The sequence below is a fragment of the Pseudomonas sp. NPDC078416 genome (assembly GCF_050268485.1).
In the GTDB taxonomy this organism is placed as follows: domain Bacteria; phylum Pseudomonadota; class Gammaproteobacteria; order Pseudomonadales; family Pseudomonadaceae; genus Aquipseudomonas.
In genome coordinates this window covers 1-44,417 of sequence record NZ_JBNNGV010000035.1, presented here as the reverse complement: position 1 = coordinate 44,417, position 44,417 = coordinate 1, and the positions used below count along the sequence as shown (strand labels likewise).

General features: G+C 61.3%; 35 protein-coding genes. 17 read left to right on the top strand and 18 right to left on the bottom strand.

Annotation, left to right across the window (positions count from 1 at the left end):
• Positions 1 to 786: 786 nt before the first annotated feature.
• The 5 genes from pgm to ACQKEN_RS22355 form a co-directional block, all read right to left on the bottom strand.
• Positions 787 to 2,430, bottom strand: coding sequence for a phosphoglucomutase (alpha-D-glucose-1,6-bisphosphate-dependent) (pgm, locus tag ACQKEN_RS22375; protein ID WP_427688850.1), 1,644 nt, complete (start codon positions 2,428 to 2,430; stop codon positions 787 to 789).
• 174 nt (positions 2,431 to 2,604) lie between these two features.
• A complete protein-coding gene (locus ACQKEN_RS22370) occupies positions 2,605 to 4,875 on the bottom strand; it encodes an ATP-dependent DNA helicase (RefSeq protein ID WP_427688855.1) in 2,271 nt (756 codons plus the stop codon).
• 689 nt (positions 4,876 to 5,564) lie between these two features.
• A complete protein-coding gene (locus ACQKEN_RS22365) occupies positions 5,565 to 6,962 on the bottom strand; it encodes a PLP-dependent aminotransferase family protein (RefSeq protein ID WP_427688848.1) in 1,398 nt (465 codons plus the stop codon).
• 102 nt (positions 6,963 to 7,064) lie between these two features.
• Positions 7,065 to 8,567, bottom strand: coding sequence for a hypothetical protein (locus tag ACQKEN_RS22360; protein ID WP_427688846.1), 1,503 nt, complete (start codon positions 8,565 to 8,567; stop codon positions 7,065 to 7,067).
• Between the two features lie 519 nt (positions 8,568 to 9,086).
• Positions 9,087 to 10,109, bottom strand: coding sequence for a zinc-dependent alcohol dehydrogenase family protein (locus ACQKEN_RS22355; RefSeq protein WP_427688844.1), 1,023 nt, complete (start codon positions 10,107 to 10,109; stop codon positions 9,087 to 9,089).
• Positions 10,110 to 10,594: 485 nt separating this feature from the next.
• Here ACQKEN_RS22355 and ACQKEN_RS22350 point away from each other — a divergent pair, with 485 nt between their 5' ends.
• The 4 genes from ACQKEN_RS22350 (at position 10,595) to ACQKEN_RS22335 (ending at position 13,389) form a co-directional block, all read left to right on the top strand.
• A complete protein-coding gene (locus tag ACQKEN_RS22350) occupies positions 10,595 to 11,509 on the top strand; it encodes a LysR family transcriptional regulator (protein ID WP_065990323.1) in 915 nt (304 codons plus the stop codon).
• A 139-nt stretch (positions 11,510 to 11,648) separates the two neighbouring features.
• A complete protein-coding gene (locus ACQKEN_RS22345) occupies positions 11,649 to 12,281 on the top strand; it encodes a hypothetical protein (protein WP_427688842.1) in 633 nt (210 codons plus the stop codon).
• A gap of 37 nt (positions 12,282 to 12,318) precedes the next feature.
• The gene (locus tag ACQKEN_RS22340) at positions 12,319 to 12,924 is read left to right on the top strand and encodes a DMP19 family protein (RefSeq protein ID WP_427688840.1); all 606 of its coding nucleotides are present in this window, start codon (positions 12,319 to 12,321) and stop codon (positions 12,922 to 12,924) included.
• Positions 12,925 to 13,011: 87 nt separating this feature from the next.
• On the top strand, positions 13,012 to 13,389 hold the full coding sequence (locus ACQKEN_RS22335) for a hypothetical protein (protein ID WP_427688838.1): 378 nt from the start codon (positions 13,012 to 13,014) through the stop codon (positions 13,387 to 13,389).
• A 143-nt stretch (positions 13,390 to 13,532) separates the two neighbouring features.
• Here the strand turns inward: ACQKEN_RS22335 and ACQKEN_RS22330 are convergent, their stop codons facing one another.
• Positions 13,533 to 13,886 carry a hypothetical protein gene (locus tag ACQKEN_RS22330; RefSeq protein WP_427688836.1) on the bottom strand — a complete coding sequence of 118 codons (354 nt, stop codon included), beginning with the start codon at positions 13,884 to 13,886 and terminating at the stop codon, positions 13,533 to 13,535.
• A gap of 176 nt (positions 13,887 to 14,062) precedes the next feature.
• Complete coding sequence (locus tag ACQKEN_RS22325) at positions 14,063 to 14,446, bottom strand: winged helix-turn-helix transcriptional regulator (RefSeq protein WP_427688834.1); 384 nt, start codon at positions 14,444 to 14,446, stop codon at positions 14,063 to 14,065.
• Between the two features lie 112 nt (positions 14,447 to 14,558).
• On the opposite strand from ACQKEN_RS22325, the gene namA reads away from it, so the two are divergent.
• Positions 14,559 to 15,602, top strand: coding sequence for an NADPH dehydrogenase NamA (gene namA, locus ACQKEN_RS22320; protein WP_427688832.1), 1,044 nt, complete (start codon positions 14,559 to 14,561; stop codon positions 15,600 to 15,602).
• Positions 15,603 to 15,726: 124 nt separating this feature from the next.
• Positions 15,727 to 16,110, top strand: coding sequence for a nuclear transport factor 2 family protein (locus tag ACQKEN_RS22315; protein WP_427688853.1), 384 nt, complete (start codon positions 15,727 to 15,729; stop codon positions 16,108 to 16,110).
• Between the two features lie 119 nt (positions 16,111 to 16,229).
• On the opposite strand, the gene ACQKEN_RS22310 is transcribed toward ACQKEN_RS22315, so the two are convergent.
• A complete protein-coding gene (locus ACQKEN_RS22310) occupies positions 16,230 to 17,138 on the bottom strand; it encodes a LysR family transcriptional regulator (RefSeq protein WP_427688830.1) in 909 nt (302 codons plus the stop codon).
• A 111-nt stretch (positions 17,139 to 17,249) separates the two neighbouring features.
• On the opposite strand from ACQKEN_RS22310, the gene ACQKEN_RS22305 reads away from it, so the two are divergent.
• Positions 17,250 to 18,419 carry a mandelate racemase/muconate lactonizing enzyme family protein gene (locus ACQKEN_RS22305; RefSeq protein ID WP_427688828.1) on the top strand — a complete coding sequence of 390 codons (1,170 nt, stop codon included), beginning with the start codon at positions 17,250 to 17,252 and terminating at the stop codon, positions 18,417 to 18,419.
• An 89-nt stretch (positions 18,420 to 18,508) separates the two neighbouring features.
• On the opposite strand, the gene ACQKEN_RS22300 is transcribed toward ACQKEN_RS22305, so the two are convergent.
• Positions 18,509 to 19,549, bottom strand: a complete 1,041-nt coding sequence (locus ACQKEN_RS22300; protein WP_427688826.1) for an alpha/beta fold hydrolase — start codon at positions 19,547 to 19,549, stop codon at positions 18,509 to 18,511.
• Positions 19,550 to 19,561: 12 nt separating this feature from the next.
• Here ACQKEN_RS22300 and ACQKEN_RS22295 point away from each other — a divergent pair, with 12 nt between their 5' ends.
• The gene (locus ACQKEN_RS22295; RefSeq protein ID WP_427688824.1) at positions 19,562 to 19,693 is read left to right on the top strand and encodes a hypothetical protein; all 132 of its coding nucleotides are present in this window, start codon (positions 19,562 to 19,564) and stop codon (positions 19,691 to 19,693) included.
• 295 nt (positions 19,694 to 19,988) lie between these two features.
• On the opposite strand, the gene ACQKEN_RS22290 is transcribed toward ACQKEN_RS22295, so the two are convergent.
• Both ACQKEN_RS22290 and ACQKEN_RS22285 read right to left on the bottom strand, forming a co-directional pair.
• On the bottom strand, positions 19,989 to 21,248 hold the full coding sequence (locus ACQKEN_RS22290; RefSeq protein ID WP_427688822.1) for a type II toxin-antitoxin system HipA family toxin: 1,260 nt from the start codon (positions 21,246 to 21,248) through the stop codon (positions 19,989 to 19,991).
• Positions 21,241 to 21,555 carry a helix-turn-helix domain-containing protein gene (locus tag ACQKEN_RS22285; RefSeq protein WP_427688820.1) on the bottom strand — a complete coding sequence of 105 codons (315 nt, stop codon included), beginning with the start codon at positions 21,553 to 21,555 and terminating at the stop codon, positions 21,241 to 21,243. Before ACQKEN_RS22285 ends, ACQKEN_RS22290 begins: the two co-directional genes overlap by 8 nt.
• Positions 21,556 to 21,846: 291 nt before the next feature.
• On the opposite strand from ACQKEN_RS22285, the gene mexE reads away from it, so the two are divergent.
• From mexE to ACQKEN_RS22260, 5 genes are all read left to right on the top strand, one after another.
• Positions 21,847 to 23,088 (top strand): multidrug efflux RND transporter periplasmic adaptor subunit MexE, encoded by a 1,242-nt coding sequence (gene mexE, locus ACQKEN_RS22280; RefSeq protein ID WP_427688818.1) that lies wholly within the window; start codon positions 21,847 to 21,849, stop codon positions 23,086 to 23,088.
• A 12-nt stretch (positions 23,089 to 23,100) separates the two neighbouring features.
• Positions 23,101 to 26,292: an efflux RND transporter permease subunit gene (locus tag ACQKEN_RS22275; protein ID WP_074889479.1), complete on the top strand. Its 3,192-nt coding sequence runs from the start codon at positions 23,101 to 23,103 to the stop codon at positions 26,290 to 26,292.
• Positions 26,292 to 27,689, top strand: coding sequence for an efflux transporter outer membrane subunit (locus ACQKEN_RS22270; protein ID WP_427688816.1), 1,398 nt, complete (start codon positions 26,292 to 26,294; stop codon positions 27,687 to 27,689). Before ACQKEN_RS22275 ends, ACQKEN_RS22270 begins: the two co-directional genes overlap by 1 nt.
• Before the next feature lie 228 nt (positions 27,690 to 27,917).
• On the top strand, positions 27,918 to 29,015 hold the full coding sequence (locus tag ACQKEN_RS22265) for a tetratricopeptide repeat protein (protein WP_427688814.1): 1,098 nt from the start codon (positions 27,918 to 27,920) through the stop codon (positions 29,013 to 29,015).
• 355 nt (positions 29,016 to 29,370) lie between these two features.
• Positions 29,371 to 29,736, top strand: coding sequence for a histone-like nucleoid-structuring protein, MvaT/MvaU family (locus tag ACQKEN_RS22260; RefSeq protein ID WP_427688812.1), 366 nt, complete (start codon positions 29,371 to 29,373; stop codon positions 29,734 to 29,736).
• Between the two features lie 492 nt (positions 29,737 to 30,228).
• Here ACQKEN_RS22260 and ACQKEN_RS22255 read toward each other — a convergent pair whose 3' ends face one another.
• Positions 30,229 to 30,732 carry a DUF4946 domain-containing protein gene (locus ACQKEN_RS22255; protein ID WP_427688852.1) on the bottom strand — a complete coding sequence of 168 codons (504 nt, stop codon included), beginning with the start codon at positions 30,730 to 30,732 and terminating at the stop codon, positions 30,229 to 30,231.
• A gap of 200 nt (positions 30,733 to 30,932) precedes the next feature.
• On the opposite strand from ACQKEN_RS22255, the gene gloA reads away from it, so the two are divergent.
• Positions 30,933 to 31,463: a lactoylglutathione lyase gene (gloA, locus tag ACQKEN_RS22250; RefSeq protein WP_427688810.1), complete on the top strand. Its 531-nt coding sequence runs from the start codon at positions 30,933 to 30,935 to the stop codon at positions 31,461 to 31,463.
• A gap of 244 nt (positions 31,464 to 31,707) precedes the next feature.
• Here gloA and ACQKEN_RS22245 read toward each other — a convergent pair whose 3' ends face one another.
• Positions 31,708 to 33,516: an EAL domain-containing protein gene (locus ACQKEN_RS22245; RefSeq protein WP_427688808.1), complete on the bottom strand. Its 1,809-nt coding sequence runs from the start codon at positions 33,514 to 33,516 to the stop codon at positions 31,708 to 31,710.
• 376 nt (positions 33,517 to 33,892) lie between these two features.
• Between ACQKEN_RS22245 and ACQKEN_RS22240 the strand changes: the two genes are divergently transcribed.
• Positions 33,893 to 35,917, top strand: a complete 2,025-nt coding sequence (locus ACQKEN_RS22240) for a methyl-accepting chemotaxis protein (protein ID WP_427688806.1) — start codon at positions 33,893 to 33,895, stop codon at positions 35,915 to 35,917.
• Between the two features lie 46 nt (positions 35,918 to 35,963).
• On the opposite strand, the gene ACQKEN_RS22235 is transcribed toward ACQKEN_RS22240, so the two are convergent.
• Genes ACQKEN_RS22235 through ACQKEN_RS22215 form a run of 5 tightly spaced genes read right to left on the bottom strand, consistent with a single transcriptional unit; the run spans position 35,964 to position 41,388 of the window.
• Positions 35,964 to 36,875, bottom strand: coding sequence for an SMP-30/gluconolactonase/LRE family protein (locus tag ACQKEN_RS22235; RefSeq protein WP_427688804.1), 912 nt, complete (start codon positions 36,873 to 36,875; stop codon positions 35,964 to 35,966).
• Between the two features lie 16 nt (positions 36,876 to 36,891).
• A complete protein-coding gene (locus ACQKEN_RS22230) occupies positions 36,892 to 37,848 on the bottom strand; it encodes an ABC transporter permease (RefSeq protein ID WP_427688802.1) in 957 nt (318 codons plus the stop codon).
• The gene (locus tag ACQKEN_RS22225) at positions 37,845 to 38,834 is read right to left on the bottom strand and encodes an ABC transporter permease (protein WP_427688800.1); all 990 of its coding nucleotides are present in this window, start codon (positions 38,832 to 38,834) and stop codon (positions 37,845 to 37,847) included. Before ACQKEN_RS22225 ends, ACQKEN_RS22230 begins: the two co-directional genes overlap by 4 nt.
• Positions 38,831 to 40,288 (bottom strand): sugar ABC transporter ATP-binding protein, encoded by a 1,458-nt coding sequence (locus ACQKEN_RS22220; RefSeq protein ID WP_427688798.1) that lies wholly within the window; start codon positions 40,286 to 40,288, stop codon positions 38,831 to 38,833. Before ACQKEN_RS22220 ends, ACQKEN_RS22225 begins: the two co-directional genes overlap by 4 nt.
• Positions 40,289 to 40,347: 59 nt before the next feature.
• On the bottom strand, positions 40,348 to 41,388 hold the full coding sequence (locus tag ACQKEN_RS22215; RefSeq protein WP_427688796.1) for an ABC transporter substrate-binding protein: 1,041 nt from the start codon (positions 41,386 to 41,388) through the stop codon (positions 40,348 to 40,350).
• Positions 41,389 to 41,647: 259 nt separating this feature from the next.
• On the opposite strand from ACQKEN_RS22215, the gene ACQKEN_RS22210 reads away from it, so the two are divergent.
• Both ACQKEN_RS22210 and ACQKEN_RS22205 read left to right on the top strand, forming a co-directional pair.
• Entirely contained in the window at positions 41,648 to 42,946 is a 1,299-nt protein-coding gene (locus ACQKEN_RS22210; RefSeq protein ID WP_427688794.1) for a GAF domain-containing sensor histidine kinase, read from the top strand.
• Positions 42,931 to 43,677 carry a response regulator gene (locus tag ACQKEN_RS22205; RefSeq protein WP_427688792.1) on the top strand — a complete coding sequence of 249 codons (747 nt, stop codon included), beginning with the start codon at positions 42,931 to 42,933 and terminating at the stop codon, positions 43,675 to 43,677. Before ACQKEN_RS22210 ends, ACQKEN_RS22205 begins: the two co-directional genes overlap by 16 nt.
• Positions 43,678 to 44,417 lie beyond the last annotated feature (740 nt).

Below are 44,417 nucleotides of genomic sequence, written 5' to 3'. Positions count from 1 at the left end.
GGGCCCGCCGCCATCCGCCATCCATGGCGGGGGGCGGCTCTCGCGGCATCCATGCCGCTCGGCCCACTCCGCGAAACCTGCGTTCAGCCTGCACCAAAGTCGCGTTTCGCGGTGACTGCGATTTTTGTGTTCAAAGATCAAGAGCAGATCAAGGGCTTCACGGCTAAAGCCGGTCCTACAGTGGAGATCGCCGCCGCTCTTTCTGATCGTTCCCACGCTCCGCGTGGTAACGCCGCCCCGGACGCTCTGCGTCCTGCAGACGACGCGCGTCCAGTTTGGAGAACTGACGCGGAGCGTCACGGGATGCATCCCCACGCGGAGCGAGGGAACGATCAAACCATAAGCTGACACGCCGCGCCCTTGTAGGACCGGCTTCAGCCGGGAAGCCCTTGATCTGCACTTGATCTTGATCTTGATCTTCTGCCGCGATGGCTCAAACACCACAAATCGCGACTTGGGTGCAGGCCGAACGCAGACGGCGCGGAGTGGGCCGAGCGACATGGATGCCGCGAGAGCGCCGCCAGGACATGGATGTCCGTTCGGCGCGGGCCCACGGAGCGTCGTCGGAGTGAGGGAACCCGACGAAGGAGGAGCCCAACCGGGAGCACAAGCCTTTGGTTACTTGGGGCTTTATCAAGTAACTCGCCGAAGGCGAAACGTCTGCCCTTAGGCAGACGCTCTTGATCTTCGTACGCCACAGCGCAGGTTTAACCGGGGACAGATTAATTTACGGTGGAGCGCTGTAAATAAATCAGTCCCCTACACACTTTAGTCCCCTACACACTTTCAAGGCGCTATCGCGCCGTCAACGAGCACTTGCGCCTCTTCGACCAAACGCTTGAGGTGATCCTCGCCCTTGAAGCTCTCGGCATAGATCTTGTAAATATCCTCAGTCCCCGACGGCCTTGCTGCAAACCATCCATTCTCGGTAATGACCTTCAGGCCACCGATCGCCTGATCATTACCCGGCGCCTTGCTCAGGATGCTTTCGATCTTCTCACCCGCCAGCGCCGTCGACGTCACCTGCTCCGGCGACAGCTTGCTCAACAGCGCTTTCTGCTCGAAGTTGGCCTTCGCCTCGACCCGGGTCGACACCGGTTCGCCCAACTCATCGGTCAGCGCCTTGTACATCTCGCTCGGGTCACGGCCTTTGCGCGCGCGGATTTCCGCGGCCAGCAATGCCGGAATCAGGCCATCCTTGTCCGTCGTCCAGACCGTCCCGTCACGACGCAGGAACGATGCACCAGCGCTTTCTTCCCCGCCAAAGCCCAGCGAACCCTCGTACAAGCCTTCGGCGAAGAACTTGAAGCCCACCGGCACTTCATACAAACGGCGGCCCAGACGCCGGGTCACGCGATCAATCATGCCGCTGCTGACCACGGTCTTGCCGACGGCCGCATCCGCACGCCACTCAGGGCGGTTCTGGAACAGGTAATCGATGGACACCGCCAGGTAATTGTTCGGCGCCAGCAGGCCACCGGTCGGCGTGACGATGCCGTGGCGGTCGTGGTCCGGGTCGCAGGCGAATGCCACCTGGAAGCGATCTTTCAGACCGATCAGGCTCTGCATCGCGAAATTGGACGACGGGTCCATGCGGATCTTGCCGTCCCAGTCCACGCTCATGAAGCGGAACGTCGGATCGACGAATTTGTTCACCACGTCCAGATTCAGGCCGTAGTGCTCACCGATCGCCGACCAGTAATTCACGCCCGCCCCGCCCAACGGATCGACGCCCAAGTGCAGGTTGGCGCCACGAATGGCGTCCATGTCGATGACGTTTTTCAGGTCCGCCACGTACGTGTTGATGTAGTCATGGCGATGGGTGGTATCGGCGCGCAGGGCTTTTTCGTAGGTGATGCGCTGGACATTGACGATGCGCTCGGCCAGCAATTCGTTGGCTTTGTTCTCGATCCACTTGGTGATGTGCGAGTCAGCCGGGCCGCCGTTGGTGGGGTTGTATTTGAAGCCGCCGCTTTCCGGCGGATTGTGCGAAGGGGTGATGACGATGCCGTCGGCCAGACCGGTCGTGCGCCCGCGGTTGTAGCAGATGATGGCGTGGGAGATGGCCGGCGTCGGGGTGTATTCGTCACCCTCGGAAATCATCACGTTGACGCCGTTGGCCGCCAGCACTTCCAGCGCCGAAGCGGCCGCCGGGGTCGACAGCGCGTGGGTGTCGGCGCCGAGGAACAGCGGGCCGTCGATGCCGTTGGCCTGACGGTACAGGCAGATCGCCTGACTGATGGCCAGGACGTGCCACTCATTGAAGCTCAATTCGAAAGAGCTGCCACGGTGCCCGGAGGTACCGAAGGCAACACGCTGGGTTGGCACCGACGCGTCGGGCTGCCCGGTGTAATAGGCCGTCACCAGACGAGGAAGATCGACCAGCAATTCTGCAGGCGCCAGTTTGCCCGCGAATGGACTGATACTCATGCGAAACCTCCGTGGATGAAAAATAGGAAAAGACAAAAAAGAAAAGGTCCCGACCCAGCGGGAAACAACCTGAAACGCCGCCTGAAATGCCAGTGGCGCGGCAGTTTACTGGCAGTTGGACCGTGCCGCTCGGCTATCGATCCGTAACACCTTGAGACATTTAGCTGACCCACATCATAGCTGCCACCACGCCGGCATCAGCTGCTGAATCTTGCGCTCGGCGAAACGATCGTCGATCAGCACCACCACGCCGCGATCCTCCACACCCCGAATCACCCGGCCGGCCGCCTGCACCACTTTCTGCATGCCGGGGTAGAGATAGGTGTAGTCGTAACCGGCGCCAAACAACAGACTCATCCGCTGTTTAAGTTGCTCATTGACCGGGTTGATCTGCGCCAGACCCAGCGTGGCGATGAACGCCCCGGTCAACCGCGCGCCCGGCAAGTCGATGCCCTCACCGAACGCCCCGCCCAGCACCGCAAACCCGATGCCCTGACTGGCCGGCGTAAAGCGCTCGAGAAACGCCTGCCGTTCCGCCTCGGCCATGCCCCGGGATTGCTTCCACACCGGCACATCAGGGTGGCTGCGCTCCATCAGCTCCGCCACCTGCTGCAGATAATCGAAGCTGCTGAAAAACGCCAGATAGTTGCCCGGCCGCGCTTCGAACTGCCGCGCCATCAGCTCGACGATGGGCGCCAGCGAGGCCTGCCGATGGGTGTAGCGGGTGGAAATGCGGCTGACGATCTCGACGTCCAGCTGCGAGCGTTGAAACGGCGACTCGACGTCGACCCAGGCCGTGGTGTCGGGCAAGCCGAGCAAGTCACGGTAGAAATGCCGCGGATTGAGGGTCGCGGAGAACAGCACCGCACTGATCGCAGCGGTCAGGCGCGGACGCACGAAACCCGCCGGCACGACGTTGCGCAGACACAGGCGGGACAGCGACTTGCTGCCCAGCTCACGCTTGCTGATGTCGAACAGGAAGTGCTCGTCGAACAGCTCGGCGATGCGACCGAACTGGATCGCCTCGAAATAGAAGCTCTGCAGCTCGCCGTTGGCCGCGTGGGGGTGCTCGTTGAAGTAGTCGCCGAAGGCCGTGATGCACAGATTGAGGCTGTTGAGAAATTTGGCCGGTGTGGCGGCGTAGGCCTGGTAAGGCGCGACTTGCTCCTTGTGCAGGGCATTCCAGTCGCGGTTAAGCCGCTGCAAGGCTTTTTTCACCGGTTCCGGCGCGCTCTGCCTTACCTGATTCATGGTGTGTTGATCGAGGGTCGCGCTGTACATCGACCGCGCCCGCTCGACCATGTTGTGGGCCTCGTCCACCAGCACCGCGACGCGCCACTGATTGAACTGACTGAGCCCGAACAGCATGCCGCTGAGGTCGAAATAGTAGTTGTAGTCGGCAATCACCACGTCCGACCAGCGCGCCAGTTCCTGGCTCAGGTAATACGGGCAGACCTGATGATTCAGCGCGACTTGACGCACGCCCGCCTGATCGAGCCACGGCTTGACCATTGCCTCGCTCCGCGCTGCGGGTAGCCGGTCATAAAAACCCTTGGCGAGTGGGCATGAGTCGCCGTTGCAGGCCTTGTCCGGGTATTCGCAGGCCTTGTCCCGCGCGACCATTTCCAGCACGCGCAGTCTCAGCTCCGGAGCACTTCGCCCGATCACGCTCAACGCATCCAGCGCCAGTTTGCGCCCGGGGGTCTTGGCGGTCAGGAAAAACACCTTGTCCAGCTTGCGCGTCGGCGCGGCCTTGAGCATCGGGAACACCGTGCCGATGGTCTTGCCGATGCCAGTGGGCGCCTGGGCCATCAAACAGCGCCCGGTGCTGACCGCCTTGTACACCGACTCGGCCAACGCCCGCTGTCCGGTTCGAAAACCGGCGTGGGGAAACTTCAAAGCGCTGAGCCCATGGTCGCGGGCATCGCGGTGGGCCAGCTCCTGTCGCGCCCATTGCAGAAAGATGCCCGCCTGTTCTTCGAAAAACGCCTGTAACTCGGCTGCAGTGAAACGCTGCTGAATGAGGGTTTCCTGCTCACTGATGATGTTGAAATACACCAGCGCCAGATTGACCTCGGCCAATTGCAACTGCTGGCAAAGCAGCCAGCCATACACCTTCGCCTGGGCCCAGTGGAGTTGCCGGTGGTTGGCGGGCATGCTGCTCAGATCGCCGCGGTAGGTCTTGATCTCCTCAAGCTGATTCAACCCGGCATCGTAGCCATCCGCCCTGCCCCGAATCTTCAGCTCATGAAACACCCCGCTCAACGCCACCTCGGCCTGATACTGCGGCCCCCGCCGCGCCGCCACCGTCCGATGCCCGGCAATCCCCTCTTGCGCCGTGGGCGACGGCGTAAACCGCAAATCCAGATCCCCCGCCTTCGCCGTGAACTCGCACAACTCCCGCACCGCCACCCGATACCCCGATTCCGGATCGACAGCCGCCACCGCCGCAGGCTCGACGGAAGCTGCGCGGGTATCGGGGGAAATGCTGGAAATGGAAGTCACTGAAAGGGCTGGCCGTCGTTCGGAACACTGGACGGACGTACAGATAACAGCTCAATGCGGTGGAGGCAAACGGAAATGGATTGGCGGACGGATTTCGGCGCAGAACGCCAGGGGATGCGTTCCCACGCGGAGCGTGGGAACGAGCAAGAGCCGGTCCTCCTGTACGAATTCAGTCTGTGGGAGACGGCTTGCTGGCGAATGCATCAAGTCAGTCACTTTATTCATACCTGACCCGCCGCTTTCGCCAGCAAGCCGGCTCCTACAGTAAAATCGCGTTCAGCCTGTGGGACCGGCTTCAGCCGGGAAGCTTTTGATCTGCGCAGCGCTTTTGATCTTCATACACAAAAAGCCCAGACACCACCAAACGCGACTTGGGTGCAGGCCGAACGTAGACGACGCGCAGTGGGTCGAGCCGCATGGATGCGGCGAGAGCGCCGTCAGGACATGGATGTCCGTTCGGCGCGGGCCCAAGGAGCGTCGTCGGAGTGAGGGTATTCCGACGAAGGAGGAACCCAACCGAGAGCAAGCACCCTTGGTTACTTGGGGTGCTTTTCCAAGTAACTCGCCGAAGGCGAAACGGTCTGCCCCCAGGCAGACGCCCTTGATCTTGATCTGCATAAGCCGCACCGCTAAACAAGCCGCTCTTGCACCAGCGCATTGCGAATAACCACCAGCATCGACTCAATATCCTGATCCCAATCCACCGTCCCACTGATCCGCAAACACTGCTGGTGCAACCCGCGCACACTGAACAACTCCCCCGGCGCTACCACGATCCGCTGCTCCAGCAACCGATTGAACACCCGCGCCGTATCCACCCGATGCACACTCTCCAGCCAGATCGACGCCCCACCCCGAGGACGCACAAACGTCACCTCATCCCCCAGATAAGCCTCCACCCCGCTCGCCAACTCACCGACCCGCTGCTCAAGGCAACCACGTAACTCACCCATATGCCGATCCAGTTGCCCCGACGCGTACAACCGCGCAATCGCCTTCTGCCGAACCGGCGGCAAACGAAACGAGCGCAACACCCACTGCTGATGCAACAGCGCCCGCGAATGCCGACTCAACAGATACCCGAACGGCGCCTCCAGCCCGATCATCTTGTCGAACGCCCCCACCACCAACAACCGGTCCGGATCAATCAGATCACGAAACGGCGAACGGTTGCCCTCGAAACACAACGCGCCATGGGTATCGTTCTCCAGCACCCACAACCCCTGCAGGTTCAACACCTCCGCCAACCGCGCCCGCTGGGCGGAAGGCATCAATTGCCCGCGAATCGGGTCCATCTGCGACGACACAATCGCCATCCTCACGTCTTCCCGCTGGATCACCGCACCCAGCTCGTCGACGTCGATTCCCCCTTGCGCGTCGGTGCAAACTTCAATCACCCGAATCCCGTACGCCTGCAGCGTGCGCAGGATGCTCCAGCCGCACGGCGACTCCACCAGCACGGCACCGTCGCGCAGTTGCAGCGCTTCGATCACGGTCTTCAAGACGCCGGTCTTGTCCGGCCCGATGAACACGTTGTCCGGGTGCCAGCAATGCTCGGTGGACGAGGTGTAGTGGCCGGCCAGGGCCGTGCGCAGCTCGACATCGCCGAAGGGCTGAAAACGCGGGTCGGGCTGGCAGGGATAATGACGCATAAGGTCGCGCTCAACGTTCAACAGGGCGCCGTGAAGCGACAGCAACAGCGTCGGCTCGTCGGCGCCAAAGACGAACATGTCCGGGCGCCGGGCGCTGGCATGAAAACGCGTGAACACGTCATCGCCTTCCAGCGGCAGTTCGTTGCAGGGATTGGGCAGTGCGAAATAGCCGGATTTGGGTACGGCGCAGATTCGCCCTTCTTTTTCCAGCAGGCTGTAGGCGTTCTGCACCGTGGAAATCGACACCCGCAGCCGTCGCGCCAGCAGCCGCAACGACGGCAGGCGCACCGCCGGCCCGGCGGACAGTTCGTTGGTCAACCTGAGCAGGTAGCGGTAAACCATCTGGTAGGCGAAGTCGGTCTTGTTGTTATTCATCGAACACCCCTTCCATGCGCAAGGCGCAGGGTCATTGAGAAAGAGCCCCGTCGACCGCCCGAGGCTCAGCGCATCACATCGCGTCAGTTCACCGTGCAGCCTTCAGCGCCCCGAAATCAGTTCCGTGGTCAGGGCGCCGGTGTGTGGATCGACCGTCGCGACCCGGCGTTTGTCGGGGTCGCTGGCGCGTACCCGGGCGATGATCGAGCGGTCGTCGTTAAAGTCCACGTGGCGCTTGGCGTACAGCGATTGCAGCCCATTCAGGCTCAGGCCGCTGACTTCCACCAGCCAGTGCGGCACGAGGTCCGGAACGAGCTGCCCGGCGAGCGTCTTGTGCAGATCGCTGAGCCCCACCAGCATGCCGGGGTGGTAGCGGCGCAGGAAATCCTCAAGCCGCGCGCCGGCGTCGACAAAGGGTGAGAACAGCAGGCACACCCATTGGGTCTCGCCCAGGCCAAACGCCTCCTGGCCGTAGCCTTCGGCAAGCTGACGACGATCGTCGATTTTTTCGGGGCTGTCGTAGGCGGCCAGCGCCTGGGCGATCAATCGGGCAGGCATGCGTTTGCGGCGCATCATGGCCGCCGCCAGCTTCAGGTACTCGGCGATGCCTTCACTGTACGCCCGCCCCTCGATGAATTCGGCCTTTAGCCCGCGCAGATGGGCCATCAACAGCGGGTTGGCACAGTCGGACTCACTGAAGTTAAACGCCAGGTCATCGAACCGGAAGCCCAGAAAGTCAGTGAGCAGCCCCCAGTGTTCCTCCGTGCGAAAGCCAATGAGGTCCGCGGCGGTCAGCAAGGTCGGGGCGATGGTTCGGTTCAGGTAGACGGGTGGCCGGCCATAGCCCGACGCGTCGGCCGACTCACCGTACAACTCCTCGTAGTAAGCGCGACCGACACGGTCGATGACGCTCAACGCGCCGCTAAAACCCAACGTGTGCCAAGGCTCGATTTTCTGCCCGCCATGGCGCGCCAGACGCATGATCCACGTCGCATATTGCTTCTGCTCCTTGAGCGAGTCGCCGCTGATCACCGCATTGACGCCGTCCCCCCAACTGGCGGCGCGAACCATGAAATCCGCCATGCCCAGATAACAGCTGTTGCAGAAGGTGGTCCGCGCATCGCCCGCCGTCAGGTGCCCGCCCAGCAGCAGGTCGGAGCGATTCTGCTCACGACCCGCCGTTGAAAAGGGCAAGTCGGGCTCGAAGATCTGCACGTACTGATGATCGATCACCAGCAGCTCGACCCTCGGGTCGTCGTGCAGAAACAGCGCCGAATAACAGCGGTCGATGTTGCCCATCACCGCCGAGGTAATGCCCGCATGGCGCATATTGGCCACCCGCAGCCTGAACGTGGCCGGCCCTCGTGCGGCAATGCTCAGTTGCGCGGCACGCAACATGGCCACGGTATAGGCGCTGTCCTTGCCGCCGCTGAACGCCACCAGCACTTTATAACCGCCGATCCTGTCAATCCCGCCCGCAGCGACAATCAAACGCTGAATCAATAACTGAAGCGCGGTTCGTTCGTTGCGATTCATATAACCCGAGAGGCGTTGCAGCACTTGCTGATAGACGTAGTTCATGGCTTGTTCGTGCATCGAACTCATGGCTTCGATACCCGACCGAACAGCGTGGCGATACTGCTGGCCATAATAGGCTTGATACCCAGGCATGAGGCAGGCCCGACAGGAGTGGGCGCGGAGGATCGATCATCACGCAAAACAAAGGGCGGCAGGTCAACAAGCATCGACTCGTTCCTTGAGCATTTAATTATTGAAACTATTATCGACGCACACCGAACAATTACAAGCCAGCCATCACCGACACGTGAAGGTTCTCATTTCGACAATTCAGGATCGGAATTAAACAAGGATGTTTAAATAAGCGTTTATTAAAACAAACAGCTTATTGATTGGAAAAGTATTACAACGTCACGCACGTGGCGCGTGGATCAATAAATTAAACACCCCATAAACAAAAAAGCCTTCCAGAACATTCCGGAAGGCTTCAGTGATACAACGTGACCGGTGACTGACAGGGCGGACACCTTTAACCCGGTCTCCGACACCTCAACCCCGACGCCAGGTCAAACGCGTCGAGCATTCAATGAGCGCGATGGTCTGCACTCAGGATGGATCAACCTCAACCACCACGCGACCGCCCACCGGGCAACCGTCCATCAAACGGTGGGCTTCGACCAATTGATCAAAGGGAAACACCTTGGTGATCTGCGGCACCAGCATGCCATCCGCCGTCATCTGGTTGATGTCGCGCAATGCACGCTTGATCGCCTCTTCGTCCTGCTTGATGCCCAGCTCCGGCTTGCCGGTGAAGTTGCCCACACAGTGCACGAAGAACTGAATATTCTTCTGAAACGCTGCACACGCCGGAAACGGCGTCTGGTTGCCGCCTTGCAGGCCATAGAGAATCAGACTGCCACGTGGCGCCAGCACATCACCCAGGATCGACATCTGCGGGCCACCCAAACCGTCGAGGACAATGTCCACGCCACGGTTGTCGGTGTAGCGGTTGATCGTCAGAAGCAAATCCTCTTCCTCGGTGACGATCACCTTGTCCGCACCCATCTTCAGCAGGTATTCGCGGCAAGCGTCGGTCTTGGTCGCCGCGATCACCTTGATGCCGAGCGCCTTGCCCAGTTGCAGGAACGCAGGGCCCGCGCAATGGCTGGCGTCGGTGACCAGCGCCGTTTGCCCGGGTTTTGCCCGTGCCAGCTCAACGAAAGCAAAGTACGCCACCAGCATCGGCGTGTAGTGAACGGCCGCCTCATTGGGGGTGAGCACGTCCGGATAGCGGGTCACGGAAGTCTGGGGCAGCAGAATCAGCTCGCCGTAGACCGGGTACACATTGACGTCAGCCGAAGGAAAGCTGGCGACTTTATCGCCCACTTTAAGGTCGGTCACGCCATCGCCGATGGCGGTAATGACGCCCGCCATTTCGGAACCCAGACCGGCCGGCAGGCGAGCCTGGGATGAAGCCAGATTTTGTCGCCACAGCACGTCGTACCAGGTGACGCCGATCGCCTGGACGCGCACTTGCACCTCACCGGGTGCAGGCAACGCGACCGGCAGCTCTTCTACTTTGAGCACCTCGGCCGGACCGAACTGATGAAAACGGATCGTGCGGGACATTTCGAACCTCGCCTTATGAACCTTGATGCCATGAACTCTATCCGGACGCCGCCGGTAACACTATCAGTGGCTATTAATAGTCAACATGCCTGCTGTCGATTCTGATGATGCAGGCGCTCGCCGAATCTGTAGCGGCCGTCCCGGGCCTGCTGGGCGCACATTGTTGGGTGCTCACCGCGACATTGCAACCCGGAGGCCACATATCGATGAATCCCGCGTCCCACGCTGGCTGCATCGGCCCGGATTACAAAGGGCCAGTACCAAAAGATTGGTGTGTTTATATCCGTCAAGGTTTCATCGACGCGCGTCAGCGGGCCTGATCGGTGGTGGCGGGAAGCGCATTTACAGCCACGCAGGAAAATTCAACGATGCAGACAACCGGTATTTACCCGTAATATCCCTGCCTGAGTTACACACGTGGCGCGCGTCTGGGCCGCCGCTGCTGTTTTGAACCTGTATCGACCCATGTCCCCGAGACCCCCGTCATGAATCGCAACGACCTGCGTCGCGTCGACCTCAACCTGCTCATCGTTTTCGAAACACTGATGCATGAACGCAGCGTCACCCGCGCTGCCGAGAAGCTGTTCCTCGGTCAGCCGGCGATCAGTGCGGCGTTGTCGCGGCTGCGCGGGCTGTTCGACGATCCGCTGTTCGTGCGCACCGGGCGCAGCATGGAACCCACCGCGCGGGCCATCGAGATCTTCGGCCTGCTGTCCCCTGCCCTGGACTCCATTTCCACCGCCGTCAGCCGCGCCGCCGACTTCGACCCGGCCACCAGCACCGCGGTGTTCCGCATCGGCCTGTCCGATGAAGTCGAATTCGCCCTGCTGCCCTCACTGCTCAAGCGCCTGCGCTCCGAGGCACCGGGCATCGTGCTGGTGGTGCGTCGCACCAATTACATCCTGATGCCGGCGCTGCTGTCTTCCGGGGAAATCTCCATCGGCGTCAGCTACACCGACGACCTCCCCGCCAACGCCAAGCGCAAAGTGCTGCGCCGCAGCAAACCCAAACTCCTGCGCGCCGACACCATGCCGGGGCCGATCACCCTGGACGACTTCTGCGCCCGCCCCCACGCCCTGGTGTCGTTTGCCGGTGACCTGGGCGGTTTCATCGATGAGCACCTGGAAAAAATCGGCCGCAAACGCCACGTCGTGCTGGCGGTTCCGCAGTTCAACGGGCTGGCCACGCTGATTGCAGGGACCGACATTGTGGCGACCGTGCCGGACTACGCGGCTGCCGTACTAACGGCTGCCGGGGGGGTGCGCTCGGAAGAGTTGCCGATCGAATCGCGTACGTTCGAGCTGCACATGGCTTGGCGCGGGTCGCAGGACAATGACCCCGGGGAAAGATGGTTGCGGTCGCGGATTCAGATGTTTTTTGGGGATCCGGATAGCTTGTGATGAAATTCTGAGTACTTGGTCTCTACTCGGAAGTGAGGGCGTCGGGCAATGACGGACGCTACCTTCCGAGTTCTGGTGCTTGAAGTATCGGCTGCATGGCAAAGAAACCGCTTATTGTGAAGCAAGGACGGCCGCTGAAATGGAAGCCCATTTTCAAAAGCTTGCACTCAAGATCGGCATTGAGCTACCGGAACGTTTTTCGGCACTGATTGCCTTAGCGCAATCGGACAAAGGGACCATGCGCAGTGCTTACGACTTGTTTTGGCTTGATGCCGAAGAGGCCGAGCGCGAAATTGATGAGTGGCTCAATCCGGATGACCAGCAAGGTCGAACGTTCCTGCCTTTCGCAACTAATGGAGGCGGTGAATCTTACTGCTTCGTGCGGCTTGAAAACGGGGCGACGGGTATTGCGCAAGCACTGCATTACGGGCAGACGACAAGCCTTGCCCACACCGACATATCGTCATGGGTGGCGAGCCACTATGTGCGCATCGCGGCCAACTTGTCCCACCTGACACATCAAACCGAGATTGGCGCAGCACTCATTCATGAAGTGCAATTGCTCCATCCAGCACTGCTTCCTGCAGACCGTGCGCTGCTTGCCGAACTTTTTTCCAGACCCTGTGTGGCCATGCCCTTCAAGGATGGCCCCCGGAGCCCCTCGAAAATAGTTAACGCCTTCGTTTCTCAAGAGGATGAGAAAGCGTTGCTGGAAAAGCTCGAGCAGTCAGACCCTGTCGAATTCACAGTACTGCGCGACTGGATGCGCTGAGTATGCCTTGCAGTTGCAGAACCATAGCGGAGTGTCCATGAGCGAAAAACAACCCTGTCGAATTTGCGCAAACTTGTTATTGGCAACCACGGCTGCGCGCAACGACGGGATGTGCATACCGTGCAAGGGCGGTTATCGGCAGAGTACCGAAGACGGCAAACTCCGGGCCGAAGAGCGCAAGCGTTACATCGCCAGCCCGCAAGCTTTGTATTGGGAGGCGCTGGTCAACCCCGTACACAACACCCCCGAAGGCTTCTCAGGGCTGGCATTGGCAGAACAGCACTATTACGCCGTCAGCGTATTACAGGGTGAGGTCTATAACGGCGGCTTCTACCAGTACTTCGGAAACTCCTCGGGGGAGCACTGCGCCAACGCTTGCGCGGGTCTCCTTGAACTGGGAGCGACGCAGACGTTGGCGCTGCTGGAAGAGGTCAGGCGTCTGCTCTTCGGTACCCAGCCCGTGCCGAGCGACCAGGGCTTGCGCCAATTGAGCATGCCCACCTGCGAAGACGAGCCGGACCTTGATTGCTTAGCCGCGCTGGATGCCCTCGATACGCAATTTTATCTGGACACCGAAAAACTCGACGAGCGCTTGCTAAGGTACGCCCGCGAGCACCGCTTGTTCAAAATGGAGGTTGATTGACAACCAGCCATGCCGCAAAAGACTCATTACCCAAGAGAAACTGAACATGGACGTCCCCTGCACACTGATTGAAGAGCAACGCCAACAATGAAACATCAGCTCCCCTACTACGCACTGTTTACGGTGATGCTTTCACTGTTCTGCCAACCCGCCTTGGCATCATCGTGGCAAATCTGCAGGATGAAGTTGCGGATTACCGATGTCATGACTAACCCATTTCCACAGTTGCAGGCCGAGATCCTGGAAGTGCACCCAAAGACGGCCAATGTGATCTGCCCGGAGCAGGGCACGACTTTCATGTTTACGCCCGAAACCTCGGACTATCAGGCGGTGCTTCCACGCCGAAGCTGGCCAAAAAAAGGGCAAGTGGTTCACTTTGATTACCGGTACCTGGACGGCACCTGTAAAGGCGACGGTCATGCTTATCCTTGCCGCATCAAGCACTACTCGCTGCCGAGGCAATGAACGTTGAATAAGAACTACTGGGCTATCTCCCACGCGATCTGTTTGAGCTGATCACCGTTGACGTTGCGAGAGCGACTGCATGGGAACAGCGCCTGTTCCAGGGCTTTCCAATTCATCATTCAGCTCCTTGCTGACTACTGGGTTCAGCCGAGCAGGTCGAGCATGCCTTCAAGGGTGCTCTCCAGGCGCGCCAAGTCGATGTGGGTGCCATCGCCATATTCGGCGGTCCGTCGCGCACATTCAATGATCACCGTGAGCCCTAGACGTCCCCGGTGGCCCGGGTATTTACGCAGCTTGAGTTCAACCCGGTTCGGGCTTAGCCAGGTGCTGCGGTCTGCCGACCACAGATCATCCTCGAAGCCAAACACCACGTTCCCGTTTTGGGTATCGATGATTTGCGGCGGGAACACCCAATGGGAGTTGCCTGCTTCCCACGGGATCGCCTGGACTTGGTAGCGACCGTCGGGAGACAAAGACAGTAATTCAATGTCGCTCATGGGTGTGCTCCTGCAAAGGGCGTTGGCGACGGGGCCATGCGAACAGTAAGCGACCCGCTACTACCAGTCGCCCCGCCACTGTTCAAAAACTCAGTGTTTCTGGACAGACTGACTGACAGTTACAAGGTGATTGCGCCAAGCTTCGATCAGGACCTGCAGCAATTGATCGATGACAACTACGCCCCGACCTTATCGTCAGCGGCCGCCGTCCGCCGCAGTTCCAGAATCGTGCGTTCATGCACCGCGCCCCACTCGCGCATGGCACTCACCAATGGCACGAGAGAGTTTCCCAGTTGCGTCAGCGAATACTCCACCTTGGGCGGTACTTCGCGGTAGATCTCGCGATGAATAACCCCGTCAGTTTCCAGTTCTCTCAACTGCAGTGTCAGCATCCTCTGAGTGATGTCGGGTATCGAGCGACGCAGCTCATTGAAGCGCTGCGTGCCTGACATCAGGTGGAAGAGGATGAGCGATTTCCACTTTCCGCCAATGACATCGACCGTAAACGCAACGGGGCAAGCGAACGCTTCGAGTTCATCCTGGGGATTACATTTCTTCACGGGGATCACCACGGTATAAAAAGTGTGCCTACAGCACATTATTGTGCGTACTTACTCGCACGTGCTGCGTACGCTAGCATCATTCCATATTGATCACTATGGAATCCGCCAGATGAGCTTGTTGCTGTCCCCCCACACAATCAAAGGCCTCACACTCAAAAACCGCGTTGTCATGTCCCCTATGTGCATGCACATGGCAGCGGATGACGGCTTCGTTACTGACTGGCACCGCGTTCATTACGGCGCTCGCGCATTGGGTCAGGCGGGGCTGATTTTTCCAGAAACACTGGCTGTCCACGCCGACGGCCGTATCGGCGCCGGTGACCTCGGTATCTGGGGCGATGAACACGTTGTTGGCCTGAAAACGCTGGTTGAATTGCTTCACGGTTTTGGCGCAAAAGCCGGCGCGCAGATCGGCCATGCCGGACGCAACGCTGATCTGCCCAATCTAATTCACATCGCGCCATCGGCCATTCCCTTCACAGAAAACAGCCCGGTTCCCCGCGCGCTCGCAACGGATGAAATTCCGGGCCTGGTCAAGCTTTACGGCGATGCTGCACCACGTGCCAGCGAAGCCGGTTTCGACGTCCTCGAGATTCATGCCGCCCACGGTTACTTGCTCAGTGAGTTCCTCTCCCCGCTGGCCAATACCCGCGACGATGAATATGGCGGAGATGCCGAACGTCGCTATCGTTTTCTGCGCGAAGTGCTGGAGGAAGTCAAAACCCATTGGGGGGACCGCCCACTGTTCGTTCGCATATCCAGCTCTGATTATGCGGAAGGCGGCAACACGCCTGAGTCATTCCTTGAATACGGTCGGTGGATGAAAGAGCAAGGTGTTGATCTGATCGACTGCAGTTCCGGCGGTATCAAGATGGTCAAGGTGCAGACCTACCCGGGCTATCAGGTGCCGGCCGCAGAGTTGCTACGCAAGGAACTGCATATCGCGACAGGCGCTGTAGGTGTCATTCAGAGCGGACGTCAGGCTGAAGAAATTCTGCAAAACGGCCGAGCCGACCTGGTGTTCGTGGGCCGGCAAATGCTGCGAGATCCATTCTGGGTTCGCACCGCTGCCGATGATCTAGAAGAAATCATTGAGATCCCTACCGCCTACACTCGTTATGGATCTGTCTGGCTGAATACCACTGCTCATTGATAAGAGTGAACACATGAAAATGACTTCAGTGAAGCGTTGGCTTTTTGTCGCTCTGATTTCCAGTCTGGGCGCAATTGCTCAGGCAGATACTCAACCCCATGACAAACAAGTGAGTCATACAATCGTGAATAAACCTACCTACGTATATGAATACCAGGCCATCACCGAAGTGCTGAATAAATACATCGAGGGCTGCAGGCGCGCCGACAGCAGCATCATGAAACCCGCGTTCAACGAACATGCGACGATGTACAGCGTCGGCGCCGATGGCAAGCTTGCTGGCGGGGCGATTACGACTCTGTTCAAGGGAATCGATGAAGACTTTCGTCCGTCCCCGAACGCCCAGGCTGCTATAACCCGTATCGAAATCGTCGGGACTGCAGCCAGCGCTCGGATCGACGCCAATGACATGTCGGGCCTCTCTTTCACTGATTTCTTTCAGTTACTGAAAGTCGAGGGCAAGTGGGCGGTGGTCAGCAAAATCTTCCAGGCGCATACGGGGTCTTGATGGAGGCTTGGGCAGACTGACATTAGAAGAACGAGAATCGGGCCGCAGCGAAGAGTGATCTTCAACCTGATGTCTCGGTCTTTTAAAACGCCAGGTGCCGGTCCATTAAGCTGATCGACTCACCCCGCCCGTCCGCCCAAAGCCAACCCGCCACCACCGCCCGCCTCACCCCAAAACGCTTCCGCCGCCTGACTCAACTGCGCCTTTGGCCGGGTCAGGTGAATTTCCAGCGGAATGTCCCAGCTCTCATCGAGCGCTCTGACCAGGCGCCCTTCCAGCACTTCCTGCTCGGTCAGGCTTTTCGGCAGCCACGCCACGCCTTTGCTTTCCAGGGCCATGGACATCAGCACCGCAGCAAGGTGGCTGCTGAACAGCGGTTTGAGGTGAAGGTAATCTTCCTTGCCCCGCAGTCGGTGGGCGACGATACGGCCCAACCCGGATTCATGGGTGTACGCCAGATATGGCAACGCCGCCGGCGTGGTGCCAAAGCAGGTCGATGTGCTCGCCAGGGGCACCAGCACGTCCTCCCCCACTTTTTTGCTAATGAACTGATCAGGTGCCAGCAGCGGCGGCACGTCGGGGTGGCGATGGCAGAGCAGAAACTGCACCTGGCCATGGATCAGCATCTGCTCGCAGACGGCCATGCTGTCGGAGTGCAGCTGGACAGCCTCGATGAGCGCGGCGTTTTCCGAGCTTCGCAGCCACTTGGGAAAGAAGGTGAACGACAGGGAATGCGTGGCCGCGAATTTGAGTGACCGCGCGGCCATCCCGGCCACTTCCTGGGCCTCGTTGCGCATCCGGTACAGGTGCCGGGCAGCCTCCTGAGCACTGGGCAAAATCTGCCGCCCGGCTTCCGTCAGCGTTGCGCCCTGGGGTGTGCGTACGAACAACTCCACGCCCATCCAGTTCTCCAGCGAGCGAACTCGGCGGCTGAAGGCCGGCTGGGTGACGTGCCGGGCTTCGGCGGCACGGACGAAGCTGCCGTACTCCGCCAGCGCTGAAAGGTCTTCGAGCCAGACGAGTTCCAAGGGGCCATGCCTCCTGTGCATAGGGTGCGGCATTAATAGCATTGGGCGGGTGTCGTCGCAAAGCCTAACGTGGGGCCACGAACAACAGCACGTACAACAAGAGGAACCGTCATGCGCATCGTCGACATCCGTGAAAAAACCGTTTCCATTGCTTCGCCCATCGCCAACGCCTACATCGATTTTTCCAAAATGACTTGCTCGGTCGTGGCGGTCATCACCGACGTGATTCGCGACGGCAAACCTGTTATCGGCTACGGCTTCAACTCCAACGGTCGCTACGGCCAGGGCGCGCTGATGCGTGATCGCTTCCTGGCGCGCGTGACCGAAGCCGACCCCGACACCCTGGTCGATCATGAAAACAACAACCTCGACCCGTTCGCCATCTGGAAAACCCTGATGACCAACGAAAAGCCAGGCGGCCACGGTGAGCGCTCGGTCGCGGTGGGCACCATTGACATGGCGGTCTGGGACGCAGTCGCCAAGATCGAAGGCAAACCGCTGTATCGCCTGCTGGCTGACCGTTACCGCAACGGCGTGGCCGATGACAAAGTCTGGGTCTATGCGGCAGGCGGCTATTACTACCCGGGCAAAGACCAGACCAAGCTCAAGGCAGAGATGCAGAGCTACCTGGATCGCGGCTATGACGTGGTCAAAATGAAGATCGGCGCCGTGCCCCTGGACGAAGACATCCGCCGCATCGAGGCAGTGCTTGAGGTGGTCGGGGATGGACGTCGGCTGGCGGTGGATGCCAATGGTCGTTTCGACTTGGAAACGGGCATTGCGTATGCCGAAGCCATCAAGCAATACAACCTCTTCTGGTACGAAGAAGTCGGTGACCCGCTGGACTACGCACTCCAGGCCGAGCTTGCCAATCACTACGAGCTGCCCATGGCCACGGGTGAAAACCTGTTTTCCCATCAGGACGCCCGCAACCTGCTGCGCCACGGCGGCATGCGCCCTGATCGCGATTTCCTGCAGTTCGACTGCGCGCTGTCCTACGGACTGGTGGAATACATGCGCACCCTGAAAGTAATGGAAGACATGGGCTGGTCGTCCCGCCGCGTGGTGCCCCACGGTGGTCACCAGATGTCCCTGAACATTGCCGCCGGCCTGCACCTGGGCGGCAACGAATCCTACCCGGACGTGTTCCAGCCCTTCGGCGGTTTCGCTGACGGGATCAAGGTGGAAAACAGCTACGTCGGATTGCCGGATATCCCGGGTGTCGGGTTCGAAGCGAAGTCCGCCTTGTACGCCGTCATGCGCGAGTTGGGTGAAGGCTGATCAACCCCTGTCTACGGCCCTTTGAAAGAGGCCGCAGACACATGCGTCATTCCTGACGCCCGCGCATCCGGGACCGTATGGCGGTCGTTTCAGACTTGCAGCTTTCGCGACAGAAAATCCCGAATGTACTGCGCAACCTCGGGCGCATGGGTCTCCAGGGCGAAGTGTCCTGCCTCCAGAAGCTGCACTTCGGCATTCGGGATGTCCTTGCGAAACGCCAGCGCGCCCGGCGGGATGAAGGCCGGGTCGTGCTTGCCCCACACCGCGAGCAAGGGCGGTTGATGCTTGCGCAGATACGCCTGGAAGGCGGGATAGGCCGCCACGTTACTGCGGTAGTCGAGAATCAGGTCCAGCTGGATTTCCTCCGCGCCGGGCCGGGCCATGTAAAAAATGTCGAGGTTGTAGCCGTCCGGCGAGAGTTTCTCGGGATCCGCACCGGTGCCGTATTGCCAGTCGCGGATGGTCTTGGGCGACAGCGACGGTCGACAGGCTTCACGGTTGTCCGGCGAAGGATCACGCCAATAGGCCTGCCACGGGTCCCACTGATCGCTGAAACCTTCAAGGTAGGCGTTGCCGTTCTGGCTGATGATGGCCGTCACCTTTTCCGGGTTGGCGGCGGCGAGGCGCAGGCCGGTGGGCGCCCCATAGTCGAAGATGTACAGCGCGTACCTCTTCAACCCGAGGGCCTCGGTGAAACCCTCGACCACTTTGTAGAGGTTGTCGAAGGTGTAATCGAACTCGCCCCGCGGCGGCGCCAGGGTGTTGCCGAAACCGGGCAAGTCGGGCGCGATCAGGCGGTATTGACTGGCCAGCAGCGGCATCAGGGTGCGGAACATATGGCTTGCGCTCGGGAAGCCGTGGAGTAGCAACAGTACTGGCGCATCCTTCGCACCGACTTCGCGGTAGAACACCTCGACGTCGCCGACCTTTTGCGTGTGGAACCTCACACGGAAGGCATCGTCGAACTCGGCGCTGCTGTGCCGGGCAGAAGGCTGTGCGCTGGCGGGTGCAGCGCTCACGAGTGAAGCAGCCAACGCAGACGCCGCTCCAACCGCAGACGCTTGCAAGATGCCGCGGCGACTGACGCCGAGTTTGCTGTTCGAGGCATTGGTCGAATCGAAAGTAGTCATCAGGAGACCTGCATGAGTGAATTCATGCCGAATGGTATTGACCGCAGTAAAGACCGTGAATCACCAGTAAACTCAACTCACCATTGCGGTTTTTGCAACGCTGTCATGTCTCATGAGAACAGCGACAGCAAACTGCATACCTAAGTGGGACTGGCTTCAGCCGGGAAAGCGTCAGTGGTCAAGATGCAAATGTGAGGGTATTCATGCCGGCCTCTTCCCGGCTAAAGCCGGTCCCACTAAAAGCACCGTGCATCCCAGTGGGACTGGCTTTAGCCGGGAAAGCATCAGTGGTCACGCTGCAAATGTGAGGGTGTTCATGCCGGCCTCTTCCCGGCTAAAGCCGGTCCCACTAAAAGCACCGCATGCCCCGGCAGGACCGGCTTCAGCCGGGAAAGCGCCAGACGTCACACCGGAAAGCCGACGTCGGGTGGAGCATTTATCAGCGCAATAACGCGACGTTTTCATCAATCCGCACCTTAAGCATCCCAAGGGTTTCCGGCGTGATAAGCCCTGGGCCGGTCTGATAGGCGATCGCTGTGAACCGACTCGCCACCTCACAGATCCCGTCAATCACCCCGCCCGCTTTCTCCGCTGAAACCTCGGCCTCATCAGCAAGCCGGAGCATCGCCTTTCGATCGATCGCCAGCGCCTCGCCCAGCACGTCCATTTGGTGATAACCGCCCGGGCCCTCGCAGAAGGTCACGTCATACGCCGGCGCCAAGGTCCAGGTACCGGACGCCGACATGAGGTAGGCGAAGTTCTTCGGATGATCGTCGCGGTTGTTGAACGCGACATTGAACACGGCACGCTCGAAGGCGATGGCTTTCTCGCGGACGTCGTTGGTGCAGAGTTGCGTCGCCCGCAGGAAGTTGACGTAGTCCAGCGATCCCGGCGAGGTGTAGTCCGCGCCGGTAAACGCGGCGAGGCTTTGCATCGGCACTCGCTTGCCCTGGATCCGGTCGAAGCGTCGGCTGGCGAACGCCGCCAGGCCATCGGGCAAGATGAAATGCTGAGTGTCAGGCGTCTTGATCCCACACAGACGCAGGCAGTGGGCGTAGACCATCTCGATGGCGCAGACTTCGGCGTGCTCGCCTTTGGCCGGAAACTTGATCAGCCAGGCCTCAAAACCTGGCGTCGCAGCAGTGGTGAAAGCACCTGTTTCGGGATCGCGGTAGACCAGCGCCTTGGGTCGCGCACCTTGGGGCGAGCCGCCGACACGCATCAGCGTGTGCAGAAATTCTCCGCCGTCACCCTGCATCACCTCTTGAATCTCGGCGGCCAGCAATTCGATGGGCACATGGGCCTGGGGCTCCAGTCCCTCGGGCGCAACAGGCTCGAACGACAGTGCGCCCATGGCCGTATTCCCGATGTAGGCCAGTCGCTCCAGCGGTCCGATGCGCGCCGCATTGAGCTGGCGACGCCTGAACAACCGGTCCATCAGCAGCATGCCCCAACCATCCGGCAACGCGTCGTAAACCGGCCCCGGCAGACCGAGTTGGTGGGCGGCGAAGCCACGGCGCAGGCGCGGACCTTCCAGTGGCAGCGTGTAGGCCGACAGCTCCAGGCCTCTGGAGCGGGCCTCCTCGCTGTACTCGAAGACAATCTGCGGGCGACCGGTGATGGCCGTCGTCGACACTAACGTGCCCCACAGCCAGCGCTCGTCCCAGCCGTTGTAATACACCTCGACCTGCTCAAGCATCGCCCGACTTCCTTATACGTTGGCGCTCGGCAGCGGCTTCGTAGCGGCGAATGTCATCCAGGCTGTCGAGCCTGGGCATGAACAGCCCCTCCAGTTCCTTGGTGCGGCCGAGGACCATGGCCACGCGGACCAGATTTTCGAAGCTGACATTGCGCCCGGCTTCGAGATTTGAAACGGTATTAACGCCTACGCCGGCGCGGCTGGCGACGTCGGCCTGGGTCATCTGCAGCGCAAGGCGCTCGGCGCGCAACCGGGCGCAGAGGCGGTCGACGATTTCGCCGGGCTTGCTGAAGCTTAAATCCATCATGAGCGTGAGTGGCCTGTGTGCCTTTGACGCGAGCAAGTATGGGCCAGTCCACTAACAAGCTCAACCTGCATAACTCCATTATAATGTGTCTTATGCTCATATAACGCATATAAGACCCAATATAATGGATTTATATGACGGCGCATCAGGAAGGTGCGACGGATCGATTACAGACCTTTTATTACGCCGAACATCATTACGACTGATAGTTACCTTCGCGTCATTCGATTCGTGCAATAACACCCCCGAGAACATTATCCGCCCATCTCAATAACATCGGCGGATTCTCCCATGCTTCAGTCTTTAACTCCTTTGCGCTATCCCCTCGCCGCGTTGACCCTGGTGGTCATCAGCGCGTGCGGCCGGACGCCTGAAGCGACGGTTGCGCCGGCGGCGGCGAAAGTCAACGTGGCCAAGGTGATCGAGCAACCGGTCAACGAGTGGGACGAAGTCACCGCCCGCCTCGAATCGCCGGAAACCGTTCAGGTGCGCCCACGTGTTTCCGGCCAGATCGATTCGGTTGCGTTCACTGACGGTGAGCTGGTCAAGAAAGGCGACCTGCTGTTCCAGATCGACCCGCGCCCGTTTGAAGCGGAAGTGCATCGTCTGGAAGCGCAACTGCAGCAGTCCAAGGCCGCGGCCCAGCGCAGCACCAACGAAGCCCAGCGCGGCGAACGCCTGCGCACCAACAACGCGATCTCCGCCGAACTCGCCGATTCGCGCACCACCACCGCCCAGGAATCCAAAGCCGCCGTTGCCGCCATCCAGGCGCAGCTTGATCTGGCGCGCCTGAACCTGAGCTTCACCCGCGTCACTGCGCCGATCACCGGCCGCGTCAGCCGCGCCGAAATCACCGCCGGCAACATCGTCACCGCCGACCAGAGCATCCTCACCAGCCTGGTCTCGACCGACAAGGTCTACGCCTACTTCGACGCCGACGAGCGCGTGTTCCTCAAGTACAACCAGCTGGCTCGCGACGGCAAACGTGGCGCGACCACGCCGGTGTACATGGGCCTGTCCAACGAAGCCGAAAACCCGCACCTGGGTCAGATGAACTTCGTCGACAACCAGGTCAATCCGCGCACCGGCACCATCCGTGGCCGCGCCGTGTTCGACAACAGCAAGGGCGAATACACCCCGGGCCTGTACGCACGCCTGAAGCTGGTCGGCAGCGGCACCTATTCGGCGATGCTGATCAAGGACGAAGCGGTCGGCACCGACCTGGGCAAGAAATTCGTGCTGGTGGTCGACAAGGACAACAAGGCGATCTACCGCAGCGTCGAGCTGGGGCCGAAGCTTGAGGGCTTGCGCATCGTGCGCAGCGGCTTGGGCAAAGATGACCGCATCGTCGTCACCGGTCTGCAGCGCGTGCGCCCGGGCTCTCCGGTCGACCCGCAGGACACGCCGATGGCCAGCGCCGAAACACTCACCGCACTGCAACAACAACGCCAGGCGCTCGAAGCCAGCAACCAACCCAAGGCCCAGCCGAAGCTGGACGCCAAGGTGGCTGCTTCCGCCACGCCACGCGGTTAAGGGACACACACGATGAATTTCTCCAAGTTCTTTATCACGCGACCGATCTTCGCGGCGGTGCTCTCGCTGCTGATCCTGATCGCCGGCGCGATCTCGCTGTTCCAGCTGCCGATCAGTGAATACCCGGAAGTCGTGCCGCCGACCGTTGTCGTGCGCGCCAACTTCCCCGGCGCCAACCCTAAAGTGATCGGCGAAACCGTCGCCGCGCCACTGGAACAGGCGATCACCGGCGTCGAGAACATGCTCTACATGTCCTCCCAGGCCACGGCCGACGGCAAGCTGACCCTGACCATCACCTTCGCGTTGGGGACCAACCTCGACACCGCTCAAGTGCAAGTGCAGAACCGGGTCACCCGGACCGAGCCCAAGCTGCCGGAAGAAGTGACGCGTATCGGTATCACCGTGGACAAGGCTTCGCCTGACCTGACGATGGTGGTCCACTTGACCTCGCCGGATCAGCGCTACGACATGCTGTACCTGTCCAACTACGCGGTCCTCAACATCAAGGATGAGCTGGCGCGCCTGAACGGCGTCGGCGACGTGCAGCTGTTCGGCATGGGCGACTACTCGCTGCGTGTCTGGCTCGACCCGAACAAAACCGCTTCGCGCAACATCACCGCGACCGACGTGGTCAACGCCATTCGCGAGCAAAACCGTCAGGTGGCCGCCGGTCAACTGGGCGCACCGCCCTCCCCGAGCGCCACCAGCTTCCAGATGTCGATCAACACCCAGGGCCGTCTGGTCTCTGAAGAAGAGTTCGAAAACATCATCGTTCGCGCCGGCGACAACGGAGAAATCACCCGGGTCAAAGACATCGCTCGCGTCGAACTGGGCTCCAGCCAGTACGCCTTGCGTTCGTTGCTGAACAACCAGCCGGCGGTGGCGATCCCGATCTTCCAGCGCCCGGGCTCCAACGCCATCGACATTTCCAACGAAGTGCGCGGCGAAATGGAACTGCTGAAGAAAAACTTCCCGGAAGGCATGGACTACAGCATCGTCTATGACCCGACGATCTTCGTGCGCGGCTCGATCGAGGCGGTGGTTCACACTCTGTTCGAAGCGCTGATCCTTGTCGTACTCGTGGTGATTCTGTTCCTGCAGACCTGGCGCGCTTCGATCATCCCGCTGGCTGCGGTGCCGGTTTCGCTGATCGGTACCTTCGCGGTCATGCACCTGTTCGGCTTCTCGCTGAACGCGCTGTCGCTGTTCGGGTTAGTACTGGCGATCGGTATCGTCGTGGACGACGCCATCGTGGTAGTGGAGAACGTCGAGCGGAACATCGAGTTGGGCCATGAACCGATGGAGGCCACGCAGATCGCCATGCGTGAAGTGACCGGCCCGATCATCGCCACGGCCCTGGTGCTGTGTGCGGTGTTCATTCCGGCGGCGTTCATCTCCGGCCTGACCGGGCAATTCTATAAACAGTTTGCGTTGACGATTGCCATCTCGACGGTGATCTCGGCCTTCAACTCCCTGACCCTGTCACCTGCCTTGGCGGCCGTGCTGCTGCGCGCTCACGATGCACCGAAGGATGGCTTCTCGCGCTTCCTCGACAAGCTGTTTGGCGCCTGGCTGTTCCGGCCGTTCAACCGCTTTTTCGTCAAGGCCAGTAACGGTTATGTGAGCACGGTGGGTCGGGTGATTCGCGTCAGCGGTGTGGCACTGGTGGTGTACGCCGGCCTGATCGTCATGACCTGGCTGGGTTTCTCCACCACGCCGACCGGTTTCGTGCCGGCGCAGGATAAACAGTACCTGGTCGCCTTCGCGCAATTGCCGGACGCCGCGAGCCTGGACCGTACCGAAGACGTGATCAAGCGCATGTCTGACATCGCGCTGAAGCAACCGGGCGTTGAAAGCGCCGTGGCCTTCCCGGGCCTGTCGATCAACGGTTTCACCAACAGCCCGAACTCCGGCATCGTCTTCGTCACGCTCAAGCCCTTCGAAGATCGCACGGCAGCCGACCAGTCGGCCGGTGCCATCGCGGGCGCCCTCAACGGCAAATATGCGGGCATTCAGGAAGCCTACATGGCGATCTTCCCGCCGCCGCCGGTACAAGGCCTGGGCACCATTGGCGGTTTCCGTCTGCAGATCGAAGACCGTGGCAACCTGGGTTACGACGAGCTGTACAAAGAGACGATGAACATCATTGGCAAGAGCCGCAGCGTGCCGGAACTGGCTGCGCTGTTCACCAGCTACACGGTGAACGTGCCCCAGGTCGATGCCGCCATCGACCGCGAAAAGGCCAAGACCCTCGGTGTGCCGATCAGCGACATCTTCGACACCCTGCAGGTCTACCTGGGCTCGCTGTACGCCAACGACTTCAACCGTTTCGGCCGGACTTATCAGGTCAACGTGCAGGCTGAGCAGCAGTTCCGTCAGGACGCTGAACAGATCGGTCAGCTGAAAGTGCGCAACAACCGTGGCGAGATGATCCCGCTGGCGACGCTGTTGAAAGTCACCAACACCTCGGGCCCGGACCGCGTCATGCACTACAACGGCTTCATCACCGCCGAGATCAACGGCGCGGCGGGTCCAGGTTTCAGCTCGGGTCAGGCGCAGGTGGCGATGGAAAAACTGCTCAAGGAAGAACTGCCCAACGGCATGACCTACGAGTGGACCGACCTGACCTACCAACAGATCCTGTCGGGCAACACCGCGTTGCTGGTCTTCCCGCTCTGCGTATTGCTGGCATTCCTGGTACTGGCTGCGCTGTATGAAAGCTGGAGCCTGCCGCTGGCGGTGATCCTGATCGTACCGATGACCCTGCTGTCGGCCATTGCCGGTGTGATCATTGCCGGGAGCGACAACAACATCTTCACCCAGATCGGCCTGATCGTACTGGTGGGCCTGGCGTGCAAGAACGCCATTCTGATCGTCGAGTTCGCCAAGGATGAGCAGGACAAGGGCAAGACCCCGCTGGAGGCTGTGCTTGAAGCCTGCCGCCTGCGTCTGCGGCCGATCCTGATGACCTCCTTCGCGTTCATCATGGGTGTGGTTCCGCTGGTGCTGTCCAGCGGCGCCGGTGCCGAGATGCGTCATGCCATGGGCGTGGCGGTGTTCTCCGGGATGCTCGGTGTGACCTTCTTCGGTCTGCTGTTGACGCCGGTCTTCTATGTACTGATCCGTAACTACGTTGGACGCAAAGAGGCTCGCAAGGCGGCCAAGGCACAACGCATTCAGACCACCGCCCCGGAGGCTCATTGATGAAGGCTGCAAAACTCTTCCTGCCGAGCCTGTTGGTGCTGGCGCTGGCGGCCTGCGCCGTCGGCCCGGACTACAAGAAGCCGGAAACGGCGGCGGCCAACATCCAGGCCGCCACCCAGCGCGCCTATGACCGCAGCCACATCGAGACCATCTGGTGGCAGCAATTCGACGACCCGACCCTGAACAAACTGGTCGCCGAATCGCTGCAGGGCAACCGCGAGTTGCGCGTCGCCTTCGCCCGTCTGAAGGCGTCCCGTGCGATTCGGGACGACATCAGCAACGACGCCATGCCGGTGGTCACCAGCCGTGCCAGCAGCCAGATTGGCCGCGCTCAGGTGCCGGGTGAAACCGAGCACCGGGTCAATCAGGAACGTTATGACCTGGGCCTGGACATGGCGTGGGAGCTGGACCTGTTCGGCCGCATTCAGCGCGAACTGGAAGCCAGCGACGCCGATCAACAAGCTGCCGAGGCCAACCTCTATCAGCTGCAGGTGACGATGATCGCCGAGCTGGTCGACGCCTATGGCCAGCTGCGTGGCGCCCAACTGCGCGAAAACATCGCCCGGGACAACCTGAAAAACCAGCAGGACTCCCGCCGGGTGACCGCCCAGTTGCGTGACGAAGGCGTGGGCAACGAACTCGACGTGGTCCGTTCCGACGCGCGTCTGGCGGCGGTGGAAGCCACCATTCCGCAGCTTCAGGCCGAACAGGTACGTGAACGCAACCGCATCGCCACCCTGCTCGGCGAACGTCCGGACGCCATGACTGTGACCCTCGCCCCGGCCAAACTGCCGGCGATCTCCAAGGCCCTGCCGATCGGTGATCCGACCAAACTGCTGGAAAACCGTCCGGACGTGCGCAGCGCCGAGCGGCAACTGGCGGCGCAGACCGCACGCATCGGCGTGCAGACGGCCGACCTGTTTCCACGGGTCAGCCTAAGCGGTTTCCTGGGCTTCACGGCCAGCCGCGGTTCGCAGATCGGTTCCGGCGCGGCTCAAGCGTGGGGCCTCGGCCCGAGCATCACCTGGGCGGCGTTTGACCTGGGCAGCGTGAGGGCGCGGATTCGCGGCGCCAACGCCGATGCCGAAGGCGCGCTGGCCAATTACGAGCAGCAAGTGCTGCTGGCCCTGGAAGAAACCGAAAACGCGTTCAGCGACTACGACAAGCGTCAGCAGCGTCTGGTGTCACTGGTGCGGCAGAGTGAAGCCAGCCGTTCGGCGGCCAATCTGGCGAACATCCAGTACCGCGAAGGCACGGCAGACTTCCTCGTCCTGCTGGACGCCGAACGTGAGCGTCTAGCCGCTGAAGACAGCCAGGCCCAGGCCGAGATCGATCTGTACCGCGGCATCGTCGCCATCTACAAAGCCCTGGGCGGTGGCTGGCAGCCAAACGCCTGAGGTGACGGGATGAACGGCGGGATCGTTTGACCGGCGGCAGATCTGCAGCGCTGATCGACCGCCACGATCTGCCCCTCTCGAAGGCCCCGAACCCACAAAGTTCGGGGCTTTTTTCTGGCCCGTTGATAAACACCGAGGGAGCGCCCGAGGAAGTCACCCATCCCCGCAGCGTTTGACACCCGGCGGTCTCTCCCCGAAGCTGCTGCACACGCACACACGGAAACCGATATGTCTGAATCGTCTTCCCGGCGCACACCCGCCCAGCTCAAGGCTCGACGCCGCTGGCAGGTGGTCATTGCGCTGGCGCTGTTGCTGCTGATCATCGCCATGGCGATGCTGGTGCGAAACTGGCACGCGCCGCCGGCCGCACCGCAGGTCAATCACAGCTACGCCGAAGCACTGGAGCAGGCCCATGGCGGCAAGCCCGGCGCCGCGCGGGTGCTGTATCAGCAATTCAGTCGCACCGACCTGTCGGATATTCGTCGCGCAGGCTTGCTCGCCGAGCTGGTCAACTACCCGGGCCCGCAGGCCCTGAAAATTCTACGCGGCGATCTCACGCGCCCTGCTCCGCTGGTGCAGCAGGCAGCCATCCAAACGGTGACGTCCATGCTGCCGGAAGAACAACGCAGCATGCTGATCGGCCCGCTGCTGGACGATCCCGACGATGAGGTGCGCTTCAGCGCGGTGCGGGCTCTGCTGCCGTTGAGCCCGGATGAAGTGGGCCTGTACTACGGCGCGTTGCAGGAAGTCGCTCAGCAATATGAACAGGCGCTGACCGCCCAGCCGCCTAGCGCGCAACGCCAGCTCGCGCTCTCGCGGCTCTACGTCAACAACGGCACCCCGAAAAAGGCGATCGATGCCCTGGAACTGGCCGCACAATTGGAACCGGACAACCTGGAGACCGGATTGGCGCTGGTGCAGTTGCTCGACCGCCAGGGCCAGGCCGACCGCTCGCGCCAGTTGCTCGCCCAGTGGCTGGAGAAACAGCCGCAGTCGGCGCTGGCGCAACACGCACTTGGCCAGTGGCTGCTGCGTCATAAACAGAACGAATACGCCCTGCTCCCGCTGACCCGGGCCATCGAGCTGGAACCGGACAACACCGGTTACCGGTACGACCTCGCCGTCGCCCTTCACGATCTTGATCAGTTGGAAGCGGCGCAGCGTCAGCTGGAGGACATCCTGCAGCGCGAACCCGCCGACCGCCGCGCGAGAATTCTGCTGATCCGTTACTGGACAGAGACCGGGCAGCTGCAAAAAGTGCAGGTGCTGCTGGCTGAACTGGAGCAGCTCAACGCAGATGATCCTGCCCTGCAGCAAGGGCTCTAGGCCGGCACAGTTTCCATTAGCGCTAAAGTATAAGAAATGACTTACAACGTTTAGCGCCTATTATTTTTTTCTTGTCAGACCCGCTTATCGTCGCCGAGATGTTTTACCTGACAATGAGTCATCCGCTATTTTACAACGCGGAAAAAACGTGCATTATTTACTCGCGCCACAACTGCACTACCCCGTCTTGATACCTTCGTTCATTTCCATGAAGTTAGTGTCGACGGCTGACCCTGATGTCAAGGGCAGGTAGAAAGTGGCGAGTCCAACAGCAGCAGACCCGGATGCGCGTCTATTTGCTTGCATCGTTGCTTGTATTGAGCTGACAACAGCCATTAATTGCCGGAGTATCATTTTGTCCAGACTTGCCGAGTTTCGCGCAGCAGAAAAAGCCCTTCAGGAGCAGCTGGCCCAGCTGGAGTATCTGAAGAACGACGCCGGACTGAAGAAGGAAATCGAGTTCGAGCAGCAGCTCCAGGCCCTGATGAGCACGTACGACAAGACCTTGCGCGATATCATCGCCATCCTCGACCCACACTCGAGTGCGTCCAACGCAACGCCAGCGGCCCCGAAACGCCGCCGCCCGCGGGTCGTCAAGGTCTATCAGAATCCCCACACCGGCGAAGTCATCGAGACCAAGGGCGGCAACCATCGCGGTTTGAAAAACTGGAAAATACAATACGGCGCTGAAACCGTTGATTCCTGGTTGCGCGGCCGTTAGTCCTCTGTTCTCTGCAACAGTGTCCTGCAACATTGAGAGGAAGCTCTGCTCGCGGAGCTGCTGCGCAAGTGCAGGGGTATGGCAATGAAACAAGTAGTTTAAACGCGGATGATTTCGACCGATGTCTTACGGATTTTAAATAATGGGTGGGGGTGCAACGTCTGCGTTTAATATTCAACCTGACAATTAGCTGAACAGATTCGCAATAGTGGGGTATATCGCTTTCAATGCACCGGTGGCTTATAGCATGCTCAACCCTCAAGCTTCTTCGGCCTGATTATCCCTTCACACAGGTTTGGGAAAGGGTGAAAGCTGGCTATGAGCCTTCATACACCCTGAGATGAAATTTCTCTCTGCGGCCGAATGGCCAGTGAGCTTCACATTTTTTTCACACCGGGTTGTAGAGGATGGAGGCTACTAAAGGATTAGTGCCCCAATGCCCGCTTCGGCGGGCTTCTTTATGCCTGCGATTTGTGTAAACCCCGCCTCCACCTACGGCGCCGATCCCAGGCGCAAGCCATTTCTGATCTGCAACACCTCGTCTTTATGGGCCGCGTAGCCTTGCGCCGAGCCGGCGTACGACAACGACCACGCCAATTCCGGACTCGCCGCCGCCACCAGCGTCTGGGTCATGACGTGATTGCCGTTCTGGGTGATGGTGCACGTGGTTTCCATGGCAGGGATGTCGCTCAGCGTGCTGTCCTTCATCCGCGTACAGACGCTCTGAAAGCCGCCTCGGGCGAAATTGACCTGCACCGCCTTGCGCATTTCCAGCAGCACGCTCTGCACGTTGACCGAATGACCGGGCTGCAGCTGCGTCTGGGTCAGTTCAACCACCATGGCCGGATCACCGTTCTGATCGTTTTTAACCGCCCGCTGTCGTATTTGCACGGCGGGCTGACCTTCGCTCGCCGGCGGCTGGGGCAGCGCTTCAACTTCCCAGCCTTCGGGCCAGATGATCATGGCGTCGGCCGAAGACGCGACGCCCGGAATCATCAGCACGAAACAGAAAGCAACGCGGGCGCATGAGCGCAATGAGAGATGCATGGGCGGTACCTGAATGTCGAGCCGCGAAGTGTGAGCCGGTCATTCCTTGCCCACAAGCCGAAAGCAGCGCTTTATGCGCCTTCGGTTTGGCGCATTGCCCATGAGCCCGTATCATTACGCAACATTTTAGCGTTAACCCGGAGACAACCATGAGTCTGCACGACCTGAACACTTTCCCCGGCGTCACGGCCACCCCGGACGCTTCGACCGCACAATTCGTGTTCAACCACACCATGTTGCGGGTCAAGGACGCCACCGCTTCCCTGGACTTCTACACCCGCGTGCTGGGTTTCAGCCTGGTGGAGAAGCGTGACTTCCCGGAAGCGGAATTCAGCCTGTACTTCCTGGCGCTGGTGGATAAAGCACAGATCCCGCAGGACGACGCCGCGCGCAACGTATGGATGAAGGGCATCCCTGGCGTACTCGAACTGACCCATAACCACGGTACCGAAAAAGACCCTGAGTTTTCTTACCACAACGGCAACGCCGACCCACGCGGCTTCGGTCACATCTGCATCTCGGTGCCTGATGTAAAGGCTGCCTGCGCGCGCTTTGAGGCGCTGGGCGTGGACTTCCAGAAACGCCTGACCGACGGCCGCATGAAAAGCCTGGCGTTCATCAAGGACCCGGATGGCTACTGGGTGGAAATCATCCAGCCGACGCCGGTAACGGGCGATTAATCTCGCTCGATCACCAGGACCGGCCGTGATCGGGACAGGACCGGCAGGACCCGGACCGTGGGACCGGCTTTGACGTCGTCTGCAGGACCGGCTTTAGCCGGGAAGGCGTCAGGCGTCACGCCGCAAAAGTGTGGGTGTTCATGCGGGCCCCTTCCCGGCTGAAGCCGGTCCCACTAAAAGCAGTGCGTGCATCCAGCGATGACCTCGACCGTAGGACCGGCTTTAGCCGGGAAGACGTCAGGCGTCAGGCCGCTTCTATCACCTGATCCGTATCAGCCAGATCCGCAAAAACCTGCGCGTTCGACGGTTCGGGGGTGAATGTCAGCGCGATGTTCTGGCACTGCTGTTTAAGCTGCTGCAGCTTCAGCGGCCGGCTCAGGAAATAGCCCTGGGCTTCTTCGCAGCCGAACTCACGCACCAGGCTCATGCAGCGAAAGGTCTCGACGCCTTCCGCCACGGTGCGATAGCCCAACTCGCTGGCCAGATGCAGCACGGACCGGGCGATGATGCGATTGCGCGGATTAGTCTCTAGGTCCGTGACCAGGGATTTGTCCAGCTTGAGGATGTTGGCCGGGATTTCGTGCAGGTAGGCAAAGTTGCTGTAGCCCGCGCCGAAATCATCGATGGCCACGTCAACGCCCAGCTCGCGGATGCGGGTGAGCTGAGCAATGACGCGCTTGTCCGCTCGAATCCATTCGCCTTCGGTGATCTCGACTTCCAGCCGAGCCGGTTTGACGCCGTGCCGGTCGCAGGCGCTCTGCAGCGTCAAAGCGATGTCCAGATCGGCGAAGTCCAGCGGCGACAGGTTGAGCGAGAGACGCACCTCTTCGTCGATCCAGCCGCTGAGGTCGCTCAGCGCCCGATCAATGACCCATCGGGTCACCGTGCTGATCCTGCCGGCGCTCTCGATCAACGGAATGAATTCGCTTGGCCAGATCTTGCCCAGCATCGGATGGGTCCAGCGAATCAACGCCTCGACGCTGAGCAGACGGCCATCCTGCAGGCTGAAACGCGGCTGGTACTCCAGATAGATGTCGCCACTGACCAACGACCCGGCGAGTTCGTTGAGCAGGGTCAAGGCGCGCCGCTGGGCGCAATCCTCCGCTTCGTCATACGCCGCCCACGGCACCTGTCGATAAACCGCCCTCCCCGCCGCGTGAGTCGCTTTGCCCATGAGCGCAGCGGCGGAGTTCAGTCCGTCGTCACAGCACGCCAGCCCCACGGCAATCTGCTGATGAGTAAAAGGCTCGGTGATCAGCGCCAACAGCATGCGAACCAGATCGTCCCGGCGAGGCCGGTCGCAGGTCATCTGCACACAGAAATCCTGGTCGCTGACGTGATACAGCTCGGCGATGCCATCCAGACGGCGATGCAAGCAGTTGGCCATGTCGCGGCGTGCCTGCTGTGCATCCAGGTTGCTGGTCACGCTGACATCCGCAGCGCTCGCCACCGGCTGGGTGCGGATGACCACCATGACTCTCACCTGGCTTGCGGTCACCTCAACGCCCTGGGTATCTAGCAGGAACTGCTGCAAGTTGGGCAGGCGGCTGACAGGGTGGCGGTAGCGCATCGCCTGGCACTGTTCGACCTGGGCCATGACCAGTTGCGCAAAATCTTCGAGCACAGCCACTTCGTCAGGCTGCAGCGTGCGCGGGACTGAGTCGATCAGGCAAAAGCTGCCGAGTACATCGCCGTGCTGATTGCACAAAGGCGCCCCGGCGTAGAAACGGATGCCATCAGGTCGGGTGACCAGCGCGTTGTCGGCGAAGCGCAGGTCCAGCGTGGCGTCATTGACCACCATGACGCCGGAATTCTGAATGGTGTAGCGGCAGAACGACTGCTCGATGGGCGTCTGATTCGCGTCGAAACCTACCCGACCGGGGAACCACTGGCGGTCTTTTTCCACCAGCGAGACCAGCACCGTCGGCACGCGAAAGTGCGCAGCAGCCAGGCGACAGAGGCGGTCGAAATCCTCACTGTGTGCGGTTTCCAGCCATTGCAAAGCGTGAACCGCGGACAGGCGCTTCTGCTCAGTTTCCAGCGAACAGTTCATGGCATGTGCCCTCGGTTCTGAAAATACGGGTTGAATGATATCTCATGGCCACTACTCATCGCACGTCATTACCACACGATCATGACGGAAGGTCGGTATCTACGATCAGAGGCAAAAAGAGAGTTCGGCCGAGCCGAGAAAAGTGATATCACAAAGACATCACTTAATCGCTTCAGTTCCAAAGTTATACAAATATATTCTGTTGTAAAACTTTTTATAAAGTTAATACGATCGGGGCCGACAGATGGATCAGAGTGACGCGCAGTTAGCCCTGACGCTTCCCGCAAAACGTCGCCAACACCACTGAACCCCGAGAAAAAGGACCGTTCTCACCGACAAAAACCCAATTGCCCCGTTTCGGGGTTGTGAGAGCTGCATGAATATTCTTGCCCCTGCCGTGTACCTGACCAACCGCCTGCGCTTTCCCGCCAAGTTTGCACTCCTGGCCATCATCGTTCTGCTGCCCTTGACCCTGCTGGGTGCGCGTCTGCTGCATCAGCTTAACGCCAGCATCGACAACATAACTGCCGAGCAAGTGGGTCAGCGCTACCTGATGGACGTCACCCCCGTGCTGCGCCTTTCGATGCTGCAACGGGCGTTGACCAACCGCCTGCTCAGCGGGGATCAAACAGCCCAGCCTGACCTCGCGGCCAACCAGGCCAAACTGCAGGAAGCCTTCACCACACTGGAAAGCACCGACCGCCAGTTCACCGTCGAGCTGGAAACCGGCGACCGCGTGCAGCGCCTGCGTTCCGTGGCCGACGGGCTGATCAGCCAGATTAAAACCGGGGCCGATCAGGCGAGCATGTTTGACGGGTGGAGTGACCAACTGACCCAGACGCTGAATTTCGTCTACTACGTTTCCGCCACCTCCGGGATGGCCCTCGACGAAGACTACGCGTCGCTGTTCCTTATCGATCAAAGCACGCTGCGGCTGCCGCGACAGATTAATATCGTCGGCCAGTTGCGCGGCCTTGCCAGCGGCCTGCACGAAGGCCAGCCGCTGACAGATGCCACCCGTGGGACGCTCAAATCGCTGCTCAAGCAAGAAGCCCAGATTCGCCAGGAGCTACTGCAGAGTCTGAGCCTGCTGCGCCGCAAAGAGCCGACCCTTGCCGATCGCATCCAGTCCCCTGTCACCAGCGGGCTCTCGAGCCTGGATGGTTTTCGCAATGACATGGAAACGCTGATCGCCTCACCGCAAAACACCATCAGCGGCATGCAGGGGCTGCCGGCCAAAGGCAACGCCGTGGTCGCCGAGCTGTACAAGGCGCAGGACGCCTTGCAGGCGGCACTGTCTGCGGTGCTGGAGCAACGGGTTCAGGACAAGTCGGCAGAACGCGCCGCCATGCTGGCCATGTTCGCCATCGCCGGCCTGCTGCTGATCTATGCCTTCAGCGGGATCTACAGCGCCATGCGTCGGGCCATGGAAGACATGCTGGGCGCCACCCGCCGCATCGCCCAGGGCGATCTCACCGCACGGGTCAACGTCGCCGGCAAAGACGAAATGGCCGACATTGGCACCGGCTTGAATCACATGGTCCAGGCTTTCGGTGAATCCCTCGCCCAGGTCGAGCGCAGTTCGAGCTCGGTGTCAGACGCCGCAACCCGCCTGAGTGCATCCATCGACCGCGCCAAAGTGTCGATGAACGCCCAGCAGGGTGAAACCGAACAGGTCGCCACGGCGATCAACGAAATGACCGCCAGCGTTGCCGACGTCGCCCAGAACACCGAAGGTGCGGCGCGTGCAGCGGAACAGGCCAGCCAGGCATCGGGCAAAGGCCTGGGCGTCATGCAGCAGACCCGCCAGACCATCGAGGCGCTGGCCGGCGAAGTCGACCTCAGCGCGCAAAAGGTTGCGGCCCTCGCGCTGCACAGTCAGGAAATCGGCGGGGTCATTGAAGTGATCCGCAACATCGCCGACCAGACCAACCTGCTCGCCCTCAACGCTGCTATCGAAGCCGCCCGCGCCGGCGAGCAAGGCCGTGGCTTTGCCGTGGTGGCGGATGAAGTGCGAACCCTGGCTTCCCGTACGCAGAACTCCACCGCCGAAATCCAGCGGATCATCCAGCAATTGCAACTGGCGACCACCGCTGCCGTGGAGCAGATGAAAGCGGGCAAGGACCGGGCGCAGGATTGCCTGACATCGGCCGATCAAACGTCCTCGAGCCTGAACGCGATCAACGAAGGCGTGGAATCGATCGTTGGCATGAATACCCAGATTGCCAGCGCTGCCGTTCAGCAGCACGCGGTGTCCGAGGACATCAACCGCAACGTCACCGAGATCCGCAACGGCACCTTCGTGTTGATGGAAGGCATCGAGGACAATGCGGTAACGGCGGACGAACTGTCGCTGCTGGCCGGCGAACTGCGCACCGTGGTCGGTCGCTTCAAACTCTGAGGACCGGGCGCGCAGCGCAACACGCCGCGCGCCATTCATCCCTCGTTCAAGGCACCTGGGCCCCCGCCACCGCCACGTACACCGAGTACAACGACGTGTTGGCGGTGATGAACAGGCGGTTACGGCGCGGGCCGCCGAAGGTCAGGTTGGCAACCTTCTCCGGCAGGCGAATCTTGCCCAGCAAGGTGCCGTCGGCAGCGAAGCACTGGACGCCGTCGCCGGCGCTGGTCCAGACATTGCCCTGCACATCCACACGCATACCGTCCGGCACCCCCGGCTCAATCACCGCGAACACCCGTGACCGGCCCAGTTCGCGGCCATTGATGACCTCGAACGCGCGGATGTGGTGGGGCCCGTCAGGATCGTGGGAGCGACCGGAATCGGCGATGTACAAGGTCTGCCCGTCCGGGGAGAACGCCAGGCCGTTGGGTTGCACGAAGTCGTTGGCCATGCAGGCAATCTCACCGCTGTCCGGGTCGATGCGGTAGACGTGGCGGCCCGGCTGCTCTTCTTCGGCCTGATAGCCCTCGTAATCGGTGAGGATGCCGTAGCTCGGATCGGTGAACCACACCGCGCCATCGCGATGCACCACCACATCATTCGGCGAGTTCAGGCGTTTACCTTCAAACCGCTCGGCCAGCACCGTGATCGAACCGTCCGGTTCGGTGCGGGTGACGCTGCGCGTGCCGTGCTCGCAGGTGATCAGCCGGCCCAGCAGGTCGCGGGTGTTGCCGTTGGCGAAATTCGACGGGCTGCGGAACGTCGACACGCCCTGCTCCGGGGTCCAGCGCAACATGCGCTGGTTGGGGATGTCGCTCCACAACAGATAGCCGCCGTCGTTGAACCACACCGGCCCTTCGGCCCAGCGGCACTGGTCATACAGGCGCTCAAGCTGGGTGTTGGGCAGGATCAGGCGGTGGAAACGCTTGTCATGGCATTCGTAGAGGTCGTCGGACACAGGTTCGATCCTTAATTCAGGCGCGGGCATTTTTGCGTCCGCTGACAGCGGTAATCACCGCGATGATGATCAGGCCGGTGAGGATCAGCCGCACCCCGGCACTGGCGCCGAAGGTGTTGAGCATGCTCACCAGCAGGTAGAGAAACAGCGACGCGCCCCAGATGCCCGGCACGTTGGAAAACCCGCCGGCCACCGAAGTCCCGCCAATGACCACGACGGCGATCGAGGCCAGCAGGTATTCCTCACCCATGCCCAGTGAGGCACCGCCGGAGAACCCGGCCAGGGTCAGGCCGCAGAGGCTGCCGAACACCGCACACAGCACGTAGGTGGCGAAGCGCATGCGGCCAACCCGGATGCCGGCCAGTTCGGCGGCGCGGGCGTTCTGCCCGATGGCCAGGACCGAACGGCCGTAGCGGGTGCGGGTCAGCACGTAACCCATGAGCACCGCCACGACGATCACCACAATGGCCAGATACGGCACGCCGAACACGCGGCCCGTGGCGAAGGTGTAGAAACCCTCAGGTGGCGGCACCCGCACGCTGCGGCCATAGGCAATGGCCAGGGATTGCAGGATGAAGCTGGCCGACAGCGTCGCGATGATCGGCGGAATGCGCAGAAGGCGGATCAGCGCGAAATTGCCGCAGCCCACCAGCACACCGATGCCCAGCACGCCGATCACGCCCAGCCAGATGTTCGCGTCCTGGCCGTCCATGAGCTTCATGCCCAGCGCGCCACTCAAGGCGATGTTGGCCGGGATCGACAGGTCGATATTGCCAGGCCCGGTGCTGATGACGAACATCTGGCCGATGCCGACAATCGCAAAAAACGTCGAGAACGCCAGCGCCCCGGAGAGCAGCGCGCCTGCGCCCTGACCGCCGGTGAACACCAGCGTCGCTGCCCAGATCAGTAACGCCGCCAGGAATGACCACAGCCATGGCTTGCCGCGCAGCGCTGCAACAGTTGAAGTGCTCATAGCGGGCGTACCTCCAGACGATTGACCGCCGCACGCAGCGCCAGCACGAAAATCAGAATCGCGCCCTGGGCGCCGATCTGCCAGTCGGGCGAGATGCGGATGAACGACAACAGAGAACCGGCCAGCACCAGGGTCAGCGCGCCGAGCACCGCGCCCATGGGCGACACCCGCCCGCCGACGAACTCGCCGCCGCCGAGGATCACCCCGGCGATGGACAACAGGGTGTAACGCAGCGCCACGTTGGCGTCGGCCGACGTGGTCAGGCCCACCAGAAACAGCCCCGACAACACGCCGAAGCCCCCGGCCATGGCGTACATCGCCACCTTGATGCGCAGCAGCGACCAGCCAGCCTTGGCGATCGCCAGCGGATTGCCGCCGGCCCCGCGCAGCACCACGCCGACGGTGGAGCGCATCAGGAAGAAGTGCATCGCCAGCCCGAGCACGATGCAGACGATGATCGCCAGCGGAATCAGCGGCGGCTTGATTCGCACCAGCGCTTGCAGCCACTGCGGCGCCGTCCCGCCGGGCGACGGCAGCAGCAGGATCGCGCCGCCGACCCAGATGAAGGACATGCCCAGGGTGACGACAATCGACGGCAGGTTGCGGCTGTGGATCAGCGCGCCGAGCACCGCATACACGCCCACGCACCCGGCCAGGGCCAGCCAGCCGAGAAACGGGTGTTGATCGAGCAGCGTCACCGCGACGCAGGCGACGAAGCTGATGAAACTGCCCATGGACAGATCCAGATCGTTGACGCTGATGATCAGCATCTGCGCGATGGTCGCCAGGGCGATCGGCACCGCCAGGTTGAGCATCAGGTTCAGGCCCATGTAGCTCATGGCCCGGGGCTGCATGATGAAGATGGTCGCCAGCAACACCACCAGCGACACCGCCGGCAAGGCGGCCCGGAGCATGCGGGCGCGGCGTGCGGCGTTATTGCGCGCCGCGACGGGTGCGCGGGCAACGGAATTCAACGGGGCATTCATGGGGTTTCCTCGGCGAAGGAGCTGCGCAGGATGCGCTCCTCGCTCAGTTCACTGCGCGGCATGTCGAGCACGGCCTGACCGTCGCGGAAGACATACACGTGGTCGCAATAGGTCAGCTCTTCCAGTTCGGTGGTGTACCAGATGAAGGTACGGCCGCGGGCGGCCTCCTCCATCAGAATCGAATACACCTCGCGCTTGGTGCCCACATCGACGCCGCGCATGGGGTCGTCCATCAGGATGATCTGGCTGTCGGAGGCCAGCGCCCGGGCAAACAACGCTTTTTGCTGGTTGCCGCCGGACAGCGACAGGATCGGGTTGCGCATGTCCGGGGTGCGGATGCTCATGCGTTTCATCCAGTCGTCGGCCATGGTCTGCTCGGCGTCGGGATCCAGCAACAGGCCGCGCTTGAGCTGGTTGAGTGAGCCGATGGTGATGTTTTCACCGATGGACCACAGCGCGAACACGCCGTCGGTCTGGCGGTCGCCGGCGACGAAACTGGCGCCGGTGCCGTGCTTGACGCAGTCGCGCAGCACCTGGGTCAGTAACTGGCTCTGGCCGTGCCCGGCCAGCCCGGACAGGCCGACGATCTCCCCGGCAAACGCCTGCACCGTACGTCCATCCGCCTGACGCGCCGGGCGCTGTTCCACGCGCGGGCTGCCCTGCTCACGTCGGGAGGCGAAATCCTGAGTCGCCTGTTGCTGTTCGCGCGCCGTGCCGCCCATGACTTCCACCAGCGAGTCGTGGGTGAAGGCTTGCGCGGCGCGGGTTTCAACGATTCTGCCGTCACGCATCACCGCGATGCGGTCACAGGTGCCGAGCATTTCACCGAGGATATGACTGATCAGCACGATGCTGCCGCCGCCCTCGACAAACCGCCGGACATGGCGCAACAGCTGCTCGGCGACCCGGGCGTCGAGAGACGAAGTGGGCTCGTCGAGGATGATCAGATCCAGACGCTCGTCGACGTTGATGAACGCCCGGGCGATCTCCACCATTTGCCGCTTGCCGATGGACAGGTCAGCGACGATGTCATCGGCTTCGATGCCGTGGCCGGGGAAAATCTGCTCCAGCATCGCTTCGATCAGCGCACCGGCCCGACGCCGCCAGCCGAAGCCGCGCAAGGCCGGTGACATCAGTCGGGTGTTTTCTGCCACGTTGAGGTTCGGGCACAGCGACAGCTCCTGAAACACGCAGCGAATACCGTGCTGACGCGCCACTTGCACCGAATAGCCTTCGCGCAGGTCGCGGCCTTCGATCAGCAGTTGCCCGCAATCGGCGGCCAGGGTGCCGGCGAGCACTTGCATCAGGGTCGATTTGCCCGCGCCGTTGTGGCCGATCAGGCCCAGGCATTCGCCGGCGCGCACGCTCAGGTCGACGTCACTCAACGCGCGCACGGCGCCGAACGATTTGCCGGCGCCGGCGAAGGCCACCCGCACAGGTCCATTTGCGTTCATGGTCGGAATTCCTTGGCGGGCCGCAGACAGCGCGGCCCGCGGTGCTCAAATGGAAAGGCTCACAGGGAAGCGGCGGGCTTGAGCTTGGCGACGTCGTCGACGCTGTAGGTCTCGCTGACGATCCCGCCCTTGGGCAGGTCTTTCAGGCTGGCGTCGAGGGTCTGCTGAGTGACGATGACCGCTGGCGACAGCAGGTCATGGGGCATCTGCTTGCCGTCGAGCAGCTGCTGCGCGACATAGAACGCCAGGCTGGAAATGCTCGGTCCGCTGCTGATCGAGAAGCTCTGATAGCCCTGGCTGTCGCTTTGCTTTTTCCACCAGCTCAGCTCTTCTTCGCGGTTGCCGAAGATGATCGCCGGCAACGGCCGGCCAGCCGCGACAAAGGCCTGGGCAATGCCGACACCTTCGCCGCCCTGGGTCACCACGGCGTCGACTTTCGGCAGGCTGGGCAGCACGCCGGAAACGGCTTTCTGCGCCACGGTCGGTGACCAGTTGCCGTTCACTTCGCCGATCACTTTCAGGTTCGGGTGTTTCTGCGCGCCGGCGGTGATGCCGGAGTGAATGCGCTCGTCCACCGACACGCCGGCCAGGCCGCGCACTTCCAGGACGTTGCCGCCCTTGGGGAAGCGCTCGGACAGGTAATCCATCTGCTCGATGCCGGTCTGTTTGAAGTCCATGGAGATGCGGTAGGCGCAAGGCTCGGAGACCGTGCCGTCGAAGGACACGACGATGATGCCGGCATCGCAGGCCTGTTTCACCGCGCCGTTGAGCGCCGTCGGCGAAGACGCGTTGATGACGATGGCGTCATAACCCTGGAGGATCAGGTTCTGGATTTGCGCGGCTTGCTCGGTGGCCTGGTTTTCCGCCGTGGTAAAGCTGTCAGCCGACGCGATCAGGCCATCCTTGACGGCTTTGTCGGTGGTCTGCTGCCAGCTGGCGAGCATCAGTTGGCGCCAGGAGTTGCCGGCGTAATTGTTGGAGAGCGCGATTTTCTTGTCGCCCGTATCGGCGTGGGCAGCGACAGGCAGGGCCATCAGGGGCGCCACGGCCAGTGCGACACAGAGCAACGAACGACGTAGCGGATGACGACGACTTTTCATAGTTGAACCCTTGTTATTTTTATGGGGGCTGCAGGGTGGCCGACGGCGTCGGTCGCACCTTTTACGAACAGTACGCGGCGAGTCTGCACTGGCCGGTGCGGAGCGTCAGCGGTCAATCGTGCAGACCTGATGCGGGATCCCGCAAGCAACCTGCAGGATCCTGCGTTCTTTTTGCCGCACAGGGGCCATAATGACCGGGCTGCTCCGTGCTCTATCTTGAAAAGAGTTCGATTCCAACAATAAAAGCAGGTTGACGCCCATGGCACAGCGACCGCACACCCTTGCCGAAGACGTGCTGCATCATTTTCTCGGTATTTCCCGCGCCCTCGCCGGCCAGCTGGATTTCCAGTCGATGATCGACGCCGTCTCCCGGGAAATCAGCCCGATCCTGCCCCACGATCACCTCGACGTGTGCCTGTTCATCCTCGACGGCCGCGAGCACATCACCTATGAAAGCGGCGTGCACACGCTGTGGGGCGATGTCGCTCAGCCGATGCCGGTGCACACCAGTCCTATCCGGGCGGTCCTGTTGGGCGAGCAGGCGTTTCTGTTGACCCACGACGCCATGAACGACGCGCGCTTCGCCTTCCCCGGCGCCGCCAACCACCCGATTTTCGACGCCCGCTTGCGCAGCCGCCTGCACGTGCCCTTGCGCGCGCGGGGCGAAATCATTGGTGCACTGAGCTGCTCCAAACACACCGAGCATTTCTACACGCTGGATGACGTGCGCCACACCCAGCACGTCGCCGACCTTTTGGCCTCCTACGTGTACGCCCTGCGCCAGACCGAACAGGCCAAGCAACTGGCGATCGCCGAAGCCCAGGTGCGTGCCCGAGAAGAAGGTCTGCGCCAGGGCGCGCTGCGCCTGACCGAAGAACTGGAGCGTGAGCGTCAGCGGGTCGGTATGGACTTGCACGACCAGACCCTCGCCGACATGACCCGCCTGCACCGCCGCATCGCCCGCCTGCAAACCCTGCCCAGCGTGCCGGGCGAGGACTTGCGCGGCATTGCCCGCGCCCTCAAGGACAGCATGCAGGAGCTGCGGCAACTGATCGATGCGGTCAAGCCGACGGTGCTGCAGTTGTTCGGCTTCGAAGAGGGCGTTGAAGACCTGTTGCGGCGCAGCGTGCGCGACAGCGGCCTGAGCATCGAAACCCGTCTGCAGGACAGCACCGACGGCATGGGCGATCGCTTGCCGGAGTCGGTGAAGGTCGCGGTGTTCCGCATCATTCAGGAAGCGGTGAACAACGCGATCAAGCACGCGATGCCGGACAGCATCGTCATCCACATCAGCCACACGGGCGGCCTGTTGCAACTGACGATTGACGATGACGGCGTGGGGCTGGACGTCGGCAACCGGCTCAACAGCGGCGGCATTCAGAACATGCAGGTGCGCGCGCAACTGATGGCGGCACAATTGTTTATCGAACGCGGGCCCGACGAGCGAGGCACCCGGGTCAGGGTCTGCCTGCCGCTGGCTGGTCTCGCTGTTGTTGATGATGGGGCGGCTGTTTCCGGGCCTGCGCTTTTAACGGAGACGCCATGCAAGTCCTGCTGATTGAAGACGACCCGGTGCATCGGGCGTTCCTGCGCGAAGTGATCGAAGTGGCCCTGCCGGAATGCACGCGTTTGCTGGAGGCTGAAGACGGCCAGATCGGCGAGCGGTTGTTCAGCGAAAGCCCGGTGGATGCGGTGGTGATGGACTTGCAGATGCCCTGCCGCACTGGGGTCGAAGCGGCCAAGACGATTTGGCGGCAGCAGCCGGACACGTCGATTCTGTTCTGGTCGAACTACTCGGACGAGGCGTACGTGCGGGGCATCGCGCGGATCGTGCCCCAGGGCGCGGCCTACGGTTACATCCTCAAGACCGCCTCGGAAGAGCGCTTGCGTCTGGCGTTGCGGGGGCTGTTCATCGAGCAGCAGTGCGTGATCGACCGCGAGATTCGCGGCGTGCAGCTCAAAGCCCACGATCAGTTGTCCGGGTTGAGTGATGGTGAATACGAAGTGCTGCAGGACATCGCCTTGGGCCTGACCGACCGCACCATCGCCACCCGCCGCAACCTGTCGCTGCGCAGCGTGCAGAACCGGCTGCAACAGCTTTACGAAAAGCTTGGCGTCTACCAGCCCGATGCGGCCGGCGAGCGCAGCACCGCCTTCAACCTCCGCGCCCGCGCCGTGAACGTCGCCCTGCTCCGCCGCCTGCTCAACCGCACCGCGCTGGAACAGGCCGAAGCCGAACTGCAACTGTGGCTGAAAAACCCGGCGCGGCAGCGGGTTGGACGGGACTGAGAGAAGGTCAAGAGCGTCTGCCTGGGGGCAGACTGTTTCGCCTTCGGCGAGTTACTTGGAAAAGCACCCCAAGTAACCAAGGGTGCTTGCTCCTGGTTGGGCTCCTCCTTCGTCGGAGTACCCTCACTCCGGTCTCGCTCCGTGGGCCCGCGCCGAACGGACATCCATGTCCTGACGGCGCTCTCGCCGCATCCCTGCGGCTCGACCCACTCCGCAAGACCTGCGTTCAGCCTGCACCCAAGTCGCTTTTTGCGGTGACTGGACTTTTTGTGTACGAAGATCAAACGCAGATCACAAGCAGATCAAACGCTTCCCGGCTGAAGCCGGTCCCACTAGCGGTGCGCGTTGATCGTTCCCACGCTCCGCGTGGGAATGCATCCCGTGACGCTCCGCGTCACCTCCCCAGGCCTGAATGCGCGTCGTCTTCGGGACGCCGAGCGTCCGGCGCTGCGTTACCACGCGGAGCGTGGGAACGATCATGTCGGCGCCTGGGCTGGCCTCTTCCCGGCTAAAGCCGGTCCCACAAAAAGCAGCGCGTATACCCTGTGGGACCGGCTTCAGCCGGGAAGCTTTTGATCCACCTAAACGCGCTGTTGATCTTGATCTTCATACGCAGAAAGCTCAAACACCGCCAATCGCGACTTGGGTGCAGGCTGAACGCAGGTCTCGCGGAGTGGGCCGAGCGGCATGGATGCCGCGAGAGCCGCCCCCCGCCATGGATGGCGGATGGCGGCGGGCCC

Coding starts and splice junctions, on each gene's coding strand:
- pgm (WP_427688850.1), bottom strand. CDS start 2,430: ATGAGTATCAGTCCATTCGCGGGCAAACTGGCGCCTGCAGAATTGCTG.
- ACQKEN_RS22365 (WP_427688848.1), bottom strand. CDS start 6,962: ATGAATAACAACAAGACCGACTTCGCCTACCAGATGGTTTACCGCTAC.
- ACQKEN_RS22360 (WP_427688846.1), bottom strand. CDS start 8,567: ATGAGTTCGATGCACGAACAAGCCATGAACTACGTCTATCAGCAAGTG.
- ACQKEN_RS22355 (WP_427688844.1), bottom strand. CDS start 10,109: ATGTCCCGCACGATCCGTTTTCATCAGTTCGGTCCGGCCGAGGTGCTC.
- ACQKEN_RS22350 (WP_065990323.1), top strand. CDS start 10,595: ATGAATCGCAACGACCTGCGTCGCGTCGACCTCAACCTGCTCATCGTT.
- ACQKEN_RS22345 (WP_427688842.1), top strand. CDS start 11,649: ATGGAAGCCCATTTTCAAAAGCTTGCACTCAAGATCGGCATTGAGCTA.
- ACQKEN_RS22340 (WP_427688840.1), top strand. CDS start 12,319: ATGAGCGAAAAACAACCCTGTCGAATTTGCGCAAACTTGTTATTGGCA.
- ACQKEN_RS22335 (WP_427688838.1), top strand. CDS start 13,012: ATGAAACATCAGCTCCCCTACTACGCACTGTTTACGGTGATGCTTTCA.
- ACQKEN_RS22330 (WP_427688836.1), bottom strand. CDS start 13,886: ATGAGCGACATTGAATTACTGTCTTTGTCTCCCGACGGTCGCTACCAA.
- namA (WP_427688832.1), top strand. CDS start 14,559: ATGAGCTTGTTGCTGTCCCCCCACACAATCAAAGGCCTCACACTCAAA.
- ACQKEN_RS22305 (WP_427688828.1), top strand. CDS start 17,250: ATGCGCATCGTCGACATCCGTGAAAAAACCGTTTCCATTGCTTCGCCC.
- ACQKEN_RS22300 (WP_427688826.1), bottom strand. CDS start 19,549: ATGACTACTTTCGATTCGACCAATGCCTCGAACAGCAAACTCGGCGTC.
- ACQKEN_RS22295 (WP_427688824.1), top strand. CDS start 19,562: ATGAGTGAATTCATGCCGAATGGTATTGACCGCAGTAAAGACCGTGAA.
- ACQKEN_RS22290 (WP_427688822.1), bottom strand. CDS start 21,248: ATGCTTGAGCAGGTCGAGGTGTATTACAACGGCTGGGACGAGCGCTGG.
- ACQKEN_RS22285 (WP_427688820.1), bottom strand. CDS start 21,555: ATGATGGATTTAAGCTTCAGCAAGCCCGGCGAAATCGTCGACCGCCTC.
- mexE (WP_427688818.1), top strand. CDS start 21,847: ATGCTTCAGTCTTTAACTCCTTTGCGCTATCCCCTCGCCGCGTTGACC.
- ACQKEN_RS22275 (WP_074889479.1), top strand. CDS start 23,101: ATGAATTTCTCCAAGTTCTTTATCACGCGACCGATCTTCGCGGCGGTG.
- ACQKEN_RS22270 (WP_427688816.1), top strand. CDS start 26,292: ATGAAGGCTGCAAAACTCTTCCTGCCGAGCCTGTTGGTGCTGGCGCTG.
- ACQKEN_RS22265 (WP_427688814.1), top strand. CDS start 27,918: ATGTCTGAATCGTCTTCCCGGCGCACACCCGCCCAGCTCAAGGCTCGA.
- ACQKEN_RS22255 (WP_427688852.1), bottom strand. CDS start 30,732: ATGATTCCGGGCGTCGCGTCTTCGGCCGACGCCATGATCATCTGGCCC.
- gloA (WP_427688810.1), top strand. CDS start 30,933: ATGAGTCTGCACGACCTGAACACTTTCCCCGGCGTCACGGCCACCCCG.
- ACQKEN_RS22245 (WP_427688808.1), bottom strand. CDS start 33,516: ATGAACTGTTCGCTGGAAACTGAGCAGAAGCGCCTGTCCGCGGTTCAC.
- ACQKEN_RS22240 (WP_427688806.1), top strand. CDS start 33,893: ATGAATATTCTTGCCCCTGCCGTGTACCTGACCAACCGCCTGCGCTTT.
- ACQKEN_RS22230 (WP_427688802.1), bottom strand. CDS start 37,848: ATGAGCACTTCAACTGTTGCAGCGCTGCGCGGCAAGCCATGGCTGTGG.
- ACQKEN_RS22225 (WP_427688800.1), bottom strand. CDS start 38,834: ATGAATGCCCCGTTGAATTCCGTTGCCCGCGCACCCGTCGCGGCGCGC.
- ACQKEN_RS22220 (WP_427688798.1), bottom strand. CDS start 40,288: ATGAACGCAAATGGACCTGTGCGGGTGGCCTTCGCCGGCGCCGGCAAA.
- ACQKEN_RS22215 (WP_427688796.1), bottom strand. CDS start 41,388: ATGAAAAGTCGTCGTCATCCGCTACGTCGTTCGTTGCTCTGTGTCGCA.
- ACQKEN_RS22210 (WP_427688794.1), top strand. CDS start 41,648: ATGGCACAGCGACCGCACACCCTTGCCGAAGACGTGCTGCATCATTTT.
- ACQKEN_RS22205 (WP_427688792.1), top strand. CDS start 42,931: ATGCAAGTCCTGCTGATTGAAGACGACCCGGTGCATCGGGCGTTCCTG.